The 57,671-nt window shown below is 44.5% G+C and carries 53 protein-coding genes, 1 tRNA gene, 1 rRNA gene, 2 pseudogenes and 1 other annotated feature (1 of these 58 running past the window's edge); of the genes and pseudogenes, 14 read left to right on the forward strand and 43 right to left on the reverse strand.

The window, feature by feature from the left end; translation table 11 throughout:
• Positions 1-67: ribosomal RNA gene (locus tag ACTNEW_RS11815) — 16S ribosomal RNA — on the reverse strand; the annotation flags it as partial.
• A 532-nt stretch (positions 68-599) separates the two neighbouring features.
• On the opposite strand from ACTNEW_RS11815, the gene ACTNEW_RS11820 reads away from it, so the two are divergent.
• Complete coding sequence (locus ACTNEW_RS11820; RefSeq protein WP_441061182.1) at positions 600-1,013, forward strand: GNAT family N-acetyltransferase; 414 nt, start codon at positions 600-602, stop codon at positions 1,011-1,013.
• Between the two features lie 25 nt (positions 1,014-1,038).
• Here the strand turns inward: ACTNEW_RS11820 and ACTNEW_RS11825 are convergent, their stop codons facing one another.
• The 4 genes from ACTNEW_RS11825 to fba form a co-directional block, all read right to left on the reverse strand.
• The gene (locus ACTNEW_RS11825) at positions 1,039-2,310 is read right to left on the reverse strand and encodes a hypothetical protein (RefSeq protein ID WP_441061184.1); all 1,272 of its coding nucleotides are present in this window, start codon (positions 2,308-2,310) and stop codon (positions 1,039-1,041) included.
• Positions 2,311-2,504: 194 nt separating this feature from the next.
• Positions 2,505-4,595, reverse strand: a complete 2,091-nt coding sequence (locus ACTNEW_RS11830) for a protein kinase domain-containing protein (protein WP_441061186.1) — start codon at positions 4,593-4,595, stop codon at positions 2,505-2,507.
• On the reverse strand, positions 4,592-5,341 hold the full coding sequence (locus ACTNEW_RS11835) for a transglutaminase domain-containing protein (RefSeq protein WP_441061189.1): 750 nt from the start codon (positions 5,339-5,341) through the stop codon (positions 4,592-4,594). The genes ACTNEW_RS11830 and ACTNEW_RS11835 overlap by 4 nt, the downstream gene beginning before the upstream one ends.
• A 224-nt stretch (positions 5,342-5,565) precedes the next feature.
• Complete coding sequence (gene fba / locus ACTNEW_RS11840) at positions 5,566-6,429, reverse strand: class II fructose-1,6-bisphosphate aldolase (RefSeq protein ID WP_441061192.1); 864 nt, start codon at positions 6,427-6,429, stop codon at positions 5,566-5,568.
• A gap of 305 nt (positions 6,430-6,734) precedes the next feature.
• Here fba and thiE point away from each other — a divergent pair, with 305 nt between their 5' ends.
• Both thiE and thiD read left to right on the forward strand, forming a co-directional pair.
• The gene (thiE, locus tag ACTNEW_RS11845; RefSeq protein ID WP_441061195.1) at positions 6,735-7,382 is read left to right on the forward strand and encodes a thiamine phosphate synthase; all 648 of its coding nucleotides are present in this window, start codon (positions 6,735-6,737) and stop codon (positions 7,380-7,382) included.
• Between the two features lie 14 nt (positions 7,383-7,396).
• The gene (gene thiD, locus ACTNEW_RS11850; protein WP_441061197.1) at positions 7,397-8,212 is read left to right on the forward strand and encodes a bifunctional hydroxymethylpyrimidine kinase/phosphomethylpyrimidine kinase; all 816 of its coding nucleotides are present in this window, start codon (positions 7,397-7,399) and stop codon (positions 8,210-8,212) included.
• Between the two features lie 58 nt (positions 8,213-8,270).
• Here the strand turns inward: thiD and ACTNEW_RS11855 are convergent.
• Positions 8,271-8,387 (reverse strand): annotated as a pseudogene (locus ACTNEW_RS11855) (DUF6783 domain-containing protein); the annotation flags it as partial.
• On the opposite strand from ACTNEW_RS11855, the pseudogene ACTNEW_RS11860 reads away from it, so the two are divergent.
• Positions 8,364-8,414: pseudogene (locus ACTNEW_RS11860) on the forward strand (hypothetical protein); the annotation flags it as partial. The pseudogenes ACTNEW_RS11855 and ACTNEW_RS11860 sit on opposite strands and share 24 nt — an antisense overlap.
• Positions 8,415-8,518: 104 nt before the next feature.
• On the opposite strand, the gene ACTNEW_RS11865 reads toward ACTNEW_RS11860, so the two are convergent.
• From ACTNEW_RS11865 to ACTNEW_RS11955, 19 genes are all read right to left on the reverse strand, one after another.
• Positions 8,519-8,600 (reverse strand) — tRNA-Tyr (locus tag ACTNEW_RS11865).
• Between the two features lie 202 nt (positions 8,601-8,802).
• The gene (locus ACTNEW_RS11870; RefSeq protein WP_441061199.1) at positions 8,803-10,905 is read right to left on the reverse strand and encodes a glycoside hydrolase family 13 protein; all 2,103 of its coding nucleotides are present in this window, start codon (positions 10,903-10,905) and stop codon (positions 8,803-8,805) included.
• A gap of 334 nt (positions 10,906-11,239) precedes the next feature.
• Positions 11,240-13,036, reverse strand: a complete 1,797-nt coding sequence (gene ftsH, locus ACTNEW_RS11875; protein ID WP_441061314.1) for an ATP-dependent zinc metalloprotease FtsH — start codon at positions 13,034-13,036, stop codon at positions 11,240-11,242.
• A gap of 86 nt (positions 13,037-13,122) precedes the next feature.
• Positions 13,123-13,653 carry a hypoxanthine phosphoribosyltransferase gene (hpt, locus tag ACTNEW_RS11880; RefSeq protein ID WP_441061202.1) on the reverse strand — a complete coding sequence of 177 codons (531 nt, stop codon included), beginning with the start codon at positions 13,651-13,653 and terminating at the stop codon, positions 13,123-13,125.
• Entirely contained in the window at positions 13,646-15,037 is a 1,392-nt protein-coding gene (gene tilS / locus ACTNEW_RS11885) for a tRNA lysidine(34) synthetase TilS (RefSeq protein ID WP_441061204.1), read from the reverse strand. The genes hpt and tilS overlap by 8 nt, the downstream gene beginning before the upstream one ends.
• Positions 15,038-15,061: 24 nt before the next feature.
• Entirely contained in the window at positions 15,062-16,555 is a 1,494-nt protein-coding gene (locus tag ACTNEW_RS11890) for a SpoIIE family protein phosphatase (RefSeq protein WP_441061206.1), read from the reverse strand.
• Between the two features lie 129 nt (positions 16,556-16,684).
• A complete protein-coding gene (locus ACTNEW_RS11895; RefSeq protein ID WP_441061208.1) occupies positions 16,685-16,996 on the reverse strand; it encodes an FtsB family cell division protein in 312 nt (103 codons plus the stop codon).
• Positions 16,953-17,444 carry a spore cortex biosynthesis protein YabQ gene (gene yabQ, locus ACTNEW_RS11900; protein WP_441061211.1) on the reverse strand — a complete coding sequence of 164 codons (492 nt, stop codon included), beginning with the start codon at positions 17,442-17,444 and terminating at the stop codon, positions 16,953-16,955. Before yabQ ends, ACTNEW_RS11895 begins: the two co-directional genes overlap by 44 nt.
• 3 nt (positions 17,445-17,447) lie before the next feature.
• On the reverse strand, positions 17,448-17,729 hold the full coding sequence (yabP, locus tag ACTNEW_RS11905) for a sporulation protein YabP (protein ID WP_441061214.1): 282 nt from the start codon (positions 17,727-17,729) through the stop codon (positions 17,448-17,450).
• Between the two features lie 115 nt (positions 17,730-17,844).
• Positions 17,845-18,084 (reverse strand): RNA-binding S4 domain-containing protein, encoded by a 240-nt coding sequence (locus ACTNEW_RS11910; protein WP_441061217.1) that lies wholly within the window; start codon positions 18,082-18,084, stop codon positions 17,845-17,847.
• A gap of 57 nt (positions 18,085-18,141) precedes the next feature.
• Positions 18,142-18,420 carry an HU family DNA-binding protein gene (locus tag ACTNEW_RS11915; protein WP_441061219.1) on the reverse strand — a complete coding sequence of 93 codons (279 nt, stop codon included), beginning with the start codon at positions 18,418-18,420 and terminating at the stop codon, positions 18,142-18,144.
• A gap of 147 nt (positions 18,421-18,567) precedes the next feature.
• Entirely contained in the window at positions 18,568-18,990 is a 423-nt protein-coding gene (locus tag ACTNEW_RS11920) for a MazG nucleotide pyrophosphohydrolase domain-containing protein (RefSeq protein WP_441061221.1), read from the reverse strand.
• A 3-nt stretch (positions 18,991-18,993) separates the two neighbouring features.
• A complete protein-coding gene (locus ACTNEW_RS11925) occupies positions 18,994-20,727 on the reverse strand; it encodes a phospho-sugar mutase (protein WP_441061223.1) in 1,734 nt (577 codons plus the stop codon).
• Between the two features lie 187 nt (positions 20,728-20,914).
• The gene (locus ACTNEW_RS11930) at positions 20,915-21,898 is read right to left on the reverse strand and encodes a CotS family spore coat protein (RefSeq protein WP_441061226.1); all 984 of its coding nucleotides are present in this window, start codon (positions 21,896-21,898) and stop codon (positions 20,915-20,917) included.
• A gap of 81 nt (positions 21,899-21,979) precedes the next feature.
• Entirely contained in the window at positions 21,980-23,311 is a 1,332-nt protein-coding gene (locus tag ACTNEW_RS11935; RefSeq protein ID WP_441061229.1) for a CCA tRNA nucleotidyltransferase, read from the reverse strand.
• A 12-nt stretch (positions 23,312-23,323) separates the two neighbouring features.
• A complete protein-coding gene (proS, locus tag ACTNEW_RS11940) occupies positions 23,324-24,763 on the reverse strand; it encodes a proline--tRNA ligase (RefSeq protein ID WP_441061232.1) in 1,440 nt (479 codons plus the stop codon).
• Positions 24,764-24,814: 51 nt separating this feature from the next.
• Positions 24,815-25,026: a binding site (T-box leader), on the reverse strand.
• 196 nt (positions 25,027-25,222) lie between these two features.
• Positions 25,223-25,714, reverse strand: a complete 492-nt coding sequence (locus ACTNEW_RS11945; protein WP_441061234.1) for a deoxycytidylate deaminase — start codon at positions 25,712-25,714, stop codon at positions 25,223-25,225.
• 24 nt (positions 25,715-25,738) lie between these two features.
• Positions 25,739-26,173, reverse strand: coding sequence for a ribose 5-phosphate isomerase B (gene rpiB, locus ACTNEW_RS11950; RefSeq protein ID WP_441061237.1), 435 nt, complete (start codon positions 26,171-26,173; stop codon positions 25,739-25,741).
• A 71-nt stretch (positions 26,174-26,244) separates the two neighbouring features.
• Positions 26,245-27,303 carry an L-threonylcarbamoyladenylate synthase gene (locus tag ACTNEW_RS11955; RefSeq protein ID WP_441061240.1) on the reverse strand — a complete coding sequence of 353 codons (1,059 nt, stop codon included), beginning with the start codon at positions 27,301-27,303 and terminating at the stop codon, positions 26,245-26,247.
• A gap of 343 nt (positions 27,304-27,646) precedes the next feature.
• On the opposite strand from ACTNEW_RS11955, the gene ACTNEW_RS11960 reads away from it, so the two are divergent.
• From ACTNEW_RS11960 to ACTNEW_RS11975, 4 genes are all read left to right on the forward strand, one after another.
• Positions 27,647-29,290 (forward strand): peptide ABC transporter substrate-binding protein, encoded by a 1,644-nt coding sequence (locus ACTNEW_RS11960; RefSeq protein WP_441061243.1) that lies wholly within the window; start codon positions 27,647-27,649, stop codon positions 29,288-29,290.
• Between the two features lie 124 nt (positions 29,291-29,414).
• Positions 29,415-30,350 (forward strand): ABC transporter permease, encoded by a 936-nt coding sequence (locus ACTNEW_RS11965; RefSeq protein WP_441061246.1) that lies wholly within the window; start codon positions 29,415-29,417, stop codon positions 30,348-30,350.
• 4 nt (positions 30,351-30,354) lie between these two features.
• Positions 30,355-31,338 (forward strand): ABC transporter permease, encoded by a 984-nt coding sequence (locus ACTNEW_RS11970; RefSeq protein WP_441061249.1) that lies wholly within the window; start codon positions 30,355-30,357, stop codon positions 31,336-31,338.
• Between the two features lie 18 nt (positions 31,339-31,356).
• A complete protein-coding gene (locus ACTNEW_RS11975; protein ID WP_441061252.1) occupies positions 31,357-32,295 on the forward strand; it encodes an ABC transporter ATP-binding protein in 939 nt (312 codons plus the stop codon).
• Positions 32,296-32,381: 86 nt separating this feature from the next.
• On the opposite strand, the gene ACTNEW_RS11980 is transcribed toward ACTNEW_RS11975, so the two are convergent.
• The 6 genes from ACTNEW_RS11980 to ACTNEW_RS12005 all read right to left on the reverse strand — a co-directional run bounded on the left by ACTNEW_RS11980 (position 32,382) and on the right by ACTNEW_RS12005 (position 40,772).
• Entirely contained in the window at positions 32,382-32,963 is a 582-nt protein-coding gene (locus tag ACTNEW_RS11980; RefSeq protein ID WP_441061255.1) for an HD domain-containing protein, read from the reverse strand.
• Between the two features lie 260 nt (positions 32,964-33,223).
• Positions 33,224-35,467 carry a DUF2298 domain-containing protein gene (locus ACTNEW_RS11985; protein WP_441061257.1) on the reverse strand — a complete coding sequence of 748 codons (2,244 nt, stop codon included), beginning with the start codon at positions 35,465-35,467 and terminating at the stop codon, positions 33,224-33,226.
• 40 nt (positions 35,468-35,507) lie between these two features.
• Positions 35,508-37,565: a hypothetical protein gene (locus tag ACTNEW_RS11990; protein WP_441061260.1), complete on the reverse strand. Its 2,058-nt coding sequence runs from the start codon at positions 37,563-37,565 to the stop codon at positions 35,508-35,510.
• A 71-nt stretch (positions 37,566-37,636) separates the two neighbouring features.
• The gene (locus tag ACTNEW_RS11995) at positions 37,637-38,341 is read right to left on the reverse strand and encodes an N-acetylmuramoyl-L-alanine amidase (RefSeq protein WP_441061262.1); all 705 of its coding nucleotides are present in this window, start codon (positions 38,339-38,341) and stop codon (positions 37,637-37,639) included.
• A gap of 151 nt (positions 38,342-38,492) precedes the next feature.
• Entirely contained in the window at positions 38,493-40,142 is a 1,650-nt protein-coding gene (locus tag ACTNEW_RS12000) for a glycosyl hydrolase family 18 protein (protein ID WP_441061264.1), read from the reverse strand.
• Between the two features lie 333 nt (positions 40,143-40,475).
• Complete coding sequence (locus ACTNEW_RS12005; RefSeq protein WP_441061267.1) at positions 40,476-40,772, reverse strand: hypothetical protein; 297 nt, start codon at positions 40,770-40,772, stop codon at positions 40,476-40,478.
• Positions 40,773-41,362: 590 nt separating this feature from the next.
• On the opposite strand from ACTNEW_RS12005, the gene ACTNEW_RS12010 reads away from it, so the two are divergent.
• Positions 41,363-42,115 carry an adaptor protein MecA gene (locus ACTNEW_RS12010; protein ID WP_441061269.1) on the forward strand — a complete coding sequence of 251 codons (753 nt, stop codon included), beginning with the start codon at positions 41,363-41,365 and terminating at the stop codon, positions 42,113-42,115.
• A gap of 87 nt (positions 42,116-42,202) precedes the next feature.
• Here ACTNEW_RS12010 and ACTNEW_RS12015 read toward each other — a convergent pair whose 3' ends face one another.
• Entirely contained in the window at positions 42,203-42,403 is a 201-nt protein-coding gene (locus ACTNEW_RS12015; RefSeq protein WP_441061272.1) for a DUF1858 domain-containing protein, read from the reverse strand.
• Positions 42,404-42,585: 182 nt separating this feature from the next.
• Between ACTNEW_RS12015 and ACTNEW_RS12020 the strand changes: the two genes are divergently transcribed.
• On the forward strand, positions 42,586-42,756 hold the full coding sequence (locus ACTNEW_RS12020; protein ID WP_287778732.1) for a DUF362 domain-containing protein: 171 nt from the start codon (positions 42,586-42,588) through the stop codon (positions 42,754-42,756).
• Between the two features lie 177 nt (positions 42,757-42,933).
• On the opposite strand, the gene ACTNEW_RS12025 is transcribed toward ACTNEW_RS12020, so the two are convergent.
• The 11 genes from ACTNEW_RS12025 to ACTNEW_RS12075 form a co-directional block, all read right to left on the reverse strand.
• Positions 42,934-43,494, reverse strand: a complete 561-nt coding sequence (locus ACTNEW_RS12025; protein ID WP_441061274.1) for a helix-turn-helix domain-containing protein — start codon at positions 43,492-43,494, stop codon at positions 42,934-42,936.
• A gap of 426 nt (positions 43,495-43,920) precedes the next feature.
• Positions 43,921-45,249, reverse strand: a complete 1,329-nt coding sequence (dnaB, locus tag ACTNEW_RS12030) for a replicative DNA helicase (protein WP_441061277.1) — start codon at positions 45,247-45,249, stop codon at positions 43,921-43,923.
• A 2-nt stretch (positions 45,250-45,251) separates the two neighbouring features.
• Entirely contained in the window at positions 45,252-45,698 is a 447-nt protein-coding gene (rplI, locus tag ACTNEW_RS12035; RefSeq protein ID WP_441061280.1) for a 50S ribosomal protein L9, read from the reverse strand.
• Positions 45,698-47,749, reverse strand: a complete 2,052-nt coding sequence (locus ACTNEW_RS12040) for a DHH family phosphoesterase (RefSeq protein WP_441061283.1) — start codon at positions 47,747-47,749, stop codon at positions 45,698-45,700. Before ACTNEW_RS12040 ends, rplI begins: the two co-directional genes overlap by 1 nt.
• 128 nt (positions 47,750-47,877) lie before the next feature.
• Positions 47,878-48,144 carry a 30S ribosomal protein S18 gene (rpsR, locus tag ACTNEW_RS12045; RefSeq protein ID WP_441061286.1) on the reverse strand — a complete coding sequence of 89 codons (267 nt, stop codon included), beginning with the start codon at positions 48,142-48,144 and terminating at the stop codon, positions 47,878-47,880.
• 53 nt (positions 48,145-48,197) lie between these two features.
• Positions 48,198-48,653 (reverse strand): single-stranded DNA-binding protein, encoded by a 456-nt coding sequence (locus ACTNEW_RS12050; RefSeq protein ID WP_441061288.1) that lies wholly within the window; start codon positions 48,651-48,653, stop codon positions 48,198-48,200.
• A 74-nt stretch (positions 48,654-48,727) separates the two neighbouring features.
• On the reverse strand, positions 48,728-49,015 hold the full coding sequence (gene rpsF / locus ACTNEW_RS12055; protein WP_441061291.1) for a 30S ribosomal protein S6: 288 nt from the start codon (positions 49,013-49,015) through the stop codon (positions 48,728-48,730).
• 230 nt (positions 49,016-49,245) lie between these two features.
• A complete protein-coding gene (locus ACTNEW_RS12060; RefSeq protein WP_441061294.1) occupies positions 49,246-49,437 on the reverse strand; it encodes a DUF951 domain-containing protein in 192 nt (63 codons plus the stop codon).
• A 73-nt stretch (positions 49,438-49,510) separates the two neighbouring features.
• Complete coding sequence (locus tag ACTNEW_RS12065; RefSeq protein ID WP_441061296.1) at positions 49,511-50,239, reverse strand: NAD-dependent protein deacylase; 729 nt, start codon at positions 50,237-50,239, stop codon at positions 49,511-49,513.
• A 95-nt stretch (positions 50,240-50,334) separates the two neighbouring features.
• Positions 50,335-51,168: a class B sortase gene (gene srtB / locus ACTNEW_RS12070; RefSeq protein ID WP_441061298.1), complete on the reverse strand. Its 834-nt coding sequence runs from the start codon at positions 51,166-51,168 to the stop codon at positions 50,335-50,337.
• A 307-nt stretch (positions 51,169-51,475) separates the two neighbouring features.
• Positions 51,476-51,763, reverse strand: a complete 288-nt coding sequence (locus ACTNEW_RS12075; protein WP_441061317.1) for an acylphosphatase — start codon at positions 51,761-51,763, stop codon at positions 51,476-51,478.
• A gap of 350 nt (positions 51,764-52,113) precedes the next feature.
• Between ACTNEW_RS12075 and ACTNEW_RS12080 the strand changes: the two genes are divergently transcribed.
• The 4 genes from ACTNEW_RS12080 to ygeW all read left to right on the forward strand — a co-directional run.
• Positions 52,114-53,346 carry a 6-phosphofructokinase gene (locus ACTNEW_RS12080; RefSeq protein WP_441061301.1) on the forward strand — a complete coding sequence of 411 codons (1,233 nt, stop codon included), beginning with the start codon at positions 52,114-52,116 and terminating at the stop codon, positions 53,344-53,346.
• Between the two features lie 386 nt (positions 53,347-53,732).
• Entirely contained in the window at positions 53,733-54,974 is a 1,242-nt protein-coding gene (gene dpaL, locus ACTNEW_RS12085) for a diaminopropionate ammonia-lyase (RefSeq protein WP_441061303.1), read from the forward strand.
• 125 nt (positions 54,975-55,099) lie between these two features.
• Positions 55,100-56,413, forward strand: a complete 1,314-nt coding sequence (locus ACTNEW_RS12090) for a YgeY family selenium metabolism-linked hydrolase (RefSeq protein WP_441061304.1) — start codon at positions 55,100-55,102, stop codon at positions 56,411-56,413.
• A 134-nt stretch (positions 56,414-56,547) separates the two neighbouring features.
• Positions 56,548-57,671, forward strand: partial view of a knotted carbamoyltransferase YgeW gene (gene ygeW / locus ACTNEW_RS12095; protein ID WP_441061306.1) — the 5' portion only. It continues 70 nt past the right edge of the window; the window shows 1,124 of its 1,194 coding nt (coding positions 1-1,124); it begins with the start codon at positions 56,548-56,550; the stop codon falls past the right edge of the window.

Raw genomic sequence — 57,671 nt, forward strand, 5'->3', positions numbered from 1 at the left:
GTTCGACTTGCATGTGTTAAGCACGCCGCCAGCGTTCATCCTGAGCCAGGATCAAACTCTCTGATAAAATGTTTGATTCACTCAAGATAACTACTAGCTATCTCTCGTTTTACTGTTTTTGGTTCATCGAACCGTTCTTTTGAATGTAAAGAATTTTCGAGAATCGTATGTGTTTCACTGTTTAGTTATCAAGGTCTCTGTCTCGCGACAGTTTTATTAGATTACCACATCTTTTAACACTTGTCAACAACTTTTTTCAAGTTTTTTTGAGGTTTTTCTCAAGGACCTGTGCGGTTTTCTGTGGTTTCTGTCAGCTCTCGTTGACGACTTGATTACTTTATCATGTATTCAGTCATTTGTCAACAGTTATTTTTATTTTTCTGAAAAACCACCAAATTGTGTTTTTCAGAAGAGCAATTCTTTCTGACAGCCCAATAAGAATACCACGATCAATTTCATCTGTCAATAGTTTTTTTATTTTTTTAAACCATAATTACTATAATCCGTTTCCACAGTTCAGAAATCATGTGGTATAATTTGATACATGATACTTCTTCTCTTATTAATTTGAAATAAGAAATGGAGGAATTTTACATAATATGGAAATTAAAATTACAGATAACGTAACTGATAAAGATATCGATGAAATATATCAGCAATTAAAAAAATTCAATTTATCCAAAATGGAACCATCAGAAGAAATCCCTCTGGGGGTTTTCATGAACGATGATAATGGAGTAAAGAAAGCCGGACTGACCGGAGAAACCTTCGGCAACTGGCTTTGCATAAAATATCTATGGGTCAGTGAGGACCTGAGAGGCCGGGGCATTGGCAGCCAGCTTCTTCAGGCAGCCGAAAGTGAAGCTATGAAACGAGGAGCAAAATATGTTTTTGTTGATACTTTCAGTTTTCAGGCTCCTGAATTTTACAGAAAACATGGCTATGAAGAGGTATTTCAGCTTTACGAATATCCTTATTCCGGATCACGCAGTTATTTTACCAAAAAGATTTGATAAGGACAATAAAATACAGGGAAAGCTATGGCTCACCCTGTATTTTACTGTCCTCTGTTTCATCATCTGCTGCAATGTCATCACTCTCTGACAGTAAATCATCAATATCCACTTTCAAAACCTCATTCAATGGAAGCTTCAATAAACGGTCTACTTTTGGCAGAGGCTGAGCAGAGTAAGCATACGCAGCTGATTCAAACAGAATATAAAGATCATTTCCGTCAATGTAAATCTGCTGCAATTTCTGCGGAAGCGTAATTTTGTTGAGTGTATATTTTTTCTGTGTGCGATGCATCACATCACTGTAGTTATAAACCAGCAAAAAAGAACGGGATACTCCATAGGACTGCGTAAGAATCACCTTTCCTTTGCAAACTGCAAACCCCTGAATTCTTTTCGGTATCTTTTTAATATCATCCGGCATTGGAATCTCTTTGTCGATTCCAATAGACACACCGGAACTTATTTTCAGCCCGCCATTTTCTTCAATCTTAAATTTCTGTACCACACTGGTTTCTTTCCGCGAAAAATGACCGATATACAGATATCCGTCTGCGTAAGTCATAAAGGAATCTCTTTCCAGCGTATAGAGGTCATAGTCATGCATATATGCAATTGGAATTTTCATTTCATCCAGATCATAACTCTCCAGACTCTGAAGAGAAAAAGCAGATGCCGCTGCTTTTCCATCATGACTTGTAGAAACCCATACCATATAATGCTCTGAGTCAAAAGCCAGCCCGCCCACATGATCCTTATTCTTCAGCACAATCGTCTTAATATAAGAATGGGTATTTTTGTCTACCACATAAACCACGGAATTATGCTGATGAGTATGACAGTAGGCACTGATCAAAATATAATCTTTTGCCACAGCCACCCCCTGCGGTGTCATGGAAGTACACATTTCAATCGTTCCATCCTGATTTTCTGTCAGAGTCCTGGTTGCCTCCAGCCCCGGGATTGTGATCATTCCGTAGTCTTCCTCTACTACTCTTCCCTTAAAGGCAAGCTGATATAATTCTTCAAAAGACCTCAGAAGAGACATCTGTTCTTTTACAGTATAGAGTGCCGGTTCTGCAGTCGTTTCTGTCGCATCCGTTTTTGGCTCAACGTTCTGCCGGTATATGATTACATAACCAAAATATAGGACTGCGGTAAGGAATACTACCGCCAGCCTGACAGATGTTATCCGATTTATTTTTACTCTATGCCATTTTTTCTTCGTATCATTTCTTGTTATTTCCTGTCGTTTCATCTCCTGCTTAATAGCATGTTGTTCTTTTCTTTTGTTCATAGAATAATTTCGCCATCTCCCCGTCTTTCCTATTACGCCTTTTTATCCTATGCAATATATCCATATCTATTCTAAATCATTACAGATACCATATGCTTAGCTATTATAAACACTTTTATACATGTTTTACACTATTTTTTACAAATTCAAAGAGTTTGCTGCTTCGCTCTGACTATCGTTTTTTCAGATTACATCTACCATTCCCAATCATCTTCTTTTAAAGGCTCAGCAACCTTTCGGTACTGCACCAGAAGATCATTAAAATGCTTTTCTTTCAATTCTTCCGGCGGAGGACAAAATTGGGGATCTTCCATCGGAATCGGTTCAATGGCCTGAACCCCTTTTTTTGTCAACATAAAGCGCCACTCCTTTTCAACCCAGACAGATGCCTGAGCGAAATGAGACCAGCATAAAAACAGAACATCTCTTTGCAGCAGTTCTGTATATAACATTTTTTCCCAATTCTGTCCGCTTCTCAGGGTTTCTACATCAAAAAATACATCCATATCCGGTCTGGCTTTTTGAATTCCCTGAAGAATAGCAGTCACCCTGTTTCTATCCTGACTGGCATAAGAAAGAAACGCACTTTTCACATCATTACGCTGAAACTCCGAGCATTCCTGATGATTCATCCTTATACACTTTCCATCTTCACAGTTCACTACATCTACATAAAATTTCAATTTCGTAGCTGGGACACCATCAAAATAAACATCAGCAGTAAACGGAATTCTATTTTTGCTGTAATCCTCTGGCACATAATAATCGAATGTAAATAAAAGGCTCTCTCCATTCCACTTCATTGTCATTCTGTCATCTTCAATATCCACTTCCTTCGATGATAAAACAACTGTAATTTCCTGGTTTTCCCGTACACTTGTTTTATGGAATATTTTCTCTTTGAAGTGCTGAAACTCCTCCCTGATTTGTTCCAGGATTTGTTTTCTGCAAGATTCCACATACATGGCAATTTCCACAATTCCATAATTATCACCACGTACAGACTGGTCTGTAAACGCACTGAAGCAGACCTCATCCACCCTGGTTCCAGAATATCCCGAATAGTTTTGCATTGTATCAGCATCCATTCTTTTCACTTGAGGATTCATGTCATGCCTCAATACAACAGAACAATCACAAGGTATATCATATAAATAAGGATTTTCTTCACAGCCACTCTTCTTTTCACCAGAAGCCGGCAGGGGAACACTCAAATAATCAGGCTCTGTTCCATTCGTTTCATATCCTTCTTCTACAGGAAGAACCGGTACAGTAATAAGGTATCGGTCAAGTCCCTCAACTGCATCCATATAATCTCCCAGCATCTCATAAAGATTTACATAACGATCCTCCGGATCAAATGCCGTTGCTTTTTTAATCACACGCATCAGAGTTTCCGGAACCTGAAGATCAGAGATAAACTGATCTTCTCTGCCTCTGTAAGCCTTTTCTCTGTCTGTATAGTCATAAGGACATTTTCCCCCGGTCAGAATCATATACATCGTAATTCCCAAAGAATACATATCTTCTTTTCCGGAATATTCTTTGCCCAAAAGGATCTCCGGTGCAATAAACCGGTCAGTACCGATAATCGTTTTATGCACCTGTCCTTTCATCATCTTCACGGAATGCGAAAAATCCCCCAGTCTCCCTCTGCGATTACTGTCCACAAATATATTGTCAGGTTTGATATCCATATGCAGATAACCTTTTTTATGCATTGCGATAACAGCCAGAAGAATATCTTTCAAAATGACCACAACATCTTCCAGATTAAGCGAATGCTGTCTCGTATATTTCCTCCAGCTTTTCTCAATATCCTGAACAAGAAAAATATGGCTTTCCGTCTGATACATCCCGTAATAAGCCGGAAAATGCCGATCATCCGACAGTTCCTCAGCAATCATAAATTCATGTTTTGCAGCAGCATCTGATTTTTCTTCGCATCGCGAAATCACTTTCACTGCATACTCCTTCTTCTGTTCTATACGATATACCGTTCCGGTTCTGCCGGATCCAAGTTTTTCTGCCAGTCTGAAAAATGACAACTCCGGGGGCAATTCCGGATGAAAATCTTCCCGTATTTCCTTATCTGCATCCTTGCCAGATTGTTCAACATGCTCACCTTCCAAACAGGAATCAGGAATTGTAACAGTTCTGTCTCCCGCAATATTTCCTGAAGTTTTCACAACTCCCTCTTCATAATTATTACGGCTACAATGCGGGCACTGGATATATCGATCACTGTCATAAAAATGGCCATTCGGACATCTTTCTAACTTCATACGTCACCTCCACAAATCGGATAATGATATCTTTTATCAAAATCATGTGTGTTGGAAATCCATTCATCATCCTTCAAAATGCAATATCTTTCCGGCTGTCCCTGATTTCTTTGCCAGAGTTCATCAAAACACGGATATCCCAGGGTAATATCCAGATGATAATATCTTTGATTAACTAAAACAATCAGCCACGAATGAGGATGCTTTCCAAACAACTTTCCCTTTACAACGATGCTGTTTATTCCAAACAATCTCAAAACCAGCGCAGCAGCCTTGGATATTCCCATACAGACGCTTTTTTTCTCACAAAAAACCGAATAGATCGTCTGATCTTTATCACCGGTGTATTGATATTCCACATTCTGATATACCCAATTACAGACCTGAAGAACAAATTCTCTTACTCCATAAGCCTGATATCTGCCAACTGCCTCACAACATTTTTTTATTTGTTTCTGCATTTCGCTTTCAGCCAACAGCATCTGTCGATCATCAAACAGATAAACAATTCTTATTCGAAGCCGTGGCTGTGAGAAATTATTTTCTCTATAAATATAGAAATTCCCTTTCGTCCAGTAATAATCCGGATAATCCAGTAATACCAGCATCATGACATCCCCAATCTGTTCTCTGGTCAATGTCAGATCATAAAGAAAACACTCTACCGAACGGGATTCAACCGCATCTTTCAAAGTCCGATATATCTGTTGTTTTCTTTCTGACAGCTGTTGATAATAAAACTGCATTCTATATTCCTCTTGTAAAACTATAAAAAATTAAAGTGCTGAACTAAGTATAGCATCAGATTGTATTCTTTGACAATTCTATATTATTATTTTTGAGAAAGAATCCTGCACGGAGGGCTTTTTTTGTATCATAGAAAAATGCAAAGCACACTCCTGTGACACAAAAGAGGATGGTGCAAACACACCATCCTCTAAATAAAATCTTATCTATACGATATCCTTCATCAAGCTTTGCCAACAGAACCGAACAGTTCCATTTTTTCTTTAACAGTAGCTTTGATAGCTTCGAAGCCAGGAGCAAGAAGTTTACGCGGATCATAGCCTTTGCCCTGCTGATCTTTGCCTTCTTCGATGTATTTACGTGTTGCTGCTGCAAAAGATAACTGGCACTCAGTATTTACATTGATCTTGGATACACCAAGGTCGATTGCTTTTTTGATCATGTCAGCCGGGATTCCTGTGCCGCCGTGAAGTACTAATGGCATATCTCCTGTCAGCTGCTGAATAGCATCCAGAGTTTCAAAGCTTAATCCTGCCCAGTTAGCCGGATATTTGCCATGGATATTACCAATACCTGCTGCAAGGAAATCGATACCAAGGTCAGCGATCATTTTGCATTCATTCGGATCTGCACATTCGCCCATACCTACAACGCCGTCTTCTTCTCCGCCGATGGAACCAACTTCTGCTTCCAGAGACATTCCATGCTCTGCACAGATTTTCACCAGTTCTTTAGTTTTTGCAACGTTCTCTTCGATCGGATAATGAGAACCGTCGAACATAATGGATGAGAATCCTGCTTCTACGCATTTCAGACATCCTTCATAGCTGCCGTGGTCAAGATGAAGAGCTACCGGAACAGTAATGTTCTGCTCCTCGATCATTCCTTTTACCATTCCTACAACGGTTTTATAACCAGCCATATATTTGCCTGCGCCTTCAGATACACCAAGGATAACCGGAGAGTTCAGTTCCTGAGCGGTTAAAAGGATTGCCTTTGTCCATTCCAGGTTGTTAATGTTGAACTGTCCTACTGCATAATGACCAGCTTTTGCTTTTTTCAGCATTTCTGTTGCACTTACTAACATGATAAATTCCTCCTAACATTTCTTAAGATATCGTTCTTTCAATATCCAGATGTCTTATAGTGTACCAGATTTCCGCCAATTCGTCTACCACTTTGCCAAAAAAATGACAAATTTTATTCATTGTGAACAAACAGAGCTCCAAAAAGTAGGATATATTTCTTATGCCTGATTCCCTTCTTTATCTTTTCGGGGAAATATGATAAAATTCAACTGACCTTAATCATTCGAAATGACTGCATCGGCAGACATTTCCGTTCAAATAAAAATGACTTTTATACTTTTTCATTTATCAAAAGGAGTTTACAATGAATTGTAAAAAAGAAGATCTGCTGCTTTATGCGATCACAGACAGAAACTGGCTTCATGGAGAAACCCTCTATGAACAGGTAGAAAAGGCGCTCCGCGGAGGTGTGACTTTTCTTCAGCTTCGGGAAAAAAATATGGAACAGGAAGAATTTCTGCAGGAAGCACGGGAAATCCGGGAACTTTGCAGAAAATATCAGGTTCCTTTTCTAATCAATGATAATGTGGAAATTGCCGCTGCAGTCGATGCGGATGGTGTCCACGTAGGCCAGAGCGATATGGAAGCCGGAGAGGTCCGTGCGAAACTTGGGCCGGACAAAATCATCGGTGTCACCGCTAAAACCGTGGAGCAGGCGCTTCTTGCGCAGCAAAGAGGTGCCGATTACCTTGGTGTCGGCGCTGTATTTCATACCAATTCCAAATCAGACGCCAAAGAAATCACTCATGAAAGGCTGAGGGAAATCTGTCAGGCTGTCCGGATTCCGGTTGTCGCTATTGGCGGAATCACCCAGGATAATGCTGCAGAGCTTTCCGGCAGCGGCATCGACGGCATCGCCGTGATCAGTGCTATTTTTGCCCAGAAGGACATCGAAAAATCTGCCCGTACCCTCAAAAAACTGGCAGGACAGATTGTACGTTCCGTTCAATAAAAGGAGATTTCATTATGAAAACAGCATTAACCATCGCCGGCAGTGACTCCAGCGGAGGAGCCGGCATCCAGGCTGATTTAAAGACTATGCTTGCAAACGGAGTATATGGCATGAGCGCCATCACTGCTCTGACCGCCCAGAACACCACCGGGGTCACTGCTATTATGGAAGTAACACCGGAATTTCTGAAGGAAGAACTTGATAATATTTTTGCAGATATTTATCCGGATGCCGTAAAGATCGGTATGGTTTCTTCCGCAGCTCTGATTCAGACCATTGCCAACAGTCTCAGAGAATATCATGCAGCCAATATCGTTGTAGATCCGGTCATGGTTGCCACCAGCGGCGCACGGCTCATCAGCGAAGATGCCATAGCAGCGCTCACACAGGAACTGCTGCCTCTCGCTTCCGTAGTAACTCCCAATATTCCTGAGGCAGAGGTTCTTTCCGGGATTACAATAACGAATGATAAAGAAATGACCGAAGCAGCCAGAATCATCAGTGAAACCTATCACTGCGCCGTTCTCTGCAAAGGCGGACACAAGATCAATGACGCCAGCGACCTTCTTTACAAAGATGGCCAGGCACAATGGTTCCACGGAAAGCGAATCCCAAATCCCAACACACATGGAACCGGATGCACACTTTCCAGTGCCATTGCCTCCAATCTTGCGAAGGGATTTTCTCTGACGGATTCTGTCAGACGTGCCAAAGACTACATTTCCGGTGCGCTGGAAGCCATGCTGGATCTTGGCAAAGGAAGCGGTCCTATGAACCACGGTTTCCATTTGACCGGAGAATTCATACGCTCTGCTGAGGATTGTCAATAAATACGGATATTTCTGAACAAACGCTTCATTCCGTTGTACGGCAAAAGGGACTGCAAAATCACAGTCCCTTTATTTTTACTGTAGAGCGTGTTTGAAAATTGCTTTCCGACAGATGTGCGTCACAATTTGTGGGAAATTTGACTCAAATGAGGGAGGCATAGCGGGCTATGTTGACCGAATGCGAGGCAAATTCCCCGCAAAGTGGGGCGTGCAGATGTCGGGAATGAATTTTCAAACACGCTCTAGCACAAAAAAGACTTGCAAAAAACAAATTTACGTTTTTCACAAGTCTTTTTATTTTCTCAGTGGATGGAGAAGGATTCGAACCTTCGAAGGCGTTGCCAACAGATTTACAGTCTGCCCCCTTTGGCCACTCGGGAATCCATCCATGAACCGAGTATCATTATATAAGAATTTATGAGGAAATGCAAGAACTTTTTTAAGTAATTTTCTATATAGGCTTTTTGAATATAAGTTTTTTGATATATATTTTTTTACATAAACTTTTTTCTAAAGCGTGTTGGAAAATTGCCTTCCAGGTTACATGCATTTCCTTTTTATTTCTTCTTTTTCCACATACCTGTTTCGATTCAATCCTTATGATGCAGGATCGTCACACTGAACGCCGGCATTTTCAGACAGAGCACTCCTGCCCTGGCAGTAATCTCCTCTTTTTCGCTGGTATATCCGTCTTTATGCGTAAGCATGATTCTGGTCAGACAGGATTTCTCCAGCCTGCTGATTCCGGCTTTCCATACATCGATCAAAACTTCTCTTTCCTCTTCCTGATTGTTAACTGCAACAATAATCTGCTCATTATGAGAAAATCTTCCATAACAAAGTCCCTGATAAGCATTCCAGAGAAACTGCACAGATCCTGTCCGCAATACTCTGTATTTCTTATGAAGCGCAATGATTTCCTTATGGAATTCTATCAAGTCTTTATCTTCATGCCCCCATGGATAGGTTCTTCGGTTGTCCGGATCCGTAAATCCGCATACACCCGCTTCATCACCATAATAAACGGTAGGTGCACCCGGCCATGTCATCTGAATGGCAACCGCTTCTCTCATAATTGCCACATTGATTCCCTGAGACGCAGCTTCCGGACCGGCATAAGATACCCTTCCCACTCTCTGATTGGTTCTCGTAAGGAAACGGGAATGATCATGGTTGGATAATTCATTCATTGCCGTATCCAGTGCAGACATATGAAGAGAACGCATATGCGTTTTCATGGCACCGATGAACGCCTCACTGTTGCCGTACAGATCCCCTCGATATTCGTCGCTGTGTTTCTCCATACCCGTCAAAAACCAGGTCAGCGGTTCCATAAATGCATCATAATTCATGACCGTATCCCATTCATCACCCTGCAGCCATCCTTCCGGATTGCCGTAATGTTCTGCCAGAATAATCGCATTGGGATTGGCCTCCTTGACCACTCTGTGAAAATCTTTCCAGAACTGATGATTAAACTCATTACTGTGTCCCAGATCTGCTGCCACATCCAGTCGCCACCCATCCACATAATAGGGGGCAGAAACCCATTTGCGTCCTATCTCCAGAATCTTATCATACAGTTCCCTGGAATCCTCAAAATTCAGTTTCGGCAGCGTATCATGCGCCCACCATCCGTCATAGGAGGTATTATAAGGCCAGCGATTCTCGTCATTAAATTTGAAATAATGACGATAGGGACTGTCTGCAGAAACATACGCACCAGGCTGATATCCCGGCTGTCCCTCATAAATCTGCTCTCTGTCCATCCATTTATTAAAAGAACCGCAGTGATTGAATACACCGTCCAGAATAATCTTCATGCCTCTCTTATGAATCTCTTCGGTAAGTCTGGCAAATAACGCATTGCTGGCTTCCAGGTTCTCAGGATCTGTCACGCGTTCAATATATTTGCGCGCATGGGCATTATTCCGGTCACCGGGTGCAAGAAGCCCGTCACAGTCTTTCACGATTTTCCCATAATGCGGATCTACATACTCATAATCCTGGCAGTCATATTTGTGATTACTCGGCGAAACAAAAATAGGATTCAGATAAATCACTTCAATCCCCAGTTCCTGCAGATAATCCAGTTTATCCATGATTCCCTGCAGATCACCACCGTAAAATTCCCGGACTCCCATCACTTCAGGTGTTTTATCCCAGTTATCTACTCTGGTGCTTACATCGCCAATATAAAAATACTCTCCGGTCTCTACGTCGTTCGACGGATCTCCGTTATAAAAACGATCTACGTAAATCTGGTACATGACCGCACCTTTGGCCCAGTCCGGTGTACTGTAACCGGGATAGATCTCAAAATCAAAATGTTCCTGAACTTCCGTGCTTACCCCATGGCAATTATAATAACAGGTCACCCATCCGTACTTAATTTCAAAATGGTATCGGAATACCTCCTGAGGCATTACAATCTTGGCAGCATAATAATCAAAACCATTCATGGTCTTGTAAATTCTCATTTTCTGTTTTTTGTCACCATAGACCAGATACACAGCATCCACATTATTTCTCTGGGTTCTGAAACGAATGATCACCACTTCACCTGCTCTTGGTTCTGACGGACTTCTGTAATACTCCGTTCCGTCACTGAACAATGCATCTTTATTCATCACAGGACGCATATTCAGAATATACTGCATTTTTTTATTATTATCTATTCTTTCCAGTTCCATATTCTTTCCCCTTTTGGTACATCATGTTACTGTTCTCTTTGTACTCAGTAGCGTTATGTATTATTCTATCTTATTTCGATCAAAGTTACAACGAAATGATTGATAGTGCAAATTTCGCAGCTTATAATGACAATTTTTTTACATTTTTCCGTTCTTCTGCAAAGTAAAAAAGACAGCGGGATAAGCTGTCTTTTTTGGAGAAGGTATTTCTTCTTATGGGGTGTAGCAAAAACTATATAATGTATTGGGGGGTTTTTACGATATATATAATAGCATGGGGCAAGTAAAAAGTGTGCACAAACTTCACAAATTTGAGCACACTTTTTTGTATAATTTATATGGTCACTTTTTCTGTTTCTGTCGTTTTTGTTGTAAAAAGTGCTTCAAATTCGTCTCTGTGCACTTTTTCCTTTTCCAGCAGGAGCGCTGCACATTTGTGAAGTACATCTTCGTGTTCCAGAATAATCCTCCTTGCGCGCTCATGACATTCCTCAATGATATGATGAATCTCACGGTCAATTTCCTTGGCCACTTCTTCACTGTAACCTCTGGTATGAGCCAGATCTCTTCCGATAAAGACCTCATCATCTTCATCTCCATAAGAAATCAGACCGATATTCTCCGACATGCCGTATTTCATCACCATGGAACGGGCTGTGGAAGTAGCGCGTTTAATATCATTGGATGCTCCGGTGGTAATATCTTTGAAAATAATTTCTTCTGCCACACGGCCTCCCAGAAGGGTTGTAATATCCTGAAGCATTTTTCCCTTTGTATTAAACATCTCATCTTTTTCCGGAAGAGGCATCGTATATCCGGCTGCTCCCATTCCTGTCGGAATAATGGAAATGGTATATACCGGTTCCATATCCGGCAGTACATGAAACAGAATGGCATGTCCAGCCTCATGATAAGCAGTGATCTTCTTCTCTTTTTCAGAGATCACCTTACTCTTCTTCTCTGCACCGATTCCAACCTTCACAAAGGCATTCTTGATATCCTGCTGTACAATGTATGCGCGGTTTTCCTTCGCTGCATAAATGGCAGCCTCATTCAGAAGATTCTCAAGATCCGCACCTGTAAAACCGGCGGTAGTCTGCGCAATCTGCTGCAGGTCTACATCTTCCCCGAGCGGTTTGCCGGAAGCATGTACACGAAGAATTTCCTCGCGTCCTTTTACATCCGGTCTTCCTACGGCAACCTTACGGTCGAAACGTCCTGGACGAAGAATTGCAGGATCCAGAATGTCCACACGGTTTGTTGCAGCCATTACAATAATTCCTTCATTCACGCCAAAGCCGTCCATCTCTACCAGCAGCTGATTCAAAGTCTGCTCGCGTTCGTCATGGCCACCGCCCATACCGGTTCCACGCTGCCTTGCCACAGCATCGATCTCATCAATAAAAATGATACACGGTGCATGTTTCTTGCCTTCCTCGAACAGGTCACGGACACGGGATGCACCTACACCTACAAACATCTCCACAAAATCGGAACCTGAAATGGAAAAGAACGGAACTCCGGCTTCTCCTGCCACTGCCTTGGCCAACAGAGTTTTACCGGTTCCGGGAGGGCCCACAAGAAGAACTCCTTTGGGAATCCTTGCACCTACACCGGTATATTTCTGGGGAGACTTCAGAAAGTCCACCACTTCCTCCAGATCCTCTTTTTCTTCCTGAAGACCGGCAACATTGCGAAATGTCACCTTCTTCTCATCCGGAAGCGTCATCCTCGCACGGCTTTTGCCAAAGTTCATCATCTTGGCATTGCCGCCTCCTCCGGACATCTGCCTGTTCATCATTGCTACAAGGAACAGGGTCAGCCCGCAGGCAAGAAGGATCGGAAGCAGAGTGGTAAGGAATACATTTTCCTGCGGAACATCATCTACCTGCGTGGTGATTCCGTTATCTCTCAGAAGCTTCTCCACTTCCGTTACGTCGGTTGCATACAGTTTCTTTCTTCCCACACCCTGAATGTCCACCACAACAGCTCCTGTGGGAACTTCCCGATTGGGATAAATTTCCGCAGACAATACCTGATCATCTGCGACAGCCTGCTCCAGTGCATCCAGTGTATAATCACTCTGTCCATTCACCTGATTGCTCAGATACATATATCCTGCGATCATCATGAGGAACAGCACCAGATACAGGCCAATTCTGCCTGACTGCTTATTCACAAAAATAAATCTCCTTTCTGTCCGTATACGGGGAGAAATCAGTCCTCTCCGACTTCCACGACCCCGATAAACGGAAGATTTCTGTATTTCTGGGCATAGTCCAGACCATAACCCACTACAAATTCATCCGGAATATTGAAGCAGCAGTAGTCTACTTTTACATCTCTGACTCTGCGCTCCGGTTTGTCCAGAAGCGTACACAGGTGAATGCTGTTGGGATTGCGTCCCTTCAGTACTTCGATCAGATAACTCAAAGTTCTTCCGGAATCAATGATATCTTCCACGATCAGCACATCCTTGCCAACCAGCGGCTGATCCAGATCCTTCACGATCTTAACAACTCCACTGGATTTTGTGTCATCTCCATAGCTGGATACAGACATGAAATCCAGGGACACCGGAACAGTAATTCTCTTGGCAAGTTCACAGGTAAAGAACACTCCACCCTTTAATACACAAATCATATGAACTTCCTTGCCTGCATAATCTTTGCTGATTTTTGCAGCAATCTGTCTGATTTTTGCATCAACTTCTTCTTCACTGATTAAAACCCTGATTTTCTCACTCATCCTGATATCCTCCTTGGTATCTTACTTCCAGCACCCGTTCCGTTTCCGGGGTGATTTTATATTTTTCACTGATCCGTCCGCCTGCGATCCACAGTACATCCGTTCCGCAAACAAGAAGTGGAATCCTTTCACGCTGACTGGCAGGTATTTTATCATCGATCATGCAGCGTGTGATTTTTTTACGGCTGCCCTCACTGCTGATGACCAGGGAATCCCCTGATCTCCGGGTACGCACAGACAGATTCTTTTTTATTTTATCATAATCCATCCATTTCGTATACTTTTTTTCTGAAATCTTCTGCCCAAAATAGGAAAATATTTCTGTGGAAAAATCGCCAAGCGGACAATGAAGGACTCCCGGAACAGGCAGCGCCCATTCCTTCTCTGACAGATTTTCCATCTCCCTTTCCTCCATACAGATCCGAATCCCGGAATATTCTTTTCTGGCACAGATTCCTCCGGGAAGAGAAACCTTTTTTCCCGTCTGTTTTTCTCTCAGATTCAGAATCTGCCTGACATGTATGGCTCCGATATCTTTTCTTCCTGCAGGAAAACTCCCTAATGCCTCCAGTACTGCATAGCTTTGAAGAATCGGTTCTTTCCGGAAAAACTCTTCCGTCAGAAGATATCCCCCCTGCTCCCGTTCACATTGCGAAAGAAGTTCCTTCCCGCATTTCGTCAGATAATCCTCGGCCTGACAGAGAAGTCCTGACATTTCCGCCATGTGACTGACTGCTTCCCTATTGATTTCCTCTTCGATCAGAGGCAGAAGATGATGACGTATGCGGTTTCTTGTATAGGAATCTTCCAGATTGCTGCTGTCTGTCACATATGGAATCCTGTTCTCTTCTAAATAATGGTCAATTTCTGATCTTTTTAAACACAAAACCGGGCGGATACAATTTCCGTTCACCGGACGGATGCCTCCAAGCCCGCGAATTCCGGTTCCTCTTGCCATATTATGAAGCATGGTTTCCGCAAGATCATTCTGATTATGCGCCAAAGCGATCCGGACTCTCCTGCCGTCATCCACGGATTTTGCCGCATCCTCAAAAGCCCTGCGCCGGACAATTCTCCCCATTTCCTCATGCCCCATTTTTGCCTCCCTGGCAAGCTCCGGGACATCATAATGATATACATGGCAGCAAATCCCATGTTCCCCGCAGAATTCCTGTACCAATGCCTGATCCCCGTCTGCCTCCGTTCCCCGGATACCATGGTGTACATGAACAACTTCCAACAGAAAATTCTGTTCTTCGACATACTGCATCAGTACGCTCAGCATCGCCATGGAATCACCGCCTCCGGATACCCCGGCAAGTACCCGGTCTCCCGGCCGGATCATCTCATTCTCTTCCATAAAAGTTCTGACTTTTGTATACATAACCACTCTGTCCTGCACTTTTCCTTATTTCTTCCACATACCTGCCACAAGGACAGTCATATCGTCCCTGGCACGATAATCACTGTATCCCAGTACCCGTTCCAGAATACCGCGGCTGATTTCCTTCGGAGTCTCCTCCTGCACATCCATAATGATTTCCTTCATGGTTTCCTCCTCCCGATCCATAGGGAGTGCATCCAGCACACCATCCGTCATCATGATCAGATAATCTCCATGATAAAGCTTGCGGGATGCTGTTTCAAAATCGATCTGCTGTACCAGACCTGCTGCCAGGCTTTCTGAAGAAATTGCCTCTACCCAGTGATCCCGTTTAATAAAAGTAGAAGCTGCACCGGCTTTCAGAAAGCTGCAGATTCCTGTATAAAGATCTACTGCACAAATGTCTACCGTGGAAAACATTCCCTCTCTTCCATTCAGCACCAGAGCAGAATTCACCATTCTGGCAGCAGTCTCCTGGGAAAATCCGGATTCGAGAAACTGCTCCAGAAGCTCCACCACGATTTCACTTTCTTTGCAGGCTTCCATCCCCGATCCCATCCCGTCTGACAGGCACATGACAAATTTCCCGCCTTCTTCCCGGTGAAAAATATAATTGTCACCGGAAACCTTCTCTTCTTCTCTCGTCAGCCGCGCTGCACCGTAAAGCATCTGATAACTAACATCTTCCACAAAATGTACCGTATGATATTCTCCATTTACAATACAACGGCTCCCCTCCGACGGAACCATGCTGCAGCCGCAGATTTCTGACAATATCTGCGCCACCTCGCTCATGGAAATGCACTGCCCGCTCCTGGCACGCATGGTGAGAAAAATCTGTCTCCGTCCCTCTACTTTGTCCATGGCCCAGGCTTCTTTCAGAATAATATGCCGTTTTCTCAAATCTTTCCGGAGATTTTCCCGAAACTCAGGAGAAGCTCTGGAGATATCGTACAAATCCTCCGCAACTGTTTCCATGATCCTCGAAATCTCCGTAAGCTGCTGTGCCACCGCAAGACGGCTCTCAATCATGCGGTTATCCCAGAACAGGTTCTGTTTCTCTCTGCGAAAGCTCTCCGTCACATGCTCCAGATACTGACCGGCACGTCCGCAGATACTCATCCATTCTGTCCGCATCCGTCGGATATTTTCTTCTTTTCCCTCTTCCAGAGCGCGCACTGCCGCTTCGGTTCCCTGTCGCATCGTCTTTTCATGCTCACCCCAGCAGAGATCCCGCTGATAACAGCTGCTGCAGACCTGTTCTCTGGCATCCGTCAGAATCTGTTCCACCTGTCCGCTGCTGAGATAATCCTTTCGATAAGGCATTCCATAAAAAGTATCCGCCAGTTTCTGAAAAGATGCCGCATAGCGCTGAACCTTTTCTTTCTGAGGATGCTTCTCACAAAACGATACCGATTCCTCGGTTCTGCCCTTCTTTCCTGCCAAAATAGTTTTTGCCATGTCCCGTATGATCAGCGTTACACTGATCACGAGCATGGCAATCATCCATTCCTGCATATTCTCCCCTCCCCTTAATATCCTCACTAAGTGATTATTATAGGGGATCTGTTCTGAAATATCTGTCAAACATCGGCGAACCGGTCAGAAAATATTTCGTCTCAATTCTCGTTTATTCTTGTTTTTCTGTTATTTCTTCTCTTCAAATACGATTTCGTTGTCTTTCACAAGACCGAGCCTGTTTCTGGCTACTTCCTCCACATACTCATCGGTCTGCATGTATTCCTTCTTATCTTCTATCTCTTCTGTTCTGAGTTTTTCCTCTTCAATCGAATCCTCCAGTGCTGCTACTCTCTCCTCATAATAAGCCAGTCTGGTTGCCAGATTACGGCTCTGATTCACAGTAACACAGAGAACCACCACTGCCACACAGCCGATTGCAGCCATACCGAGGTGATTATTCGATATTCTTTTTCCGCTTTCTTTTTTTGATCCTTTCAACCCGCCTGCTCCTCTTCAACCGCAGAAAACACGTTTTTTTATTCCGGTCTGCGGAATCCGCAAACTTACACAAAATAATTCTACATCTTTTGACGAGAAATAGCAACCTGTCTGTTGAAAATTTTGCAAAAATTACTGGAATTCGGAAAATTAATGCCAGAAATTTAATAAAAAACGGACTGAACGTTCGTCCGCAGAGTATCGCACCCAGAATCATCCCTGCAAAGAGAAAGCTTCTCATAATTCCCTGATTTGTTCTGTACAGAGCAGAAAATACAACCAGCGCTGCCGCCAGCCAATACAGAAGATCTTCACAGGCTTCCGCCAGAGTTCCATGGGGAATCACGCTGCGCAATGCTGCAAGCACATCATAGGCAAGAATCAGAAGTACTCCAAGACAGATGGACTGAAGAAACAGCTGCACTTCAAAATGCATATAGCTGCTCATAAATCAGCGGAACATTCGTTTCCAGAGAGATTCTTCTTTTTTGTCCGGTCCTCTGGTCGTATAGGCAAGACTATCCACCTTTCCCTCCAGTTCCAGTTCCCCTTTTTCCACATTTAAAGAAGTAATGTGGAGATTTTCTCCTTTGATCAGCATTCTTCCCGCTTCTGTCTGCACCTGAATCTTCTCTCCGTCAAAATCATCCACATCGAGAACTCCTGTGATCATTCCCCGTGTCCGGCCATCCAGTATCAGCTTGTGGGATAAAACTGCCTTTTTTTCCTCCAAAGCAAACCTCCCGGGAATTCTTCCACTGTTAGTTTATGTGGCGCGGGCTGCAAATAGAATCAGAGATAGTCCCGGACAAATGATACACCGCAGCATTCTTTCTCAAAAGCAGACATTACAGATAGCGGTACATGCTTTCCACATCTTCTTTTTTGACCGTTTCCTTTACATCCAGAACTTCCACTTTCACATTTCTGCTTCCGAACTGAATCTCAATCGTGTCTCCGGTCTTCACCTGAGCAGAGGCTTTGGCCGGTTTGTCATTGATCAGTACACGTCCGGCATCGCATGCTTCATTAGCAACCGTACGGCGTTTGATCAGTCTGGATACTTTCAGATATTTATCAAGTCGCATCTTTTTTCCTCCATATGAAAAGGGGGAACTCTTCGTTCCCCCTGGTCAAGTTCTTTATTATTGCTCATTCACCAAATCTTTTAAAGCTTTACCAGCTTTAAATTTCGGAGCTCTGGAAGCTTTGATTTCCATGGTAGCACCAGTCTGAGGATTTCTCCCTTCTCTTGCAGCTCTTTCGGATACTTCAAAAGTACCAAAACCAACTAACTGAATTTTTCCACCTTTTTTCAGTTCATCAGATACAACATCGATGAAAGATTTTAATACTGCTTCTACATCTTTCTTCGCTAAGTTTGTCTCTTTCGCCATTGCTGCTACTAATTCTGTTTTATTCATGGTGTTTCCTCCTCTAGATAATCTCTTTCTTAATATTCTGATTAACCGCACTCCGCCCATTTGGCGACAGCGCTCTGTTTACTATATATATACCTTTTAATACAACTTGTCAAGGTTTTTCAATGAGATAGCCGTTTTTTGTGGTGGTTACGCCAGGTCTGACGGCTTATTCCCAGAGGATATGCGAAGCTCTTTTTCACGCTTCTTCAATTCGTCCCATGATAACTGTGCAGCTTCCTGATCTTCCGGTGAAAAAATTTTCGGATGCCGGTATTTCATCTTGGCTGATATACCGGTGATCACATCATCCAGGGTAAAGAGTCCTTCCTCCTCTGCGATCCTGCTCTCCAGCACGATCAGCATCAGAAGATCTCCCAGTTCCTCACACAAATTGGTGCTGTCCCCGCTTCCGGTAAAAATATCGATTCCTTCCAGAACCTCTTCCGTCTCATCCTGGAAATAGGTCTTCAGGCTTTCGTGTGTCTGGACACTGTCCCATGGACATTTTTCCCGTATCTCACGGATCACATCCAAAAACTCCTCATAGATTTTCATGCTTTTTTCATTCATGATCTACATCATGGAATTAACCATATCCAGAACAGCTTTGCCCATGATATCGGATTTTTCATCTGCATCTTCCAGAGAAGTTCCCTTCACGCCATAGTAGAATTTTACCTTCGGCTCTGTACCGGAAGGTCTTACGCAAAGCCATACATCATCTGTCAGGTCATAGTAAAGAACATTGGAATTCGGAAGACCGGTCGGTTTTACTTCTCCTGTTGCGATATCGGTAATGGTATCTTTCTTGTAGTCTCTTGCGGAGATTACTTTGTGTCCTGCAATCTCTACAGGTGGTTTCTCACGGAGAGTATTCATGATTTCCTGAATTTTCTGAAGTCCTTCGATTCCCTTCAGGCTGACAGACTGGATCGCATCTTTGTAATAACCGTACTCTTCGTACATTTCGATCATAGCATCCCAGAGAGTCTTGCCCTGTGTCTTATAATAAGCAGCTGCTTCGCAAAGTGCCATTGTAGCAACAATCGCATCTTTGTCTCTTGCATGAGTTCCGATCAGGCAGCCGTAGCTCTCTTCAAATCCGAACAGGTAAGTTCCCTTTCCACTGGTCTCAAATCCAAGGATCTGCTGTCCGATAAATTTGAATCCTGTCAGAACCTCGATCAGTTTTACCCCGTATCCTTTGGCAATGGCATCTGCCAGGTTGCTGGTAACGATTGTCTTGATCAGAGCGCCGTCTTCCGGAAGGCTTCCGTTAACAGCCTTTCTCTGGCCGATTTCATAATTTGCAAGGAGACATCCGGACATATTTCCGGTAAGATCATGGTATTCTCCGTTTTTATCTTTTACACGGACACCAAGACGGTCTGCGTCAGGGTCTGTAGCAAGAACCAGGTCTGCATCGATTTCTTTTGCAAGCTTCAGTCCAAGCTCAAATGCTTCTGCTGCTTCCGGGTTCGGATAGCTGACTGTCGGGAAATCACCGTCCGGCAGTTCCTGTTCCGGTACTACATATACGTTCTCAAAACCAAGTTCTTTCAGAACTCTTCTTGCAGGAATATTTCCGGTTCCATGAAGAGGTGTGTAAACGATCTTCAGGTTCTTGCCTTCTGCCTGAATTGCATCCATATGGATGACCTGTTTCTTCAGTTCTGCCATGTAAGCATCATCAATGTCTGCTCCGATCACTTCAAAAAGACCAGCTGCCTCTGCTGCTGCCTTGTCCATGGTCTTAACAGTATTCCAGTCGGAAATCGCCTTTACCTCAGCCATGATACCGGTGTCATGAGGCGGTGTGATCTGTGCGCCATCTTCCCAGTATACTTTGTATCCATTATATTCCGGCGGATTGTGGCTTGCAGTGATATTGATACCTGCCACACAGCCGAGTTTTCGTACAGCAAAGGAAAGTTCCGGTGTCGGTCTCAAAGATTCAAAAATGAATGCCTTGATGCCGTTTGCTGCCAGACAGAGAGCAGCTTCCTGAGCAAATTCCGGAGACATATGACGGGAATCATATGCGATTGCTACACCCTGAGACTGTTTTCCGACTTTTGCAATATAATTGGCAAGTCCCTGTGTGGCACGTCTTACTACATAAATATTCATACGATTGATTCCGGCACCGATAATTCCGCGAAGACCTGCAGTTCCAAACTCCAGATCCATATAAAAGCGTTCCTTGATCTCATTCTCATCTGCTTCAATTGCTTTTAATTCTGCTTTTGTCTCTTCATCGAAGTATGGGTTCTCCAGCCATTCGGCATATACCTCTTTGTATTCCATACTTTTGTACCTCCCTTAACTCTTTTATAATCTCCGGTGACCCTAGAGCAATCTTTCCAATCTTCTCTGTCACCCATGATTGTTAATTATACTATACTTTTCGTGAAAAATAAAGAGTAATCCGTCATTTTGCACAGAGTGTGTTTGAAAATTGCTCCAGGAAATGAATTTCAAACATGCTCTATCCTCAATAGGGATATTTTTCAAAACAAGTTTCTGTAAATGTTTCCCACTGGTCTTTCTGTTTCATGAGAATCCGCAGCTTTTCCACATTTTTTTCGGATATCCATGCTTTGTTATGAGAATAATAGTAATTAGCAAGCTTCCAGTATTTTTCCGGGTAAGTAAAACGGACCCTGAGATTTTCCCATTCTTCCGGTGTAATTCGCTTTTCACGATGATAGGCAAGCAGCATCTCTCTGGCAAGCGAAATATCCCATCCGTATTTTTCCATAATTTTACGCATGAAGCGATACAGATCTGCCATCTGGACATCGAATCCCCAATGGCTGAAATTCGTCACCGCAATACCGTCCCGCAGCATCAGAACATTGTGCTGGTTATACTCTCCATGACACACCTTTCCCTCTTCCACAGACTCTCTGCGCAATCGATCGTAAGAGGAAGATCTCAGCATTTCCAGCGCTTTTTCCCCTTTCTGCAGAAATCCCTCCACACTGGAAAGATAATCTTTTTCAAAAGTATTGGAAGCCCCTTTTCTGCGGATGAATTTGCGTATTTTGCGCAGTTCCTGATTATGACGGACATACTCCTCTTCCAGTGATTTCTCCATATATTCCGGTATCAGTGGAAGTTTCATGTTTTTATGTAAACCGGCAAGAGTTTTCATGCTTCTGAAAATATCCTCTCTGGATTTGGTATCACACTCTCTTCCCTCGTACCAGCGCGCAAGCGTATACGGAATATCATCTTTATCCCGGCTGATCAGTTCTCCCTCTCTGTTCGGCACAAAGCTGTCCACTTTTCTTCCGCACGCTTCCAGAGAAAGAAGCAGCTCCTGCTGATGTTTCAGTTTCTTTTCCGAACCACGGAATTCTTTCAGGATAAACAGTCCCTGTTCTGTCCGGCATAAAAGCGCGCCCCTTACCCGGGATGTGGAAACCACTGTCAGTTCATATTGCTCCAGAGTGCTGAGTCCGTAATCATACAATAGAAAAATCCCCCTCCAGGTTTTTGTACCTTCTATCTTATGAGAGGGGGACAGGGGATATGCGAACGGGAAAACAGGAAATTATTTCCTGTTTTCCCGCAGCTTCGCCAACAGATTTTCTTTTTGATTTTCCCTGGGATCTTCCAGCACAATTTCCAGAAAATACTGGAGGATCTCACCAATTTCTCTGCCGGGGGCAATCCCCTCGGCAATCAGATCTTTTCCGGTAACAGCCAGAGTTTTCAGAGAAACGCACTGTTTTTCCTCACAAATCCGTTCCCAGCAAAGGCATACGCCTTCCAGGCGGCTGAGTTTCTCTTCTCTTCTGTAATCACTCTGGGCCAGCGTATCCGCTCTCTGGACTTCCAGATAAAGCGGAAAAAGATCTTCTCCTATTTTATTAACTGCACGCCGTACTGCCTTCATCTCCGGCGCCGGACGGTAATCATGCCATTTCACCAGACGGCAGACCTTTGAAATCGTGTCATTGTCCAGTTTCAGGCGGCGCAGAATCCCATGTGCCATTTTTTCACTCTCGGGACCATGCATTTTGAAATGATCGCGTCCATTTTCATCGGTCGTCTTCACAACAGGCTTCCCAATATCATGAAGCAGCATCGTCAGACGCAGAACCTTGTCTGCACGGACATACAAAAGACTGTGCAGAATGTGTTCGCCCACTGTATAACAGTGATGCGGAGTACGCTGTTCTGTTGTCATGCACACATCCCATTCCGGCAGAAATTCCTTCGTGATTCCGGCCTCATACGCAGTACGGAGTTCATCCGGATGCGGCGATATCAGAAGCTTCAGAAGCTCCACCTGAATCCGCTCCGCACTGACGTGACGAAGATTCGGTGCCAGAACTCCCAGGGCTTTTCGGGTATTTTCCTCAATCTGAAATCCCAGCTGAGCAGAAAACCGCACTGCTCTCATAATACGAAGCGCATCTTCGCTGAAGCGTTCCAGCGGTTCTCCCACACAGCGGATGCATCTATTTTTCAGATCCTCCAGACCGCCGAAAAGATCCACGATTCCGGTGGATGGATGATAGGCCATGGCATTGATGGTAAAATCCCGCCGTTTCAGATCTTCCTTGAGGCTTGCGGTAAATATCACTTCTTTCGGGTGACGTCCATCTTCATATTCTCCGTCCACCCGGTAAGTGGTCACTTCAAATCCTTCTTTTTCCATCATGACTGTCACTGTACCATGTGTCAGTCCCGTATCTACCGTACGCCGAAACAGAGCCTTCACCTGCTCCGGTGTGGCAGATGTGGTAATATCCCAGTCATCCGGAATCCGTCCAAGGAGGGAATCCCGGACGCATCCGCCCACCGCATAGGCTTCGAAGCCCGCATCTTCCAGTGTGTGTAAAATCATTGCTACTTTTGACGGAATTTCTATCTTCATGTCTCTTCCTTCTTAGTACGCTCTTCCCCAGTAAACCATCTTCTTTGCAGGTTTGCCGCAGCATACACAGACATCGCTCAGCTGTTCCTGTTCAAAAGGAATACAGCGGGAAGTAGCCTGAACATCTTCTTTGATCTTATCTTCACATTCCTGACAGCCGCACCACATGGCTTTTACAAAGCCCGGTTTGTTATTGATGGTGTCCTTGAATGTTTCATAATCAGTTGCTGTATACGTATGCGCATCACGGTGAGTACGGGCACGCTCCAGCATATCATGCTGCATGGTATCCAGTACTTCCTGTACTTTCTGCGCAAGCTCTTCAAATTTCACTACATATTTCTCACGGGTATCTCTGCGGCAGATGACAGCCTGTCCGTTTTCGATATCCTTCGGACCGCATTCGATACGAACCGGAATACCGCGCATTTCCTGCTCTGCAAATTTGAATCCCGGGCTCTTATCCGTGTCATCAACTTTCACACGAATACCTGCTTCTTTCAGTGTTGCAAACAGTTCATCCGCTTTTTCCAGAACGCCTTCCTTACGCTGCTGGATCGGAATGATCACAGCCTGCACAGGAGCGATTCTCGGCGGAAGTACCAGACCGCTGTTGTCGCCGTGAACCATGATGATCGCACCGATCATACGGGTCGTCATACCCCAGGAAGTCTGATGTACATACTGAAGTTTATTTTCTTTATCTGTATACTGAATGCCGAATGCTCTGGCAAATCCGTCTCCAAAGTTATGGCTGGTACCGGACTGAAGTGCTTTGCCGTCATGCATCAGAGACTCGATCGTATAGGTTGCCTCTGCTCCTGCAAATTTTTCCTTGTCGGTTTTTCTTCCCTTTACAACCGGAATTGCCAGCACCTCTTCGCAAAAATCCGCATAAACGTTCAGCATCTGAATCGTTCTCTCTTCTGCCTCCTCTGCAGTTGCATGTGCTGTATGGCCTTCCTGCCACAGGAACTCACGGGAACGAAGGAACGGACGGGTAGTCTTTTCCCAGCGGACAACAGAACACCACTGATTGTATACCTTCGGAAGATCTCTGTGAGAATGGATTTCCTTCTGATAAAAATCGCAGAACAGTGTCTCGGAAGTCGGACGTACACAGAGACGTTCCTGAAGCGGATCAAGCCCACCGTGTGTTACCCATGCTACTTCCGGAGCAAATCCCTCTACATGGTCTTTTTCTTTTTCCAGAAGGGATTCCGGAATGAACATTGGCATGTAAACGTTCTCCACTCCTGTTTCTTTGAATCTGCGGTCAAGCTCTTTCTGAATGTTTTCCCAGATTGCATATCCTGCCGGTTTGATGACCATGCAGCCTTTCACGCTGGTATAATCGCAGAGTTCTGCTTTTTTTACCACGTCTGTATACCACTGGGCGAAGTCTTCCTCCATAGAAGTAATGGCTTCTACTAATTTCTTTTCTTTTGCCATGATTTTGTTCTCTCCTTTTATAATATAAAAAAAGAAGCCTCTCAATCCCTCGCTAGGGACCGAAATGCTTCGGCGGTACCACCCTGATTAGCACCGGAATATTTTCCGATACTCTCTCTTCTTCCGTTAACGCAGGAACGACGCCGTACTTCAATTGTACGGGGCTCCGAGGCCGGTTCCATGATTCACGCACAAAATCCTCTCACCATATGGATTTCTCTCTGAGATTGCTCCTCATGTACTATTCTCTTCATTGCCGTAATCATTTATCCAGAATTCATTCTATGCGAAATACGCGTTTGTGTCAAGAGTCTTTTGAGGAGTGCCTGCAAAAGCCTTTTACGGAGCATCTGTGCCAGGGTTCCTTTTTCGGAGCACATGCAAGAGAATACCCGCGTTAACGGATATTCTCTTACTCCCTTTCTCCTGTCGTACACCGGCTCTCTTCCCGGCCGACGGTCATACGGAAAATGAAATTTCTCTTCCCGTCCGGTTATATTTATAATACCGCACTCCCGCTGCGTCCAGCATTCTTTTGGACGCGATCACCGATGGGGTATCTGCATATTTATCACAGTCATAAACAATGGTCTTAATCCCTGACTGAATGATTGCTTTTGCACACTCATTGCAGGGGAACAGGGAAACGTACAGCTTCGCCCCTTCCAGACTGCCGCCGCGGTAATTAAGGATTGCATTCAGTTCACTGTGTGTCACATACAGATACTTGGTATCCAGCGCATCGCCTTCTCTTCCCCACGGAAATTCATCATCCGAACATCCAATAGGGAAACCGTTATATCCCATGGAAAGGATCTTATTATCCGGACTCACAATACATGCACCCACCTGAGAATTCGGGTCTTTGGAACGCATTCCGGAAAGAATGGCAACCCCCATAAAATACTCATCCCAGGAAATATGATCCATTCGCTTATCGTTTTTTTCCATAGTGCCCCATATCCTCCGCTTCTCTTACTCTTCTGTCTCCATCTGAGCAATTCTGTTCATATGTCGTTCAGCTCCGGAGAATGGAGTATTCAGAAATGTATCAACAATCTTTACAGCGAGTCCCGTTCCTACTACTCTGCCGCCAAGAGCCAGTACATTGGCATCGTTGTGAAGCCTTGTTGCTTCTGCACAGAAACAGTCTGTACACAGAGCTGCCCGAATGCCTTTAAATTTATTTGCTGTAATGGAAATTCCGATTCCTGTTCCGCAGATCAGAATTCCTTTTTCACATTCGCCGCTCAAAATAGATTTTGCAACTTTTTTTGCGTAAACCGGATAATCCACTGCATCCGTACTGTCACATCCGAAATCTTTATACTCAAGACCTTTTTCATCTAAATATTTCTTAATCTCCAACTTTAATTCATAACCGCCATGATCACATCCAAGAGCTATCATTTTTTATTCCTCCTACTATTCTTTCTTTATAAAATTATTATAACAGGTAAACCATAAACTTCAACCATTTCTCAACTCTCTGAAACGGAAATAATCTTATGACCTGCTGCTTTCAGCAGACGGTTCATGATTGCCTGTCCGATTCTCGGTGTAAAAAAAGCTTCTGAATAAATGGCATCTACCTGACAATGATCAAATTCCCGCAGGACTTCAAAGAGATGGTGCCCGATGGAATCCTCATCCTCACGGCTTCCGATGCTTTTCACAATTCCCAGCGGATACTTCTCCCTGGTTTCATCTGTGGCAATGATTCCCACCTGTGTTCCTCTGTCAACTGCCTCGGCCGCAAATGTATTGATCGCACGAATCACCGCATCCATCTCACCTTCCACAATGGTAAGGTCTGCTTTTGGTGCATAATGACGGTATTTCATTCCGGGAGCCTTCGGCTTCACATTGCTGTCTGTGATCAGAAGGCCTCTGTCCATCTGAACTTCTCCCAGAACCTCCTTTATCATATCCAGCGAAATATACCCCGGTCTCAGAACTACCGGAATCTCTTCCGTAAAATCTACGATCGTAGACTCCAGCCCGATTCCCACCTGGCCGCCATCAATGATCATATCAATTTCATCTCCAAGATCTTCGATCACATGCTCTGCCATTGTCGGGCTAGGGCGTCCTGACGTATTCGCACTCGGTGCTGCCACAAAGCCGCCGGCTGCCCGGATCAGTTCCTGGGCAATCCTGTCACTGGGGAAACGCACCGCCACACTGTCCAGTCCTCCGGTCGTCTCTTTCGGCACGACCGCCGCTCTGGGCAGAATCATCGTCAGCGGTCCCGGCCAGTATTTCTGTGCCAGAAGCTTCGCCTTTTCCGGAATTTCCGCCGCTATTTCCGATAACTTTCCCATTTCTGCGATATGCACGATCAGAGGATTATCAGACGGCCTTCCCTTGGCCGCATAGATTTTCATCGAGGCCTCCGGATCCAGTGCATTGCCGCCAAGTCCATATACGGTCTCTGTCGGAAAAGCAACCAGTCCTCCTTCTTTTAAAATCGTACCGGCTTTTCGTATTGCCTCTATATTTAAATTGTCTGCCGACATTTTTACAATCTCTGCCCTCATTTGTCTGCGCGTCCTTTCCTTTTCCTGCAGTGTAAACAGGAAACCAGCTGTATCAATAAATCTCTTTGCTGGTAGTTCCCATTTTCCTGCACAGATTGCTGTTTTTTATAATAACACAAAACTTTCCCAATTGGAAGACTCAGCAAAGTCCACGAAACTATTCCGAAAAGGCGAATCATCTTTTGTGGAAATTGTGTATAAAAAATTGTGATTTTTCGCAAATTGTTTCTATACTTCTACGCGCTAATATGCTATATTCTTAAAAGAGCGCAAAGGAGCCTCAATAAAGTTCTTTTTGCGTTTTTTATTTTTACAACTGAATATGATGAAGGAGGAAATAATTATGAGAAAAACAAAAGCAGCAGTTTCACTTCTCACTGTTTCCGCTCTTGTTCTCGGACTTACCAGTTTCAACACAACAGTCTTTGCTGAAACCGGCACTTCCGACCTGAACATCATGCTGGAAACTCCGGTAGAATCCCTCGACCCTCAGCAGGCTACAGACGGAACTTCTTTCGAAGTCATCGCTGACTATACTGACGGTCTGATGCAGATGGATGCAGATGGACAGGCAGTTCCCGCAATCGCAGAAAGCTATGACCTTTCTGAAGACGGACTTACCTACACCTTCCATTTACGCGACGCATCCTGGAGCAATGGAGATCCTGTCACAGCAGCAGACTTTGTCTATGCATGGCAGAGAGCAGTTGATCCGGAAATCGCTTCTGAGTATTCCTACATGTTAAGCGATATCGGTCAGGTCGTAAATGCAGCAGAAATCATCGCCGGTGAAAAAGACAAGAGCGAACTCGGCGTTACCGCAGTTGATGACAAGACTCTGGAAGTTCAGCTGAACGTACCTGTCAGCTATTTCCTGTCCCTGATGTATTTCCCGACATTCTATCCGGTAAATCAGGCATTCTACGAATCCGTAGGTGATACTTTCGGAACCAGCCCGGAAACCGTACTTTCCAACGGTGCTTTTACTCTGGATACATACGAACCGGCTGCAACCGCTTTCCACCTTACCAAGAATGAAGACTACTGGGATGCAGACAGAATTCAGCTTCCAGGACTGAACTATCAGGTAATCCAGGATTCTCAGCAGGCTCTCATGAGCTATCAGACAGGTGCTCTTGACACCACTCTGGTAAACGGCGAGCAGGTTGATCAGGTAAAGGACGACCCTGAATTCCAGACCATCGGTGCCGGATATCTGTGGTACGTAAGCCCAAACATTGATACTGTTCCGGAACTTGCAAACCTCAACATCCGTCTTGCCATGACTCACGCGATCAACCGTGAAGCCATCACAGACAATGTATTAAAAGATGGTTCTATCCCGACCTACACTGCAGTTCCAATGCAGTTTGCAGCCGGTCCTGACGAATCTGACTTCTCTGAAGACCAGACCAAATACTCCGATGTCTGCGCATATGACGCTGACAAAGCCGCTGAACTCTGGGCAGCAGGTCTTGAAGAGCTTGGAATCTCTGAACTGACACTGGATATGATCGTAGATGCAGATGACGCTCCGCAGAAGGTTGCACAGGTTCTGAAAGAACAGTGGGAAACTACTCTTCCGGGACTTACCGTAAATCTTACCATCGAGCCGAAGAAACAGCGTGTACAGGATATGCAGGACGGCAACTTTGAAGCAGCACTTACCCGTTGGGGACCGGACTACGCTGACCCGATGACCTATCTTGGCATGTGGATCACAGGCAACTCCAACAACTACGGTCTGTGGAGCAACGCAGATTACGATGCAATCATCGCTGAATGTACAACCGGAGACCTCTGCACAGACGCAGAAGGACGCTGGGCAAGACTGTACGATGCAGAAAAAATCGTTATGGATGATGCAGTAATCTTCCCGCTTTACACTCAGGCAAATGCAGAAATGCTGTCTTCCAAGGTTACCGGAATCGAATTCCATCCGGTTGCCCTGAACCGCGTTTACAAAAACGCAGCAAAGACAGAGTAAAGGTTACTGTTCACCGGGTATATCCGGCGAACAATAACGAATAAATCACTGACGGACATTTTAAGTTCTGGCCGCACTAAGGAGCGCTTTAGTGCGGCCTTTTAAATAAACGAGGAGGATAAAAGTGAAAAAATATACAGTCAAACGATTGCTGACTTCTCTTTTTACGCTCCTGGCCATCCTGCTGATTCTTTTTATCCTGATGCAGTTAATGCCAGGTTCTCCCTTTAACGATGAAAAACTGAATGAGGCACAGAAAGCCTCCCTTTATGCCAAATATGGTCTGGATGACCCCATTGTTATACAGTTTTTCCGTTATGTGGGAAATATGCTCCATGGAGCTCTGGGTGTCAGCTACAAAATATCCAAGAATACCCCTATTTCCCAGATGCTGGAAACACGACTTCCTGTATCCATTTTTATCGGCGGCTTCGCCGTTTTCATCGGTGCAGTCCTTGGTCTGATCCTCGGACTTATCGCAGCACTGAAACATGACACGATTTTTGATTCACTTGCAACTATCATTTCCGTTATCGGTGTTTCCGTACCTTCCTATGTATTCGCACTGATGCTCAGCTATTCTCTGGGCTTCCGCATGCAGTGGTTCCCGATGCTGTATAACGCACAGAATTCCTTTCATTCCAGTGTACTCCCCAGTATCTCCCTTTCCATGTTCACCATGGCATCCATTGCACGTTTTACCAGAAGTGAAATGCTGGAGGTTCTGGACAGCGATTATATGCTTCTCGCAGAGAGCAAAGGAATATCCGGAGCATCCCTGATTTTCCGTCACGCTCTCCGTAATGCACTGATCCCGATCATCACGGTACTTGCTCCGCTGATCGTCGATCTGATGACTGGATCCCTGGTAGTCGAAAAAATCTTTGCTATCCCCGGTGTGGGAAGCCTTCTGGTAAATGCCATCCAGTCCAACGACTATAATGTGGTCATTTCCCTGAGTTTCATTTATTCTGCAATGTATATCGGTATTATGCTGGTAGTGGATATCCTCTACGGTATCATCGACCCGCGTATCCGCCTGGCAAAGAAAGGAGACTGAGCGCATGAAAGAAACAGCAACTGTCGGTACAGCAGCCGCTTATGTCCCTGTTGACGCCGATTTCAAACTGAAAGACAATGCCGGTGATATCACCATCAACACCAACTTTGCTTCCCAGAGTTTCTGGAAAGATGTATTTATCCGCTATTTCCGCAAAACAAGCGCCGTCATCGGTCTGATTCTCATTATCCTCATCAGCATCATGGCTGTTGTCGGTCCGGGAATGAATGACTATACCTATTCCGGTCAGGAACTCAGTCAGAAGAATTTTGCACCAAGAGTCAAATGGCTGGAAAAATTCGGAATCATGGATGGTTCCGAAACGATGAAGACCACCACCGGATCCATGGAAATCAATTATTACAAAGACAAAGGCCTGGATGACCTCTACTACTGGTTCGGAAGCGACAATTTCGGACGTGACATCTGGACCCGTACCTGGTCAGGCGCCAGAGTTTCCCTGATCATTGCCATTGCCGCAGCGATCATCGACATGCTCATTGGTATGAGTTATGGTCTGATCTCCGGCTATTTCGGCGGAAAAGTCGATATGATCATGCAGCGAATCCTGGAGATTGCCAATGGTATACCAAGACTTGTGATTGTTACACTGCTGCTTTTGATTCTCCAACCCGGTATGCTGACCATCATCTTCGCCCTGATGCTGACCGAATGGGTGGGAATGAGCCGCATTGCCCGTGCGGAAATGCTGAAGCTCAAAGAGCAGGAATTTGTCCTTGCATCCCGTACGCTGGGTGCCGGAAGCTTCTTTATCATCTTTAAGGAAGTTCTTCCGAACATCATCGGACCAATCATTACGCAGGTAATGTTCTCCATTCCTACTGCAATATTTACAGAAGCATTTTTAAGCTTCGTCGGACTTGGAATCCCGGTTCCGCAGTGTTCCTTAGGCTCTCTGATTTCCGAAGGATTCAACAGCTTCACCACCCATCCGTATCAGATCATTCCTCCCATATCGAACGAATGAAAAAGGAGGCGCAGAGAAATGGCAGCGAATTATAATGCAGCGCCGATTTTAACAATAGAAGGGCTGAAACAGTATTTCAAAGTAAGTAAGAACTACACGGTAAAAGCCGTAGACAATGTTTCCTTTAAAATCTACCCCGGCGAAACATACGGCCTTGTCGGAGAATCCGGTTCCGGCAAGTCTACCATCGGGCGAAGTGTCATCCGCCTTTATGATCCTACAGAAGGCAAAATCCTTTTCAACGGAATGGATATCAGCAAAAAAATATCCAAAGCAGATAACAATCGCCTGAGAACTCAGATGCAGATGATTTTCCAGGATCCCATGGCCTCCCTGAATCCCCGCAAAAAGGTCGAGGATATCATCGGAGAGGGTCTGGACATCCACCATATGTATAAAACCCGTGCAGAACGCAAACAGAAGATTGAAGCCATTCTGGCAAAGGTCGGACTTGCACCGGAACATGCATCCCGCTATCCTCACCAGTTTTCGGGCGGCCAGAGGCAGCGTGTCGGCATTGCCCGTGCTCTGATCATGAATCCCAAGCTTATCATCGCAGATGAATGTATCTCCGCTCTGGATGTTTCTATCCAGGCTCAGGTCGTCAATCTGATGAAAGATATCCAGGAAGAAACAGGTGCCGCGTATCTTTTCATCGCCCATGACCTGTCCATGGTCAAATATATCTCTGACCGGATCGGTGTTCTCCATCTGGGACACCTTCTGGAAACCGGAACTACAGAAGAAATCTTCGAGAATCCTGTACATCCCTATACCAGAAGCCTTCTCTCTGCCATTCCTTCTCCGAATCCGATTCTGGAGAAGAACCACACAGCAGAGACCTACGACTATAAATCTTCTGGTCTGGATTACAATAAAGGAACTGACCACCTGGTATCCGGTACCCACTATGTGAAATGTACCGATGAAGAATTTGAACGATTTCTGAAGCGCTGAGAAAATACACATAGCTATTTCCCCGCAGCAAAGCACAAAACACCCCACAGCAAACCTTACGGATATCTGCTGCGGGGTGTTTTCATTTACTGCCGGATATAAATTCCCTGCTCCTCGATCCAGTCTTCCAGATCCTGCAGGCCATCCTGTGCCCAGGTCTCCGACATCTGAAACTCTTCCGGATAAAACATATCTCTGGCAATCGTTTTTCCGGTTTCTGTCCGGAAAATCTTTTTGACACTGGCTTTGATACTTTCCTCATCAAGTCCGTCTTCAAAATAATTCACCAGAAAATCTGCCTCTACCAGAATCTGATAGTCCAGACCATCGATATCCGTATAAGTATGATGATGTCCGACCAGATACGCAACTCTCTCGATCACATCCGGAGCAAATCCAAGTCCTTTCAGCATTTCTTCCGCATAAGCCGGTCCTTCCTGTTCCTGAAGCTTTCCATTGCAGTTCCCGTATTTCTCCATAGCCGGACGGATTCCGATATCATGGACAAGTGCGGCTGCTTCCAGAATATACTGTGTTTTTTCATCCAGATGCTCTTCCTGACCAATCAGCCGTGCAAAATTATGTACTTTGGTAAAATGCTGGATTCTTTTCGCGTCACCCTTGTCAAACGCGATCATTTTCTTATAAAGTTCATTCATTCGACTCATAATATCATTTCCTCCTTATGCATGAAACACTCCCTCACAGCCCGTACACCGATTCGCGAAAAACGAAATCCCCATCTTCGATATACTGACAAATCACACAGAGTTTTCTATCTGGACATTCCTTCCAGTAACACAAAAGCGGACCAAAAGAGCATCATTCAGACGTCTTTGTCCGCTTTTTTATGAGAATACTATAACATTTTCTAATGTTTTCTGTCAATCATTCTGCATGATTTCCTATAACAGCTGTATGCCTTCTCTCAGGACTCCATATTTACCTTCAAAATCCACGTGCCATAGTTTTCATCACGGAATACTACCTCACCCATCGTTTCCAGAAGTGCCTCATTCAGATTTTCTCCATATTTTTCTCTTTCCCTGGCACCGACAAAAATATAGGAAACATCATAATACTCCAGAAGATTTTTCACCTCTTCCGCATCCGCAGAAGTATAAATTGTTTCTACTTCCGCACTTTTCTCATTCAGATCCTCCACATCGTTTCTCCAGAGCCATTCATGCACACGCCATCCTACAATGGTAGGCAGCCCGGTCATTGCGGATACACGGTTAAAGGCAGTATAACTGTCACCATTGGCTTCCAGCACAACCGGTGAACCATCAACATTCTCCTTCAGCCAGTAAATCCCTGCTGCATCCTCCGGAAATTCTGTTTCGATATAAGCCACTGCATTTAACCCCTGATAAACCTCAGGTTTCCATACTTCTCCAAACCATGCCCGCACACTGTTGCCAAAATATCCGCAGGTACAGACAAGAAGAAACAGTCCAATGCCGGACAGCACTTTTATCACCTTCTGTCTGGAAAGAAGCAGCATTCGATAGATTACATAACCCATCGTCATACCAAACAGAAGATAAGCCTGATAAGTCAGCTTGAACATGGTATTGGCACGGGCATATCCATTCTCATAAATGTCCCGCACATAGACAATTTCCGGAATTATCACCAGTCCTATAGCACAAAGCCCCATGATCACTGCAAGCAGGTCAGGAATACAAACAGAACGCATCCATGTATAAAGATTCTTTTTTCTTTTTCTGAAAAGCTTTTCCCGAAGCACACAAATCAGAAACAGAATCGTCAGCATTGCCGGAAGTCCCCACAATACCAGAAGCTGGTATGGCAGAGAATGAAATTGCGCCAGTGCAATTCCTTCAACCATGGTCTTGAATTTCAGCGTAAACGGCAGAATAACCAGATAGGAAATTCCCAGAACTTCCACAGTCTGCGCAGCTGTCACTGCCAGAATTGTTTTCCATTTTCCCTCAAACCGTACAATGTTCATAAACAGCACAGCACCGCCGGTTACTACAAAATAAATCACAAAATCCCAGAAATTCGTCCACTGAAACATCCCTAGAAGAAGACTCACCAGAAGAAGGGCCGGAATAAGAAGCTGCTCTTTCCAGAACCGGACACTGCTTATTTCTGAAGATAAGGAATGTCTTCGTGTCTCCTGCATCCACGCATACAGAAGCCCCATCAGCAATAAAACAAAAAAGATATTCACCACATGCGCATGCAAATCTCCGAGCACAAAAGAATAACACGGAAATTCATGAATGGTCTTATCCGGCACATCCGGATCATAACCAATATACCGGGTTGCATCCGGGAACCAGTAACTGCTGATATTTTCTGCCCCGGTCATCTTCTCAATGGCCGGAATGAGTACCCCGTAGATCACATAATGCATGTTTCCGGCAATAGAAACCGCCACACCCGCTGTTATACCGGAAACCGCCGGAATCCATGCTTTTTTTCTGCGCATTCCCCGTCCAAGCCTGTCTGATGTCATCTGATATACCAGAGAAAACGGCAGGACAAACGCAAACGCCGCAACAAAAGTCCTCATAAGGTTATACGTGAGTTCCGGTTTGCTGCCTGAAAGCTTTGTAAGAAATACGGCAAAATACTGCCCGCCATAATAATAATTGATATGTCCCTCTGAATACCACAGATCCACTGCCGGGAGTTCCGTACTGCGCATCATCGCTTCCATGAAGCCATAATCCATAAATTTCTCTGTTCCATATGCCGCAGGATGAAATCCTGCCAGATATGTCCACATAAGAAATATGGCAAAAAACAGGATTTCTTCCCAGAAAACCAGATTCACTCCACCTGTTGGAAAGCATTCTTTCCCTGTTCTGCTCTGATGCTGGAACAGAATCCCGCAGCCAAGAGCACACACGATCACTACTCCCGCACATGTCCATACCGTAAAATCCAGAAGATTCACTGCCACCAGAAACCAGGTAAGGAATCCTGTCACCGCAATGCACAGCACCTTGGAAAACATCCATCCTTTATCTTCAAACCCGGAAAAGAGCATTCCCGTCACAGGCATCGCCAGAAGTCCCAGAACTCCTGCCAGCAGATACCATGTCCAGAATATCCATACATCTCCTTTCAGCAAAAATGCGGAAATTCCCAGCAATGCAATTATCAGAATTATTTTTCCAATCCTTTTTTTCATCTGTTCCTCCTGTTTTTTCCGGTATTTGATACTGTCACTCTCATTTTTCTGATGCCTGATAGATTCGAATCCTTCCGTCATTCGACGTATATACCAGAGGATACGCATCAGCAATGGCATCTTCCCTGCATGTTTTCTCCTCAAAGGTCATCCCCTCCTGAAACAGAATATAATCAATTCCTTCCTGCTCCGTCAGGGACTTCACTTCCTCTGCATAAGGAGTCGTATAAATCAAAACTGCCACCGAAGCCCGGTAATACGTATCATACCCTGCAGACCACGCATAATACGGCCATCCGCAGTACATCATCACACCGGCCATCGTTACCTCGTTCATACTGTATTCCGGTGTCAGAATCAAATCACTGCTGTCCAGATTTTCTTCCAGCCATTCTGTGAGATCACTGTCCATGACAACTCCCACCCGGTGACCCCTGTCATTATCTTTCAGAATCACTACGAAATCATAAATTCCTGTAATTGTCAGACAAACTGCCAGAACCACTGCCGCCGCTTTTCCCGTGATTCCCTTCTTCCATAGCCGAAGCAGCACATATGCCCAGAAAATTGTCAGAAATGCATACGCAATCATCACATATTTATGATTCACATTGATATCCGGTGTCAGAGAAATACAGAATGCAAACAAAACAGGAAACAAAAATGCTGTCAGAACTGACCGTTTCATCCTGTCCAGAAAAAGAGCAAGAATCAGAAGTCCGACAAAAAAGATTCCGCTCATCTGAATCAGATACCACAGCACACCCGGCAGTGATTTGTCCTCCGCAAGAAATCCCCAGTAAAACGAAAAAGTCATTCCGCCTTCTTTGATAAAAATTTTCGTCTGAATCAAAGAACATATCACAGCCGCAAGAGCAGTAAGCGCATAGTCCAGTTTTCCATCGGAAAACAACCCGAATCCCATAAGGATCAAAAGCCCTCCGATCACAGCTGCTCCATTCCAGAAGGAACTAAGTCCCAGCAGAATCCCCACTGCCAATGCCCGGCCTGCATCCCGAAACATCCAGGCTTCTCTGCTGAATAACCTTTTTTTCATCCAGCACAGCCCTGTTTCCGTATGCCGGTCTCCGGCCTCTACCCAGTCCAGATAGATCCATAATGCCGTACAGACGATGATCAGGCCAAAAGCCAGATGTCTCTGATTCAGATAAACATTAAAATTCCACAGCCCCCAGTCTTCATTGGCCGTATAGCCAATAAAGGAGGTATTTTCTTTAAGTACCTGCCACAAATCTCCTGCCTGCACATGCTCTGCCGCAAACCGGAAAAAAGCAGTCCCGCTTCTGAAAAAAAAGAGCACTACAGCACCTGCACCAGCAGCAGCCATTCCTGTGATCCGGACAGCCAGACCATACAGCATCATCAGAAATCCAAGCAGCGCCAATACACTGATCAGATTATAAGCCAGATCCAGCCTCATACCCAGATATTCCAGATTTCCTGCCAGAAACTGAAACATGAAATGGTATTTTACATCAGAACCTCCATAATGTGGATACTGTGTCGGAAAATTATCTCCTCTGGAAAACGACCGCATCATTGCAGTATGCGGTGCATAATCACCAAAGACACTGAACCCGGAATAAAGCACACCGTCCTTAATATGAAACACATAAAACATTATCCACAAAAGAAAAACGGCCAAAATTGCAAAAAATACGGCTTCCCTTTCATATTCCCCGCTTTCGGTCAGGAATTTCTCTCTTATGTTTCGATTTCTGCAAAATCGCATCAAAAAAACGCCACCGACTCCCGCATATCCTGCTGCCATAACCACAATATTCCCATAAAAAAGCGGTTCTGTTTTCTGAAAGATAACATCTGCCGCCCAGGAAATCCCGTAAACCGCCCAGGTTACTGCAAGCGTTCCTGCCGCAAACGCCGCCGGCCAGAATATCCAGCAAAAATTCTGTCCGGAAACAGCATATGTATTTTCTGTCCCGGAAGTAACGTTTTTTTCATGATTTATGCGAAATAAGAACCTTGCTGCCAGTTCCCGTCCCACAAGCATACATAATAATATATAAACAATACCAAGCATACCGTTCTCCTGCGCTTCCTCATCATCTCTTGTCATCCATCCTACCTCATTTTGGATGCACAACTGTTTTCTCTATATTATACTTCCAAGTATAGCAGACTTCAGAATCAGTTCAAGGTCTTTTTCTCCTCCAGATAGGCTTCGACTCCGTCTGCAAGAGCCTTTGCCACTTTATTCTGGTATTCTTCTGTCTGCAGCAATGCAGCTTCATCCGGATTTGTCAGAAATCCGCATTCTGCAATGACCAGTACACCTTCACTCCGTTTCAGAAGATAATACGAAGTATTTGGCTTGGCTTTCCTTTCCCGTTCCACTTCAAGTCCCCTGTTCAGATATTCCTGAAGCGTCTTCGCAAGCTTCTCTCCTTCTGCAGAATGCTGAAAGTAGAACACCTGCGGTCCTTTCACACCGGCATCACCATAGCTGTTCTGATGAATACTGACCGTCAGCACCGGTTCTGCCTCATTGATCAGTGCAATTCTTCTCTGCATATCCTGCGATTTCATATTGTGAGAAGCATCCTCATAAAGTCCTTTATCCTCCTGCCGCGTCATCACCACAGAAAACCCTTTTTCTTCCAGGGCTAATTTTAATTTCAGAGAAATCTCCAGATTAATCTTCTTCTCCTCCAGACCATTCAGACCGATCATTCCCGGATCTGCCCCTCCATGTCCCGGATCCACAACAATCACATTGGAGACCGCATCTTTTTTATTCAGCCGATTCACTACTTCCGCTGCCTGCTTAGACAAAACAAAAAAGCTGATCAGCAAAAGACACGCCATCGCCAGCTCCGCAATATATTTTTTCAATAGAAAACACCCTCCGGCATACTCTGTAAAATATATGTTCCGGAGAGTGTTTTTAGCATCGCAATAACAAGTTATCAGATGGAGTCATTTCGAAAAAAATGTACGAATGCTTTCTAATGAAAACCTTCTTCGCTTATTACTTCTCTTATTCCTACTGCAGATTATCCGTGATTACCGGCCAGATACTGCTGTTCTCAAAACCAAGCTTCCATGCGGCAACACCGGCCAGACCATACTGGGGAACCAGTTTCACTTTGGCCGCAACAGACTCCGCATCCTCCAGCCAGATCTGATAGGTATCACCATCCAACTCATAAGTACCGTAATTCTGTCCCACATCTTTATTCCAATACACCTGGGCCTGATTCGTGTTTACAGCCTCCTGTGCCGCATCCATACCGATTGCCTCACTGGAAAGCAGAGAACCGGAAGTTTTCCACAATCTGGTATAGAATGGGATCCCATTAATCACACGTTCCGCAGGAACCTCCTCAAGAGTATCCTGGATTCCCTTCTCCACCCATGGAAGAGAAGCAACCGAACCTGCTTCCTCAGATCCAACATAATGCTCATCATATCCCATAATGATCACATAATCCACCACTCGTCCCTGTTCTGCACGGTCATAATGACTGGTAAAGTCTTCCGGAACCGGATTATCCACAGAAAGTACAAGTCCATTCTTGTGACACTCAATTGAGATTTCACGGAGAAATTCAAGGAAATGAATTCCCACTTCTTCACTCAGATATTCAAAGTCCACATTAATTCCATCAAGCCCCACTTCCACGGAGGCCTGAATCAGCTGTCGGATCAGATTCTGTCTGGAAGATGTCAATGACAGTACCTGTGTCGTCTGAACATTCTCACTGAAATTGTCCACCAGGCCCCATACCTGCAGTCCTCTCTCATGAGCCTGCGCCACGTAATCGGAGGAAGCAATACTCGTAATATTTCCCGCATTATCCTGAATGGAAAACCAGGTCGGAGAAATAACATTCACTCCTGTCATATTCTGAATGGCATCTGCAAGATACCCATTGGCCTCCATGGAGGTCACCTGATGCCATACCATATTGACCGGTTCATCCATGGACAGATAGGTATACTGCTCTGTCTGGAAATCACGTTCACTGGTCAGTTCTTCCGGCGCTGAGATCTTTTTGTTCTCAATATAGCCGATATAACCATCCTGTGTGGCAACCTGACTCCATTCTTCCATCCCTTCCATATAAATCAGTTTCTCTCCAACTTTCACTTCTCTCAGAATTTCCGCCTTAATACCACCGAGGTAACGGACACTGGTATTTTTCAGAACCGTTACCGTAGGAACAGCGCTGAAATCATACTGTATGGCCACCCGTGCCGGATTCTGTGATACATATGTATCGATGTCTGTATATTGTCTGATAAACGACAGGCTCAGATAAACAGTTCCGTCCTTCAGCCAGACCTGCCCTCCTGCTTCCTGTGATGCCGGGAAGGACAAAAGCTCTGACGGCGTAGCATAGAGAATCGCGCTGTTCTCGGAATCCCAGTAATATCTCTGATTCAGATAAGTATTGACCACTTCCAGCGGAAGATACGCCTCTTCTCCGGAAACAAGGCCTCTCTGCTCCAGGACTTCTGTCCCCAGAATCAGAGCAGCTTCTCCGTCTGCAACCTGTCCGTAATATTCATTCAGATTCATATGCGCCTTCGTAGGCGTATATTTCATGATCACATGTACACCCAGACCGATCAGCCCTGTAATCAGGATCAACAGGCAGATAATCAGGGTCGGCATGTATTTCTTTCTCATAATTTTCTTCCTTTCATCCATGTTCATTTGCGGATTATCCGTTTTATTATAACATATCCGAAAAAGATTGCATTACATATTTCGACTATTTTACAGTTTTTTCACATTTTATATTTCTATTTCATTTATCGGTTTCTGCATTTCCTGTTTCTGATTTCACGTTTCTTTGTTTCATGTTTCCTTATATTTCATTGTTTTCAGAATAAGAAGATTCTCCCTCCAGGCTCTGTATGAGGGGGATCTGCCTGTATCCGGAAGAATCCTCTTATTCTTTTTGTGTCATACATCTCTCTTCAAAAGACACCGGCGGACTTATCACTTCCGCCGTCTCAATCATACATCCTCTACAAATTCAAAATTGACCTGCGCAATTCTTCCATTTTCATCTTCTGTATAATCGCGCATATAGCCTCCAGCCTCCGCAACGTTACAGGCGTTCGCGATTGCCCACGGACTGCTTGGTCGGCCATTCAGAAAAAGTGCAATATTCTGTTTCTCATAACCTTCCAGTTCCTCCATAAGAGGCGGCGCAAAATTGTCTTTCTTATTGTTTCGTGATATATTATCCGTATTCTGCCCTCCTTTCTCTAATGAATTTTCGGATACTGTTCCAAAAATGTTACTGTTCACCTGATTCTCCGTCACATACTTCACAGAATATTTCCAGTGAACAATCCTCAAAATTCTGTCTGCGCGGAACAAACGCCATTGATTTTAGAAAACACACCATAGGTTCTGAGAAAAGACTGCTCTGATACGTACCGAATTTAATCCTGGGAAATTGCCGGCTGCCGCAGCAGGAACGCTGCAAGAATGATTGGCAATGACATGTATATAAAAGATCATATGAGGATGTATTATGTAAGTTATATGGGGATACAGTATGTAAGTTGATATCTGGTGTTACGCTCTTCCGTCCGGACCAGAGTATCTTTTCCTGCTTTTCATTATACTGCTTTTCCGGCGAGATGCAATAACTTTCGTCAATTTGTGAAAAATTTTCGATTCTGTTTCCAAATATTTTATAAATAGGCAAATTGAATTTCTTTACATTCTCTATATTTGTGGTATATAATAAGTAAAAGCTGTGACTAATTTTAATCTGGCATTTCGGTTCCTAAAGCAATTTTCAAACACGCTCTAACGTGAATGTCCGTTGTCCAGGACTTTTATATGAAATAAATAACGATACCGATATACCAGGAATAGGATGTGATTAAATGAAAATAGAAAAGATAAATGAAAACCAGATTCGCTGTACCCTTACCAGGGAGGATCTCGAAACGCATCAGATCCGCATCAGCGAACTTGCTTACGGCACAGACAAGGCCAAGAAGCTATTCCGTGATATGATGCAGCAGGCTCAGATACAGTTTGGCTTTGAGGCGGACAATATTCCTCTGATGATCGAGGCGATTCCGATCAATGCAGACAGCATCGTTCTGATCATCACCAAAGTCGAAGATCCGGAAGAGCTGGATACCCGTTTTTCCAAATTTGCTCCGTTTAAAGACAACGCTCAGACGGAAAATATCCAGTTTGACGGTGCTGACAATATCATCGACATTTTCCAGAAGCTCTGTGAATCCAAATTGAAGAATCTTTCCAAAAAGGCAGCTTCTGATTCTGATACCGAAAAAAAAGAATCACAGACACAACCCTTTTCTGAAGAAGTGCCGGTCAATCTGACAAGGCTGTTCAGTTTCCGGTATCTGGACGATGTGATTTCTGCCGCTCATGGACTGAACGGATTTTTCGACGGCGAAAACATTCTTTACAAAGACAATGCCGGAGGTCACTATCAGCTGGTGATCCGCCAGTCTTCCTGCACACCGGAAGAATTTAACAAGGTATGCAATATTCTTTCTGAATATGGCAGCGGCAAAGCGTTCTCCGCATCCGGAGAAGCCTACTTAAGAGAACACGGTGAGCTCATCACAGCAGATGCTCTGCAGAATCTCATTCAGCTTTAATTTCACATAAAAACAGTAAACAAAAGGCTGGTAAGGAACCTGTTCCATACGGAATGTTTCCATTACCAGCCTTTTCTTCACAACTGATTATTCTCCAAGAAAATCGTTAATCTGCTGAACCAGAATATCTGCATCCAGACCGTGAACCATTGCAGCTTCTTCCAGAGATTCCATCTGTGCAGACGGGCATCCGATGCAGTGCATACCTGCTCTCATAAGAATTGCTACGATATTCGGATCTAATTTGATTAACTGGCCAATCAGCATATTTTTGTTAACTTTTGCCATTTTTTATTTCCTCCTTATGCATTCTTTTCACATTATAATACGAAACTGTGTCAGAATCAACGGGCAGATTCTAAAAATATGTTTATAATTTTATACTTGTAATCCTCGGTGAGATATATTAGAATGTTGATAGAACCTGAGTAAGGTACTAAAGAGTTCTAATATAAAAGGAGGATATTACAATGGCATATGTTATTACAGACGAATGTGTAAGCTGTGGAACTTGCGAAGGCGAGTGCCCATCTGAGGCTATTTCTCAGGGTGATGATCATTACGTAATCGACGCTGATGCATGTGTAGAGTGCGGAACCTGCGCAGAAGCATGTCCTACAGGCGCTATCGTAGAAGGCTGATTCACATTTACATGAAGAATCGAAGCGGGCCGCGGTATTTACCGTCGGCCCGTTTTTGATTTTATTATTCCTTGTTTTATGATCTTTTGATATTGTATTTTATCCCTTTTTTATGTACTTTCATCCCCTGATTCTGCAAGAGCGTGTTTGAAAATTGCCTTCCGACAGATGTGCGTCTCAATTTTTTCCTCTTCTCCGGCCTTTTTTATCCGCTGCTGCAGCGGCAGCCTCTCTCCTCGCCATCTGCTGCTGCCGGATCGCCAGATCCAGTGAACGATATCTTTCTTCATCTTCATTCTTCGCCTGCATTTCCTGCGTAATCAGCCGCTCCAGTATTGACTGAAATTCCAGTATTTTTTCATTCTCCACCCACACAAAAGGAACAGCACCTGCATCTGTAACAGAATCTTCTATATCCGATACAACGTCTTTATCCGATACAACGTCTTTATCCAATACAGCTTCCTCTGATTCCAGAAGTTTGATTTTACTTCCGGAAGAACCCGGAGCTGTACGGGAAATCTGGGGAATCAGTTCTTTGATCGCGCGAAGCTGCAGTCCCCTTTTCTTCAGTTCTCTGATATTCCTGAACAACTGAATATCATATCTGGTGTAGTAACGGTGACCAAGTTCATTGCGGCCGATCCGAAGATCCAGTTCATCCTCCCAGTAACGCAGGACATAAGATTTGACCCCGGTCATCTCTTCTGCCTGTCTGACAGTGTATTTTGGTTCCATACTACCACTCCTTTTGAAATTCCTTACCGCATATCCGTTTCCTTTTTTCTGCTTCCTGTTATTTGGCACAGAAAAATACGGAACAACTGCATCAGAATTATTATAGAGCAGATACACAGGAAAACGCAACGAAAAACGCTCGACGGATTATGACAGCATTTCTCTGCTCAGCAGAGCGGAAAAACTGCTCTCATTGCCCGTGCAGTGTACTCTTTGGCGACGGAATATACAACAGAACATCGTAAAAATCGAATCAAGATAAGCGGTTCCAATCATAGAATAACTCCCGAGATGCTGCATCGCCTGTTGCATAAACATCAGCGACACACCCGAACACCAGAAAAAGGGAAATTTCCCAGATATCCTTCCATATCTGAGAAATTTCCCTTTTTACCGTATGGCACTTTTTCTTCCTGCTATACGGCACTATTTCTTCATATTTACGAACTGCGTATATCTCGGCAGCCATACCAGTTCCACAGTTCCGATCGGACCGTTTCTCTGTTTGGCTATGATGATTTCCGCAATATCCTTCTTCTCTGTATCTTTGTGATAATAATCATCTCGATAGATAAACATGACCACATCCGCATCCTGCTCAATGGCTCCGGATTCTCGCAGGTCCGAAAGCATCGGACGGTGATCCGGCCGCTGTTCTACTGCACGGCTCAGCTGAGAAAGCGCAATAACCGGCACATCCAGTTCCCTGGCAAGTGCCTTCAGAGAACGGGAAATATCGGAAATCTCCTGCTGTCTGGAATCGCTCTTGCCGCTTCCGCTCATGAGCTGAAGATAGTCGATCATAATAATTCCAAGATTATGTTCCAGCTTGTATTTCCTGCATTTGGAACGGAGCTCCGCAATGGAAATACCGGGAGTATCATCGATGATCAGATTGGAACGCCCGATGATATCCGCCCCTTCTACCAGCTTCGTCCAGTCCTCATCCTTGAGATTACCGGTACGCATATTCTGGGAATCCACATGGGATTCCATGGCAAGAAGACGGTTCACCAGCTGCTCCTTGGACATTTCCAGACTGAAAATAGCAACAGTCACATTCTTGCGAAAAGCCATATACTGCGCAATATTCAGAACAAACGCCGTCTTTCCCATGGAAGGACGGGCAGCGATCAGCACCAGATCCGATGCGTGCATGCCGGATGTCTTATAATCCAAATCCACAAATCCTGTAGGAATACCGGTAACACTTCCTTTCAGCTTGGAAGCCTTTTCAATGTTGTTAATGGCATTCAGTACGACCTGCTGGATTGGTACATAATCACCGCCGACATTTCTTTGGAGAATGTTAAAGAGTTTTTTCTCCGACTCCTCCATGATCACTTCCGTACTGTCTTTCTCAAGATAACAGGTGTTGGCAACCTCTTCCGCGGCCTTGATCAGGCGACGCAGAAGAGCCTTCTCGCTGACAATATTGGCATAATATTTCACATTGGCAGATGTAGGCACAGCGGCGATCAGCTCGCGGACATACTCCATACTGCTGATATCCGGCGGCAGCTCTTTCTCTTTCAGACGGTTCTGAAGAGTCACAAGGTCTACCGGTTTGCCTTCATTACAAAGTTCCACCATGGCATCAAAAATAATCCCATACTGGTTCTGATAAAAATCATCGCTGGTGAGAATCTCAGATGCAATCAGGATCGCGTCACGGTCCAGGATCATGGAACCGATAACCGACTGCTCCGCCTCAATGCTGTGAGGCAGGATTCGTTTGATCAGCGCTTCTTCCATACTTACGCTTCCTTAACCCATACTTTCAGGCTTCCGGTTACCTTCGGATGCAGACGTACCGGAACCTGTGTCACGCCAAGATTCCTGATCGGGCTTGGCAGCTGCAGTTTCTTCTTGTCAATATCCAGATTCAGCTGTGACTTGGCAGCTTCAGAAATTTCCTTCGTAGAAATGGAGCCGAAGGTTTTGCCGCCTTCACCGACCTTCAGAGTCAGGATAATCTCCTTGCTTTCCAGTTCTTTCGCAAAAGCCTGCGCAGCTTCCAGATTTTCCTGCGCCACCTTTTCCGCATTGGCTTTCTGGAGTTTCAGATCATTGAGATTCTTCGGAGTTGCTTCTAATCCCAGCTTCTTCGGCAGGATCATGTTGCGTGCATAACCGTCACTGACATTTACGATCTCGCCTTTTTTGCCGAGAGATTTTACATCTTCTAATAAAATTACTTTCATTATTTCAATTCCCCTTCCTGGTATAATTCATCTATAATGGCTTTCAGCATGTCTTCCACTTCATCCTCGGAAGCCTTCACCTGCGCTCCCGCAATATTGATATGACCGCCTCCGCCCATTTTTTCCATCATTACCTGGACGTTGATCTCATCGATTGCCCTGGCACTGATATATACTTCATGATTGTAGCTGGTCAGTACAAAAGAAGCCTTCACTCCTGCAATATTCAGAAGTTCATTGGCTGCCTGCGCACCTACGACGGTCGGACTTTCCAGCCCTTCGCTCGGGCATCTGGCAATGGCAAAATAACTCCTGTAAATATCTGCTGTACGGACAGCCTCTGCCCGGGCTTTGTAGGAATCGATATTATCCCGCAGCATTTTGCGCACACGGGTCATATCTGCACCGCTTCTGCGGAGAAAAGCTGCCGCCTCAAACGTACGCACGCCTGCACGGGTGATAAAGTTATTGGTATCAATCAGAATACCTGCATAAATACAGTCCGCTTCAATATTACGCAGACGAAGGTCGTCTGAAAAATACTGAAGAATTTCCGCAACCATCTCACAGGTAGAAGATGCATACGGTTCCACATAGGACAAAACTGCATTCTGAATCACTTCATTACCCCGTCTGTGATGGTCAAGAACCACTATCGTCTTCGTCATATAAAGAAGATCCTGACATTCCGTATAACTCGGTTTATTTGTATCCACAACCACCACTGCAGTATTATTATCCACCAGATCCCTGGCCTGATCACCGTCTATAAACATGGACGGTTCATAATCCGGGTTATTCATATATCCCGCCATCAACGGGCGGATAGAGGCTGACGGATCATTCACTACAATATGAACAGGCTTGCCAAGTGTCTTACCTGCACGGTAAATACCGATTGCCGCACCAAGAGCGTCCACATCTGTAATTTTGTGCCCCATAACGACCACACGGTCTTTCGTACTCATAAATTCCTTCAGGGCCTGGGCTTTCACTCTGGCTTTGACACGGGTAGTCTTCTCCACCTGCTGTGCCTTGCCGCCAAAATAAGTAATACTGTTGCCGTTTTTGATCACTACCTGATCACCGCCGCGGCCAAGCGCCATTTCGATAGCAATCCGGGAATATTCATAATTCTGAAGATAAGTCCCGCCGTTCAGGCCGATACCGATGCTTAAGGTCACAGCCATTTCATTACCGATATTGACGGTCTTCACCTCATCAAGAATATGGAACCGCTGCTCCTTCAGAGCCTCCAGAGAGCTCTGACGCATAATGAGGAAATATTTATCCTTCTCCAGCTTACGCACCAAACCGTCAAAATTGGAGAAATACTTGGTAATCTTACGGTCGATCAGCGCGATGAGCAGAGAACGACGCACATCCTCCACACTCTCCAGTGCTTCTTCATAATTATCCAGATATGCCAGAGCAACAACCAGCTTGTTATCCTCATTCTTCTGGATATATTCTTTCAGCTCTGTCTCATCATAAAAATACATGGCAATCAGGCTGACATTCTCGGAATCTCCCTCCAGCATTTCTGTCTGATCGATCACATCACGCAGAGAAACACGCTGCATGGAAACCCGATAGATCCGCTCTTCGAATTCCGTACTGATTTCTGTGATTTCTTTTCCATTCTGGGAGGGAAGCTTATCTGCGGTAATATCCGGAAAAATCGTGCTGATATTCTTTTTATAAAACTGATCCTTACCAGTGATCTCAGAAAAAATCTTATTCGTCCAGATCAGTTTTCCTTCCATATCCATGATCGCGTAAGGCAGAGCCAGCTCATCCAGGATTCTTTTTTCCAACAGATCATACTGGTTGGCAAAAGCGACCAATTCATTGAGTATCTGCGGTTTTGTGCGCCGGAAAAGTGCTGATGCGATGCCGATATAGAGCAAAAGCCCGGCAGACATCACCAGACCGGCCTTGATGTCTGCAAAATAGACCAGCACATTCAACACGATCAGCATAATGGATAAATACAGAGGCCACCGTACAAAACTGCCCATCCGTCCTTTTAATTTCAGTTTATCATTCATAGTTTTTACCGTTCCTAAAAAAGTCAACTGGAAACTAAAGTTTATTATATCAGACTTGCACAAATAATACCATATCTACTGTAAAAAAATCACCGCCACCCACACGGGATGACGGTGTTCCTCTTGAATTAGTCCTGAACGTACGGCATCAGGGAAAGATGACGTGCTCTCTTGATTGCTACTGTCAGAGCTCTCTGATGTTTTGCACAGTTTCCTGTGATTCTTCTCGGAAGGATTTTGCCTCTTTCAGAAACATATTTTCTTAATTTTGCTACATCCTTGTAATCAATTTCGTTGTTCTCTTTGCCGCAGAATACGCAAACTTTTTTTCTCTTGCGGCCGCCTCTTCTCTTCATTGGAGAGTCTGGTCTTTCACCTCTATTGTTGTAAGCCATGATGGTTTCCTCCTATCTTATTTTCAGTTATGTGCTAAAAAACTACTGGTTTTTTAGATGAAAGGCAATTCTTCATCAATTCCATCCGGAATATTCATAAAGCCGTCTGCACTTGCTGCACTCGGGCTCGGCATGGACGGTTCTGCACTCCGCTGCTGTGGATGAGATGCTGCATAGTTATCACTGGCAGCCTTGCTCTCAGCAAACTCCTGATCCTCCACAACCACTTCTGTGGTATACACCTTCTGTCCATCTCTGTTGGTATAGCTGCCGGTCTGGATACGTCCGGTGATTGCTATCTTCAAGCCCTGACGGAAATATTTCTCAGCAAACTCTGCACTGCGGCCAAAAGCCACACAGTTGATAAAATCAGCGCTTGCTTCTCCATCGCGACGGAATCTTCTGTCTACAGCCAGTGTGTATCTGGCAATTGCCAATGCATTTTCTCCTGCGGAATATCTCACCTCAGGATCTCTTGTTAAGCGTCCCATTAAAATGACTTTGTTCATGTTTTTACCTCTTTTTCTGATTCAGTGAACGGGTTCTTAATGGTGCTTTCTAAAATCCAATGACTGTATAAAGATTATGCGTCTTTGCGAACGACTAAATATCTTAATACGTTGTCCATGATGCGTACATGTCTTTCTACTTCTGCAGGACATGTTGCGTCTGCTTCGAACTGAATAAAGTAGTAGAAGCCTTCATGCATTTTCTGAATTTCGTAAGCTAATTTTCTCTTACCCCATTCTTCTACTTCTGTGATTGTACCATTGTAACGGGTGATGTAGCCTTTTGCTTTTTCTACAACTGCTTCACGAACCTCGTCTTCAACTTTGGCACTCACAACTAATGCTAACTCGTACTTGTTCATGCTTTCTTACCTCCTTGTGGTCTTCATGGCCCTTTGCCTGTACAAAGAGCAAGGATAAATATATCACGATTGTTGATTTTAGCATATTTCCCGTGGTCTGTAAAGCACTATTTCTGATTTTTTTCAATTTTTTACAAATCCGGTACTCTTCCTGTTTTTGATAAATCATGCTTCCGATACTTATACTTATTATTCAGTTTTCATAACTACTATTTTAAGTATTTTTCTAATTATGCTTCTGATTTTTTTAAATTTCTGGTATTTTTTTCCACCATTTTGCGGGGTACCATGATCTGGTGTCCGCATCCCAGACATTTCAGGCGGAAATCTGCTCCCACACGAAGGATCTCCCACTCCTTACTGCCGCAGGGATGGCCTTTTTTCAATGTTACGATATCTCCTACTTCATAGATAAAATTCATGTATCTCTCTCCCTCAGGACTACTGTTTTGCTGTATATCGATTACCCGGCAGCTCTTTACATACAGAACTGCTTCATTCAGAAACCGTTATTTGAGAAAACACCTGCCCGATGGGTTCCTGGATCAGCAGATCTGCATAACGGTCGCGTGGTGTCGGTGATTTATTGATCACCACCAGATGTTCTCCCCGGAAATAATCGATCAGACTGGCTGCCGGATAAACGGCAAGGGAAGTTCCGCCAATGATCAGTACCTGTGCCTGAGAAATCGCCCGGACAGATTCACTGATCGTATCATTATCCAGTCCTTCCTCGTAGAGAACCACATCCGGTTTGATCATGCCGCCGCATTCACAGCGCGGAACACCTTCGGAATGCTTCATATAGGAAAAATCATAGAATTTCCCGCATTTCATGCAATAATTGCGGTAAACACTTCCATGAAGCTCCAGCACCTTCTTGCTTCCTGCCATCTGATGCAGGTTATCAATGTTCTGTGTGATCACCGCCTTCAGCTTGCCTGCACGCTCCAGTTCTGCCAGTTTCAGATGCGCTGCATTAGGTTTCGCCGTATCACACAGCATCTTGTCCTGATAAAAACGATAAAACTCTTCCGGTCTTCTCATGAAAAACGTATGGCTCAGAATCGTTTCCGGCGGAAAATCATATTTCTGATTATAAAGTCCGTCCTGGGAACGGAAATCCGGAATCCCGCTTTCCGTAGACACACCTGCTCCGCCAAAAAATACGATATTATCATATTTGTCGATCAGCTCCTGCAGTCTTGCAATTTCATCTGCCATAACAGTCCCTCCCGTTTTTGTTTCATTAAGTTATCAATTTTTTCATGATTTTTTATAGGTATTTACCCCAATAAATATTCCAATCTTTGCCTGAGTTACTGTTGATTTACATCAAGCTCGTCGCATCTTCGACCCTGCACTACAAATCGTGTGGACTGATTTCCTGTACAGGTAGAAAGTGTCACAATCTTATCCATCATATCCAAATCACCGGCGTTTGTTTCAATTTCCGAACGGCTGACAATCGTCTTCAGATAATCCTCAAATTCCTGCCCGGGGCCTTTGAACAATGTATAGGTATCGCTGTTCACACCGGTGGTATACGCAGAAATAATCTCATAGCGATACGTCTTATCCGGCGTAAAGAGCCAGAAATATTTACTCTTTTTATATGTTTCCGGATCCTGGCTGAACTTCTTCAGCTGTCCGAACATGGAACCGTTTTTCATATTATGCCCGTAAACCAGCGTATTGCAGTCACTGAAATCTCTGCTGTTCTCATAATCAATAAAAATCGTTCCCGCAAAATTGTAATTTTTCTCATAAGTCATGTGGAGATACGTGTCATTATCCTCCCCTTTCACGATTGGATAACTGACATCGTCCAGCGCTTCCACATAAATCCAGCCGATCACATCATCATTTACAGCCTTCAGGCTGGCAAAATCAATTTCCATAGGAGCCACCAGAGACGGTCCCTGATTTTCTCCGCCGGCTTCCTCACTCAGTTCATCCGGATCGCGGTTTGTTACCGCCATCTGCTCAATCTGATTATACTCATCCGTACCTTTTTTGTATTCTGTATAAATATGGTAAAGATTATATGCTGCAAAAACAAAAACACCGATTGCGATCAGAAGAATGATCGTCAGCAAAATATCCGCGAATGTTTTCTTTTTTTTCTTCTTAACAGGTTTCTTTTCTGCCATGAACTGCTCCTTTCCATAATGACACGCCTTTTTATGTAACTGATGTGATACTGTGTGTTTTTTGCAAGCACTTTTTATACATTATTGCATATCCAAATTGAACATAATTGCAATGAAGATACTTGTGCTGCACTTCGTTTCTTTATATACGTACTTTATATTCTACTTCTTCCATGTACTGATGCTGTATTCTGTTTTTTATAAAACAGGTCTGATACACAAGGTATCAGACCTTTCGTTCATCATAATCCAATGAAGATTTTTTGTCAATGAACAGAGGGAAATGGCAGGAATGAATTTCCAAACCCTAATACCCACGCACAAAAAAACTCCGTTCCTCCGGATCCACGGGAATTTCCTTCATGTCCATATTTTCTATATTTACAAACGTTCCCGCATTGATTCTGCGAATCATCTGCCGGATATCTTCCCTTCTGCCCTGTACTTCCATCCGCACCGTATCATCCCATTCATTTTGCACCCATCCGGTAAGTCCCAGGCCATCCGCCGCATATTTCGCCCTGTAACGAAATCCAACGCCCTGGACGCGGCCGTAAAAGGTGATACTCATGCGGATTATTTTATTGTTTTCCATGTCCATAACAAAACCGTCCTTCAATTATCCATGTACAGCTTGTATATTTGCAATCGCTGCTCCAATAACTTCCCTTCTCAGCATATTCAATCCAATAGTTGCCTATTTCACGCGTTGCATCATATCCATTCCTCCTGTTCAGATCCCGCCGAGGAATTCTATATTCTCATTATAAGGATATTTTCCTTCTTTTTCAATTACGAATTATTTCTGTTTATATCGAAGAAATAACAATTTTTACTTCCCTGTACTTTTCCCTCCCGAACGATAGCCAAACTATCCTGTCCTGTGTTATACTAGGTATATCATGGATTTCAGTATTCCAACATACAACTTTAGGAGGTATTTTTATGTCGAAAAAGAACCTGATTGTCGGGCAGTCCGGCGGACCAACCGCGGTGATCAACAGCAGTCTTTACGGTGTCGTTTCTGAAGGATTTGCACATCCGGAAGCGATTGAACATGTTTATGGTATGATAAATGGAATTGAAGGATTTCTTAATGGAACCACCCTGGATTTTGCAGAGGCTCTTCCCGGAGAGAAACTGGAATATCTGAAACATACGCCTGGCGCTTACCTTGGTTCCTGCCGCTATAAACTTCCGGAATCACTGGAAGACCCGGTATATCCTCTTCTTTTCCGTAAATTCGAAGAAATGAATATCGGATGGTTTTTCTACATCGGCGGCAACGACTCCATGGATACCGTAAGTAAGCTTTCCCGCTATGCAGAGAGAACCGGCAGTTCCATCCGCGTCATCGGTGAGCCCAAGACCATTGACAACGACCTGGTTCTCACAGACCATACCCCGGGCTTCGGAAGTGCTGCCAAATACGTGGCTTCCACAGTCCGCGAAATCAGTCTGGACGCCAATGTTTACGAAAAGAAATCAGTGACCATCGTTGAGATCATGGGCCGTCATGCAGGCTGGCTGACGGCTGCCAGCGCTCTTGCGCGAAAATATCCCGGGGATAACCCAATGCTGATCTACCTTCCGGAAGTCGCTTTTGACCAGGAAGCTTTCCTTGCCAAAGTAGAAGAATCTTTTGAGAAAAACTGTAACGTCATTGTCTGTGTATCGGAGGGTATTCACGATGCACAGGGCACTTTCATCTGTGAATATGATAATTCTGTCGGTACCGATAATTTCGGTCACAAAATGCTTGCAGGCTGCGGCAAATATCTGGAAAACCTTGTCCGCTCCCGTCTCGGCGTCAAAGCCCGTTCTGTTGAGCTGAATGTCAGCCAGCGCTGCTCCGCTTCCATGCTTTCCGCCACAGACCAGCAGGAAGCTATCTCTGCAGGTACTTTTGGTGTCAAAGCCGCCCTGAAAGGCGAAACCGGCAAAATGGTTTCCTTCGTCCGCGCACAGAATGAGGATGGTTCCTACCGTATGATCTGCGGTCTCGAAGATGTCAATGCCATCTGCAATGAAGAGAAACCGGTGCCTCAGGAATGGATCATTCAGGACGGTTCCGATGTCTCCGAGGAATTCCTCAATTATGCACACCCGCTGGTACAGGGCAAAGTGGATGTCCCCCTTGGCGAAGACGGACTTCCGGTATTCGTTTATCGCAAATAAATAGAAATCATCAGCTACTTTCTAAAGAGTTTTTGAAAATTGCTTTTCACCATTCCAACAACACACTTTAAGCAATAAACAGAATTTTTGTTTACACAAATATGATTGATCATAAAATGAGCCAGGTTCTCTGATACCAGAAGGACCTGGCTCATTTTATACATAACAGAGTATAAAAATACATGTAATTTCCAACTTCCATTACCGAAATTCCCAGACAATAAACAGCATCAAAAAATATTTTTGGAAACCTAAATCATTTTTGTTTTTTTCTATTGCAATTCTAAAAATATCTGTTATGATAAAATCAAAGAGACCATTTAAAATTAAAATACAGAAACGAATCCCATCAACAATACAGCCCACCAATAAGGAGGATATGAATCATGAGTAAGACAGCACAGATTAAATGGACGCTGAATCACATCACCCCGAGTGATGACCATCAGGTAGAAAACATGTCCGTTGCAGAAATGGAGAAAGCCAGCAATTTTCACAAAAGCTTTCCTCAATATGAAGTAACTCCCCTTACTCCACTGAACAACCTGGCTGATTACCTTGGACTGAAACGTCTGTATGTCAAAGACGAAGCCTATCGTTTCGGACTGAATGCATTCAAAGTTCTGGGCGGATCCTACGCAATCGCAAGATACATTGCACAGCAGCTCGGCAAAGACGTCAGTGAACTTCCCTATCATGTACTTACTTCTGACAAACTCAGGGAAGAATTCGGTCAGGCTACGTTTTTCACCGCTACTGACGGCAATCATGGCCGCGGAATCGCATGGGCTGCCAATAAACTCCGTCAGAAATGTGTTGTCCGGATGCCGAAGGGAACTACCCGGACACGTCTGGAGAACATTGCAAAAGAAAATGCTACCGTTACCATCGAGAATCTAAATTACGATGAATGTGTCCGCATGGCTGCAAAAGAAGCGGCAGAAACCGAGCATGGAATCATGGTACAGGATACCGCATGGGAAGGATATGAAGAGATTCCCACCTGGATCATGCAGGGATATGGAACGCTTGCCATGGAAGCAGACAAGCAGCTGGAACAGGACGGAAGCCGCCCCACACATGTTTTCGTACAGGCAGGTGTCGGTTCTCTTGCCGGAGCAGTGATCGGATATTTTGCCAATCGTTTTAAAGAAAACCCGCCGGTCATGGTGGTTGTCGAAGCCAATGCGGCTGACTGCCTCTACCGTTCTGCCATGCAGGCTGACGGCAGCAGAGTCAACGTAACAGGGGATATGCTTACCATTATGGCAGGACTTGCATGTGGAGAAGCCAATACCGTTTCCTGGGATATTCTGAGAAACCATGCAAGCGCATTTGTTTCCTGTCCTGACTGGGTAAGCGCAAATGGCACACGCATTTACGGTTCTCCTCTTCGCGGCGACAGGCAGGTGATCTCCGGCGAATCCGGTTCTGTTACCATGGGACTTCTTCACGCGGTTATGACCAGACCGGAATACAAAGATCTGAAAGAAGCCCTGAAACTCGATGAAAATTCTGAAGTACTTCTTGTGTCCTCCGAAGGAGACACTGATCCGGACCGTTACCGCGAAATCGTATGGGAAGGCCTGTGCGGTTCCGACAAAGAACCATTTGCAGATATTCCGTAAATCTTTGATGAGGAATCAGGATAGAAAAAAAGAATTATTTTAAGAAAGAATTATTTTAAGAAAGAATTATTTTAATAAAGCATTATTCACCATATCCATATTCATAAAACAGGGAGGAAATTCTCATGTTAGACTATAATAAAATCAAAGAAGCCGCTCAGAGCTGCGAAAAAGAAATGACCGCATTCCTGCGTGCTATTGTCAGAAATCCGGGCGAAAGCTGTGATGAAAAAGCACATATCGATACCATTGCAGCAGAAATGAAAAAAGTCGGATTTGACGAAGTATTCATTGATCCGCAGGGAAATGTCATCGGATATATGGGAACCGGTGACCGGATCATCGCATATGATGCACATATTGATACCGTTGGTATCGGAAATATTGAGAACTGGAACTTTGACCCGTATGAAGGCTATGAAACAGACACTGAGATTGGTGGACGCGGCGTTTCAGACCAGTGCGGCGGCATCGTTTCTTCCGTATACGGCGCAAAGATTATGAAAGATCTCGGCCTTATTCCGGAAGGATGCAAAGTCATGGTAGTCGGAACTGTTCAGGAAGAAGACTGTGACGGTCTCTGCTGGCAGTACATCATCAATGAAGACAAGATTCGTCCGGAATTTGTGGTTTCCACAGAACCTACTGACGGCGGTATTTACCGAGGCCAGCGCGGACGTATGGAAATCCGTGTAGATGTCAAAGGTGTTTCCTGCCACGGATCTGCTCCGGAGCGCGGAGACAACGCCATCTACAAAATGGCTGACATTCTTCAGGATGTACGCGCCTTAAATGAAAACGATGATGCAGATGAGACCGAAATCAAAGGCCTTGTAAAAATGCTCAATCCGAAATACAACCCGGACTGGGAAGAGGCCCGTTTCCTTGGACGCGGCACTATTACCACCTCCCAGATTTTCTATACTTCCCCAAGCCGCTGCGCAGTTGCAGACTCCTGCTCTGTATCTCTTGACCGTCGTATGACTTTTGGAGAAACCTGGGAAAGCTGTCTGGACGAGATCCGTGCTCTTCCAAGTGTGAAGAAATATGGCGATGATGTGGTCGTTTCCATGTACAATTACGACCGCCCGTCCTACACCGGCTGCGTATATGAAATCGAATGTTACTTCCCGACATGGGCCATTCCGAAGGATCATGCAGTGACGAAAGCTCTGGAAGATGCCTACACCAGTCTTTACGGAGACAAACGTATCGGTGCAGAAGAAACGCTCGCAATGAGACAGGCTCGTCCGCTGACAGACAAGTGGACCTTCTCCACCAATGGTGTTTCCATTATGGGAAGAAACGGAATCCCATGCATCGGCTTTGGCCCGGGTGCAGAAGCACAGGCTCATGCACCAAACGAAAAAACATGGAAACAGGATCTGGTAACCTGCGCTGCTGTATATGCTGCACTTCCTGCATCCTATTTTAAATAAAAATGAAACATCGTACCTTTTACTGCAACGATATTTGATAATTTCACTAATACGCAAAAATGTAAACTCATATTCGGCATTTTTTAATAAACGATCCAAACTACAACAATTTATATGAGCGGAGGATTTTCTCAATGAAAACATTACAGGATTATATCGATAAATTAAATTCTTTAAACTTCAAAGACATGTATAACGGTGACTTCTTCCTTACATGGGAAAAAACGGATGACGAAATCGAAGCCGTATTCACGCTGGCAGATGCACTTCGTTACATGAGAGAGCACAACATCTCCACAAAAGTATTCGAAAGTGGTCTTGGCATCTCCCTCTTCCGTGACAATTCCACCCGTACCCGCTTCTCCTTCGCTTCTGCCTGCAACCTGTTAGGTCTGGAAGTCCAGGATCTCGATGAAGGAAAATCTCAGATTGCCCATGGTGAAACCGTTCGTGAAACAGCCAATATGATTTCCTTTATGGCTGACGTGATCGGTATCCGCGACGACATGTACATCGGCAAAGGCAACAAATACATGCATGATGTTGTTGACGCTGTAACCCAGGGCCACAACGCTGGAATTCTGGAACAGAAACCTACCCTGGTAAATCTTCAGTGTGACATTGACCATCCGACACAGGCTATGGCAGATATGCTCCATATCATCCATGAATTCGGCGGAGTAGAAAACCTGAAGGGCAAAAAACTTGCCATGACATGGGCTTATTCTCCATCCTACGGAAAACCGCTGTCTGTTCCTCAAGGCGTGATCGGTCTGATGACCCGTTTCGGAATGGATGTTGTTCTTGCTCATCCGGAAGGATATGAAGTATTTCCGGAAGTAGAAGAAGTGGCCAGAACCAACGCTGCAAAATCCGGTGGTTCCTTCACCAAAACCAACAGCATGGCAGAAGCTTTCAAAGATGCAGACATCGTATATCCGAAGAGCTGGGCTCCTTTTGCAGCCATGGAAAAACGTACAGAGCTTTATGGAAACGGTGATATGGAAGGTATCAAAGCTCTCGAAAAAGAACTTCTCGCACAGAATGCAGAACACAAGGACTGGGCATGTACCGAAGAACTTATGGCTACTACCAAAGACGGCAAAGCCCTTTATCTCCACTGCCTGCCGGCTGACATCAGCGGTGTAAGCTGCGAAACAGGCGAAGTAGACGCTTCTGTATTTGACCGTTACAGAGATCCGTTATACAAAGAAGCAAGCTACAAACCATACATCATCGCTGCCATGATCTTCCTTGC

The sequence above is a fragment of the Blautia sp. HCP3S3_G3 genome (assembly GCF_052063365.1).
In the GTDB taxonomy this organism is placed as follows: domain Bacteria; phylum Bacillota; class Clostridia; order Lachnospirales; family Lachnospiraceae; genus Blautia_A.

Excerpts from the sequence above, each read along its gene's own strand:
- ACTNEW_RS11820 (WP_441061182.1), top strand. The coding sequence starts at position 600 with ATGGAAATTAAAATTACAGATAACGTAACTGATAAAGATATCGATGAA.
- ACTNEW_RS11825 (WP_441061184.1), bottom strand. The coding sequence starts at position 2,310 with ATGAACAAAAGAAAAGAACAACATGCTATTAAGCAGGAGATGAAACGA.
- ACTNEW_RS11830 (WP_441061186.1), bottom strand. The coding sequence starts at position 4,595 with ATGAAGTTAGAAAGATGTCCGAATGGCCATTTTTATGACAGTGATCGA.
- ACTNEW_RS11835 (WP_441061189.1), bottom strand. The coding sequence starts at position 5,341 with ATGCAGTTTTATTATCAACAGCTGTCAGAAAGAAAACAACAGATATAT.
- fba (WP_441061192.1), bottom strand. The coding sequence starts at position 6,429 with ATGTTAGTAAGTGCAACAGAAATGCTGAAAAAAGCAAAAGCTGGTCAT.
- thiE (WP_441061195.1), top strand. The coding sequence starts at position 6,735 with ATGAATTGTAAAAAAGAAGATCTGCTGCTTTATGCGATCACAGACAGA.
- thiD (WP_441061197.1), top strand. The coding sequence starts at position 7,397 with ATGAAAACAGCATTAACCATCGCCGGCAGTGACTCCAGCGGAGGAGCC.
- ACTNEW_RS11870 (WP_441061199.1), bottom strand. The coding sequence starts at position 10,905 with ATGGAACTGGAAAGAATAGATAATAATAAAAAAATGCAGTATATTCTG.
- ftsH (WP_441061314.1), bottom strand. The coding sequence starts at position 13,036 with ATGATGATCGCAGGATATATGTATCTGAGCAATCAGGTGAATGGACAG.
- hpt (WP_441061202.1), bottom strand. The coding sequence starts at position 13,653 with ATGAGTGAGAAAATCAGGGTTTTAATCAGTGAAGAAGAAGTTGATGCA.
- tilS (WP_441061204.1), bottom strand. The coding sequence starts at position 15,037 with ATGTATACAAAAGTCAGAACTTTTATGGAAGAGAATGAGATGATCCGG.
- ACTNEW_RS11890 (WP_441061206.1), bottom strand. The coding sequence starts at position 16,555 with ATGCAGGAATGGATGATTGCCATGCTCGTGATCAGTGTAACGCTGATC.
- yabQ (WP_441061211.1), bottom strand. The coding sequence starts at position 17,444 with ATGAGCAGCTATATGCATTTTGAAGTGCAGCTGTTTCTTCAGTCCATC.
- ACTNEW_RS11910 (WP_441061217.1), bottom strand. The coding sequence starts at position 18,084 with ATGCGACTTGATAAATATCTGAAAGTATCCAGACTGATCAAACGCCGT.
- ACTNEW_RS11915 (WP_441061219.1), bottom strand. The coding sequence starts at position 18,420 with ATGAATAAAACAGAATTAGTAGCAGCAATGGCGAAAGAGACAAACTTA.
- ACTNEW_RS11920 (WP_441061221.1), bottom strand. The coding sequence starts at position 18,990 with ATGAATGAAAAAAGCATGAAAATCTATGAGGAGTTTTTGGATGTGATC.
- ACTNEW_RS11925 (WP_441061223.1), bottom strand. The coding sequence starts at position 20,727 with ATGGAATACAAAGAGGTATATGCCGAATGGCTGGAGAACCCATACTTC.
- ACTNEW_RS11935 (WP_441061229.1), bottom strand. The coding sequence starts at position 23,311 with ATGAAGATAGAAATTCCGTCAAAAGTAGCAATGATTTTACACACACTG.
- proS (WP_441061232.1), bottom strand. The coding sequence starts at position 24,763 with ATGGCAAAAGAAAAGAAATTAGTAGAAGCCATTACTTCTATGGAGGAA.
- ACTNEW_RS11945 (WP_441061234.1), bottom strand. The coding sequence starts at position 25,714 with ATGGAAAAAAACGATAAGCGAATGGATCATATTTCCTGGGATGAGTAT.
- rpiB (WP_441061237.1), bottom strand. The coding sequence starts at position 26,173 with ATGATAGCTCTTGGATGTGATCATGGCGGTTATGAATTAAAGTTGGAG.
- ACTNEW_RS11955 (WP_441061240.1), bottom strand. The coding sequence starts at position 27,303 with ATGAGGGCAGAGATTGTAAAAATGTCGGCAGACAATTTAAATATAGAG.
- ACTNEW_RS11960 (WP_441061243.1), top strand. The coding sequence starts at position 27,647 with ATGAGAAAAACAAAAGCAGCAGTTTCACTTCTCACTGTTTCCGCTCTT.
- ACTNEW_RS11970 (WP_441061249.1), top strand. The coding sequence starts at position 30,355 with ATGAAAGAAACAGCAACTGTCGGTACAGCAGCCGCTTATGTCCCTGTT.
- ACTNEW_RS11975 (WP_441061252.1), top strand. The coding sequence starts at position 31,357 with ATGGCAGCGAATTATAATGCAGCGCCGATTTTAACAATAGAAGGGCTG.
- ACTNEW_RS11980 (WP_441061255.1), bottom strand. The coding sequence starts at position 32,963 with ATGAGTCGAATGAATGAACTTTATAAGAAAATGATCGCGTTTGACAAG.
- ACTNEW_RS11985 (WP_441061257.1), bottom strand. The coding sequence starts at position 35,467 with ATGAAAAAAAGGATTGGAAAAATAATTCTGATAATTGCATTGCTGGGA.
- ACTNEW_RS11990 (WP_441061260.1), bottom strand. The coding sequence starts at position 37,565 with ATGACAAGAGATGATGAGGAAGCGCAGGAGAACGGTATGCTTGGTATT.
- ACTNEW_RS12000 (WP_441061264.1), bottom strand. The coding sequence starts at position 40,142 with ATGAGAAAGAAATACATGCCGACCCTGATTATCTGCCTGTTGATCCTG.
- ACTNEW_RS12010 (WP_441061269.1), top strand. The coding sequence starts at position 41,363 with ATGAAAATAGAAAAGATAAATGAAAACCAGATTCGCTGTACCCTTACC.
- ACTNEW_RS12015 (WP_441061272.1), bottom strand. The coding sequence starts at position 42,403 with ATGGCAAAAGTTAACAAAAATATGCTGATTGGCCAGTTAATCAAATTA.
- ACTNEW_RS12020 (WP_287778732.1), top strand. The coding sequence starts at position 42,586 with ATGGCATATGTTATTACAGACGAATGTGTAAGCTGTGGAACTTGCGAA.
- ACTNEW_RS12025 (WP_441061274.1), bottom strand. The coding sequence starts at position 43,494 with ATGGAACCAAAATACACTGTCAGACAGGCAGAAGAGATGACCGGGGTC.
- dnaB (WP_441061277.1), bottom strand. The coding sequence starts at position 45,249 with ATGGAAGAAGCGCTGATCAAACGAATCCTGCCTCACAGCATTGAGGCG.
- rplI (WP_441061280.1), bottom strand. The coding sequence starts at position 45,698 with ATGAAAGTAATTTTATTAGAAGATGTAAAATCTCTCGGCAAAAAAGGC.
- ACTNEW_RS12040 (WP_441061283.1), bottom strand. The coding sequence starts at position 47,749 with ATGAATGATAAACTGAAATTAAAAGGACGGATGGGCAGTTTTGTACGG.
- rpsR (WP_441061286.1), bottom strand. The coding sequence starts at position 48,144 with ATGGCTTACAACAATAGAGGTGAAAGACCAGACTCTCCAATGAAGAGA.
- ACTNEW_RS12050 (WP_441061288.1), bottom strand. The coding sequence starts at position 48,653 with ATGAACAAAGTCATTTTAATGGGACGCTTAACAAGAGATCCTGAGGTG.
- rpsF (WP_441061291.1), bottom strand. The coding sequence starts at position 49,015 with ATGAACAAGTACGAGTTAGCATTAGTTGTGAGTGCCAAAGTTGAAGAC.
- ACTNEW_RS12060 (WP_441061294.1), bottom strand. The coding sequence starts at position 49,437 with ATGAATTTTATCTATGAAGTAGGAGATATCGTAACATTGAAAAAAGGC.
- ACTNEW_RS12065 (WP_441061296.1), bottom strand. The coding sequence starts at position 50,239 with ATGGCAGATGAAATTGCAAGACTGCAGGAGCTGATCGACAAATATGAT.
- srtB (WP_441061298.1), bottom strand. The coding sequence starts at position 51,168 with ATGGCAGAAAAGAAACCTGTTAAGAAGAAAAAAAAGAAAACATTCGCG.
- ACTNEW_RS12075 (WP_441061317.1), bottom strand. The coding sequence starts at position 51,763 with ATGGAAAACAATAAAATAATCCGCATGAGTATCACCTTTTACGGCCGC.
- ACTNEW_RS12080 (WP_441061301.1), top strand. The coding sequence starts at position 52,114 with ATGTCGAAAAAGAACCTGATTGTCGGGCAGTCCGGCGGACCAACCGCG.
- dpaL (WP_441061303.1), top strand. The coding sequence starts at position 53,733 with ATGAGTAAGACAGCACAGATTAAATGGACGCTGAATCACATCACCCCG.
- ACTNEW_RS12090 (WP_441061304.1), top strand. The coding sequence starts at position 55,100 with ATGTTAGACTATAATAAAATCAAAGAAGCCGCTCAGAGCTGCGAAAAA.